This window comes from Streptomyces sp. NPDC017202, from assembly GCF_044331705.1.
Classification (GTDB): domain Bacteria; phylum Actinomycetota; class Actinomycetes; order Streptomycetales; family Streptomycetaceae; genus Streptomyces.
In genome coordinates this window covers 837,663-895,333 of record NZ_JBIRNP010000001.1, presented here as the reverse complement: position 1 = coordinate 895,333, position 57,671 = coordinate 837,663, and the positions used below count along the sequence as shown (strand labels likewise).

Genomic DNA, 57,671 nt, shown 5'->3' with positions numbered 1-57,671 from the left:
ATGGTGTACGCGCTCGGCGTGCTGGGGAAGGAGCCCTGCACCTTGAACAGCTTGGCCTGCTGCTCGGGCGCGGTCAGCCAGGCGACCAGCTTCTCGGCTTCCTTCACGTTCTTGCCGTTGGAGGGCACGGACAGGAAGGAGCCGCCCCAGTTGCCGGACTTCGGAGCGACCGCGACGGCCCACTTGCCGAGGGACTCCGGCTTCGACTTGCCCTTGAGGGTGCCGAGCATCCACGGCGGGCAGGCGATCGTCGCGAACTTGCTGTTCGAGATCGTGGTGTCCCACGCGGGCTGGAACTGCGTCTGCGCCTGCACCAGGCCCTGCTCGGCGGCCTTCGCGGTCAGGTTGAAGGCGTCCTTGACGGCCTTGTTCTTCTTGTAGATGACCTCGCCGGAGGAGTCGTAGAACTTCTCCTCCTGGCTGCTGAGGACGGCGTTGAGCAGGCCGCCGGGGGAGTCCATGAAGAAGGTGCCCGCCGGCGCCTTCTTCTTGTACTGCTCGCCGACGGAGACGAACTTGTTCCAGTCGCCCGCCCACAGCTTGCCGACCTCCGCCGGGTCGGTCGGCAGACCGGCCTGCTTGAAGAGGTCCGTGCGGTAGCAGAGGGCCATCGGGCCGACGTCCGTGCCGAGCGCGATGGTCTTGTCTTCCTTGGTCGTGGCCTGCGCCCACTTCCAGTCCAGCCACTTGCTCTTGTCCACGCCCGAGACCTTGGACATGTCCTGGAGCTTCGCGCTCTGGGTCGCGGTGACCTCGGCGATGTTGGCGACCTCGATCGCCTGGACGTCCTGGAGACCGCTGTTGGTGGTGAGGTGGTTGACGAGCGCGGGGTAGTAGTTCTCGTTGCGCTCGATCACGTTCTCGGCGATCTTGATGTTCGGGTTGAGCTTCTCGTACTCGGCGTAGAGACCGGCTTCCTTGAAGCCCATCGTGCCGAAGAGTCCCAGGGTGATCGTGGTCTTGCCCTTGCCACCGCCCGACGAGTCGTCGGAGGCCTTGTCGCCGCCGTCGTCGGCACAGCCGGCCAGCAGCCCGGCGCCCATGGTGGCGACGGTCGCCAGGACTACCACCCGACGGGAGCTTCGGGTACGTGCTCGCATTACGTCCTCCTGTTGCCCTGACGTGCCGACCCCCCGGCCAACTGCATTGTTGGGCCCGTTAGTTTCTCGCTGCGGCTCGGGCGGGGAACGTGCGGGTTGTGTATGTGTCAGGTACCGTGGGAGCGCTCCCACAGGTGATGTGTTGAAGAGTCGTCGGTCCGGGCGAGGGTGTCAAGGGCGGGAACGCGGAGAGACGTGTTCAGTTATCCGGCTGTTAGCTAACGCGCCGGGGCGATGCTTTTCGGCCGGGAGCCGCTGCCCCCGGGGGCGGTGGGCCGGACGGCCGGGACTGTTAGATTCCAGGCCGGTGGGATGATGACAGCGGGAAGGCGGAGCCCATGGCAAGCCACGGTACGCGGGGACGGAGCGGTGGCCGGCCGACCCTCGAAGAGGTGGCGGCGCGCGCCGGTGTGGGCCGCGGCACGGTCTCCCGCGTGATCAACGGCTCGCCCCGGGTCAGCGACGCCACCCGTGCCGCCGTCGAGGCCGCGGTCGCCGAGCTGGGCTACGTCCCCAACACCGCGGCCCGCGCCCTCGCCGCCAACCGCACGAACGCGATCGCCCTCGTGGTGCCCGAGCCGGAGACCCGCTTCTTCGCCGAACCGTACTTCTCCGACATCCTGCGCGGAGTGGGCGCGGAACTCGCCGACACGGAGATGCAGCTGCTGCTGATCTTCGCGGGCAGCGACCGGGAGCGGCAGCGCCTCGCCCAGTACCTGGCCGCCCACCGCGTGGACGGCGTCCTCCTCGTCTCCGTCCACGCCGACGACCCGCTGCCCGACCTCATCGCCCAGCTGGAGATCCCCGCCGTGATCAGCGGCCCGCGCTCCGCCGCCGAGACGCTGCCGTCCGTGGACTCCGACAACTACGGCGGCGCCCGTTCGGCCGTCGAGCACCTGCTGGCCCGCGGCTGCCGCCGCATCGGCCACATCACCGGCCGTCTCGACGTGTACGGCGCCCAGCGGCGCGTCGACGGCTACCGCGACGCGTTGCTCGACGCGGGGCACGGGGTGGACGAGCTCCTCGTCGTGCAGGGCGACTTCACCGAGGAGGGCGGCCAGCGGGCGATGCGTGAGCTGCTGGACCGCGACCCCGCCCTCGACGCGGTGTTCGCCGGCTCCGACGTGATGGCGGCCGGCGCCCGCCAGGCCCTGCGCGAGGCGGGCCGCCGCATCCCGGACGACGTGGCCCTGATCGGCTACGACGACTCGGCGATCGCCCGCCACATGGACCCGCCGCTGACCAGCGTGCGCCAGCCCATCGAGGAGATGGGGCGCCGCATGCTCGACCTGCTGCTCACGGAGATCGCGGACGACCGCCCGGCGGTGTCGCGGGGTCTGGAACGGCGCCAGGTGGTCCTGGCCACGGAACTGATGGTGCGCGCGTCGGCGTGAGGGGCACCGCCCCCCCGCACCTCGCCGCCGTCCCGGCTCCCGCCCCGGTCGGCGTCGGCGCGCGGCGGGAGGGTGCGGGTGGTGCGGGTGGACGTGCGCGACGACCGTCCGGACGTCCCCGTCACCGGGGCGGCTCCGCGCCGAGCCGCTCGTGGCGGGCGCGCGGGGCTCCGGGTGAACCCGGGTGGAACCCGGGTGGAATCCGGGGAGAGTCCGGGGAAAACGCATCAGCCGGTGACCTTCGGAGAAGGTCACCGGCTGATGGATCAGGGTGAGTGACGGGACTTGAACCCGCGGCCACCTGGACCACAACCAGGTGCTCTACCAACTGAGCTACACCCACCATGTCCGGCAGTCGACTTTGTGGTCTCCCTACCGGCCGAGAAAAAGTGTACAGGGTCCCAGGGGGTGCTCGCGCACGGCTTTCATCCGGCGGGCAGGACGTGCTTGGCGGCGATCGCCTTCGCGGTGTCGGAGTCCGGTCCGGGCTGCGGCACGAACACGGCCTCGCGGTAGTAGCGCAGCTCCGCGATGGACTCGCGGATGTCGGCGAGGGCGCGGTGGTTGCCGTTCTTCTCCGGGCTGTTGAAGTACGCCCGCGGGTACCAGCGCCGGGCCAGTTCCTTGACGGAGGACACGTCGACGATCCGGTAGTGGAGGTAGCTCTCCAGCGTCGGCATGTCCCGCACCAGGAAGCCGCGGTCGGTGCCGACGGAGTTCCCGCACAGCGGGGCCTTGCCGGGCTCCTTCACGTGCTCGCGGATGTAGGCGAGGACCCGCTCCTCGGCGTCGGCCAGGGTGGTGCCGCCCGCCAGCTCGTCGAGCAGCCCGGACGCGGTGTGCATCTGGCGCACCACCTCCGGCATCGTCTCCAGGGCCGCGTCCGGCGGCCGTACGACGATGTCCACACCGTCGCCGAGGATGTTCAGCTCGGAGTCGGTGACGAGGGCGGCAACCTCGATGAGCGCGTCGTTCGACAGCGAGAGGCCGGTCATCTCGCAGTCGATCCACACCATGCGATCGTTCATGCGTCCACCCTAAGGGTGACATCCCCCGATCCGGTGCCCCGCGTCATGGCGGACGTCCCGGGGGCGCGGCCCCCGGAGGCGGGAACGGGAAAGGGCGGCGGGGGCGAGGAGACCCGCCCACCACCGCCCGTTCCTCACATCCCGCTGCGCTGCCCCGGCAACCCGCCCCGGGACCCCGCGTACGCGTCCCGCGGGTGCTGCTCCGCCGCCAGGGTGCTCGCCGAGGCCGAGGCCGAGACCGAGGCCGCGCCCAGCGCCCCCGCTCCCGCGGTCCGCCGCACCTGCGGCGGCACCCCCGCGGTCTCGGGGTGCGGAGCGGTGGGCCCGCCCGCGCCGCCCGCCGCGACGGCGGACGCCGCCTCGCTCTCCGCCGCGGGCACCCGCTCGCTCTGCGGCCGCCGCGCCCGGTACGCCGCCCGGTAGGCCGCCGGCGAGGAGCCGAGCTGCCGCCGGAAGTGCCCGCGCAGGGCGACCGGCGAGCGGAAACCGCACCGTCCGGCGACCTCGTCGACGGAGTAGTCCGACGTCTCCAGCAGCCGCTGCGCCTGGAGCACCCGCTGGGTGATCAGCCATTGCAGCGGCGCGCTGCCGGTCAGCGACCGGAAGCGGCGGTCGAACGTCCGCCGGCTCATGTAGGCGCGCGCGGCGAGCGTCTCCACGTCGAACTGTTCGTGGAGGTGTTCCAGCGCCCAGGCGACGACCTCGGCGAGCGGGTCGGCGCCGATCTCCTCCGGTAAAGACCGGTCGAGGTAGCGCTCCTGACCGCCCGTCCGGCGCGGCGGGACCACGAGCCGGCGGGCCAGCGCGCCGGCCGCCTCGTTGCCGTGGTCCGTCCGCACGATGTGGAGACAGAGGTCGATTCCGGCCGCCGTCCCCGCCGACGTCAGCACGTCGCCGTCGTCGACGAACAGCTCACGCGGATCGACGTGCACCGACGGATAGCGCTTGGCCAGCGTCGGTGCGTACATCCAGTGGGTCGTGGCCGGCCGTCCGTCCAGCAGGCCTGCCGCCGCCAGCACGAACGCGCCGGTGCACAGGCCCACGATGCGGGCGCCCTCCTCGTGCGCCCGGCGCAGTGCGTCGAGCGCGTCGGCCGGTGGCGGCGAGGTGATCGAGCGCCAGGCCGGTACGACGACCGTGCCCGCCCTCGATATCGCCTCCAGGCCATGTGGCGCGGTGAGTTCCAGGCCCCCTGTGGTCCGCAGCGGGCCGTCCTCGCCCGCGCACACCAGGAGGCGGTAGCGAGGTACGCCGGCGTCCTGGCGGTCAATCCCGAACACCGACAGCGGAATGGAACTCTCGAAGATGGGGCCGCCGCTGAACAGCAGCACCGCGACGATCTCCTTGCGACGTCGCCCGGACAGTTTCCGGGCCGCGGCTTCCGGCGCGGCAGTGGAGTCGTGGCTCATCCCTGCTAAGCCCCCCTCGGTGGTCGCGGCTCCTCGGTTGTGTCGCTCCTGCACGTTTCCCCTCGGTCCTGCACGAGTCCCCCGCCGTAGACAATCAAGATCGAAATCTACTGTGTCGCGTGGTGCCGGAGTGGCCAGTTAGTCACCCGGCACATTGTCGACATGGCAACTTGGCGTGAAGCATTCGATCACGAAGCGTTGCACTCGTGGGCCGTGCAGGGAAGTGCGCCTCGTCGCAGTGGCCAATCCACGTAGGGTTCCAGGGCCCCCGGAACGCCCTTTCGCGCAGGTCGGACGGGGTGGAGAGGGTGGTCGCGGCACGGCATGCGCGGTATCCGGAAGTTGGCTGAAAAGATACGGCCGCGTGCGTGAAAACCGGTCAGCCGACCGGTGTGCTTCCGCCGCTGTGACGACCGCCACGGCGGGACCCGGTTCCGGTGTGCCGACGGCCTGCCCGGTGCGGCGCGCGCGGCGGGTGTTCCCCGTCGGGGGGCCGGGCCGCGCAGCGCTCGGAGCGGCGCAGCAGCAGCCGGCAGACGGCCGTGACGGCGGCCAGGCCGACGGCGGTGCCCGCGGTGCCGGCCAGGGAGGTGCCGTACCAGAGGAGGACCACCGGGACGAGGACGCAGCTGAAGGCCGCCCAGCGGATCAGCTCCGTCGTCCTGCCGTCGCCGTCGCGGGTCTCGGTGGTGGGGCGGGACGAGGGCATGGGGCGGACTCCTCCCTGGGGGCGGTTCAGGTGGTTCAACGCCTGTTCGACCGGTCGGTCACTCACCGGACGGCCGGCGGGCAGGTGAATCCCGTGCGAACCGCCTGTACGGGGCAGCAACCATTGCGTTACGGGCGGCCCCTCGTGCATGCTCCCTGGAACCCCCGCGGACCGTGGGCGGGACTGGGCCATGGAGGCGTGGCGCCGTACCCTTGGGGGTATGGGGTGGGGAAGATGATTCCCGGACACGCTCCGCCGCTCACGTTCGTCCCACCCGTCAAAGGATCGATACGCCGAGACAGCCATGGCCGGTCACGAATTCTTCGAACCAGCGGACCGCAAGCGGTCGGTCGCCGATCACACGGCATCCGAACCCCTGGCGGCGGAAGAGGCACGCCCCTCCTGTGATCCCGCTTTCCAGCACGGTGTCGTCGTCGGCTTCGACGGATCGACGTCCAGCGAGCGGGCCCTGGCGTACGCCGTCGGCATGGCTCATCGCTCCCGTGCGGGCCTGATCATCGTCCATGTGGCCAACAGGCTGCCCACCACGGTGTGGGCGGGCTGCGAGCCGCCGGTCTTCGTGGACGTGCCGGACCACCGCACCGAGGTGCTCGGCCTGGAACTGGCCTGCGCCGAGTACCTGTCCGAGGTGCCCTGGATCCTGGTCGAGCGCGGCGGCGACATCTGCCACGAACTCGAGGAGGTGGGGCGGGAGTACGCGGCGGACGCGATCGTCGTCGGCTCCACGCACGGCCTCGTCGGACGGATCTTCGGGTCGGTCGCGGGGCGGCTCGCCAAGCGGGCGAAGCGGCCCGTCGTCGTCATTCCCTGAGGTCCCCGAGGTCTCTGAGGTCCCCGAGGTCCCGGGTTTCCCCAACTCCCTTGACGTAAAAGGAAACCACTCGCGCGAGAGGTGGTTCGTGCCCCGGTGAAGGGCATGCGCCGGGCACCGCGCGACCGCGGACACGTGCCGGCCCGCGGCGGTCTCGCGACGGGCCGGCCGCCCCGGAGTGACGGCCACGGGCCGAACGGCAGCCGGTGCCGGGGGAGTTGATATCCCGGCGGACGGGTGGACCCCCCGTGCGCGGTGGCGGCACGGAGGGTCCGTTCTCACTGGTCCTCCTACTCGACCGTCACCGACTTCGCCAGGTTCCTCGGCTTGTCGATGTCACGGCCGAGGGCCTTGGCCGTGTAGTAGGCGAGGAGCTGGAGGGGGATGCCCATGAGGATGGGGTCGAGCTCGTCCTCGTTCTTGGGGACGATGATCGTCTGGTCGGCCTTCTCCTGCTCCTGGTGGGCCACCGCGAGGATCCGGCCGCTGCGGGCCTTGATCTCCTCCAGGGCGGCGCGGTTCTTCTCCAGCAGGTCGTCGTCGGGGACGATCGCCACCGTCGGCAGGGCGGGCTCGATCAGGGCGAGCGGGCCGTGCTTCAGCTCGGACGCCGGGTAGGCCTCGGCGTGGATGTAGGAGACCTCCTTGAGCTTCAGGGAGGCCTCACGGGCCACCGGGTAGCCCCGGACGCGGCCGATGAAGAGCATCGAGCGGGCCTCGGCGAACTCCTCCGCCAGCTTCTTGATCTCCTCCTCGCCCTCGAGGATCTCGGCGATCTGGGCGGGCAGCCGGCGCAGGCCCTCGATGATCCGCTTGCCGTCGCGCACCGACAGGTCGCGGGTGCGGCCGAGGTGCAGCGCGAGCAGCGCGAAGGCGACGGTGGTGTTGGTGAAGCACTTGGTGGAGACGACGCAGACCTCCGGGCCGGCGTGCACGTAGACGCCGCCGTCGGCCTCGCGGGCGATGGCGGAGCCGACCACGTTCACCACGCCGAGCACCCGCGCGCCCTTGCGCTTCAGCTCCTGGACGGCGGCCAGCACGTCGTAGGTCTCACCGGACTGGGAGACGGCGATGTACAGGGTGTCGGGGTCGACGACCGCGTTGCGGTAGCGGAACTCGGAGGCGGGCTCGGCGTCCGCGGGGATGCGGGCGAGCTCCTCGATCATCTGGGCGCCGATCATGCCCGCGTGGTACGAGGTGCCGCAGCCGAGGATCTTCACGCGGCGGATCTGGCGCGCCTCGCGGGCGTCCAGGTTGAGGCCGCCCAGGTGCACGGTGGAGAAGCGGTCGTCGATGCGGCCGCGCAGCACGCGGTCCACGGCGTCGGCCTGCTCGTGGATCTCCTTGTGCATGTAGGTGTCGTGGCCGCCCATGTCGTAGGAGGCGGCCTCCCACTCCACGGTGGTGGGCTCGGCCGTGGTGCGGGTGCCCTCCGTGGTGTAGGTGCGGAAGTCGTCGGCCTTGAGGGTGGCCATCTCGCCGTCGTCGAGGGTGACGATCTGACGGGTGTGGGCGACCAGGGCGGCGATGTCCGAGGCGACGAACATCTCCTTCTCGCCGATGCCGAGGACGACCGGGGAGCCGTTGCGGGCGACGACGATGCGGTCGTTGAAGTCGGCGTGCATGACGGCGATGCCGTAGGTGCCCTCGACCACGCGCAGCGCCTCGCGGACCTTGTCCTCGAGCTTCTCGGCCTGGGAACGGGCGATGAGGTGGACGAGGACCTCGGTGTCGGTCTCGGAGAGGAACTCGACGCCGTCCGCCTCCAGCTTGCGGCGCAGGTCGGAGGCGTTGTCGACGATGCCGTTGTGGACGACGGCGACCTTGAGGTCGGCCGACATGTGCGGGTGGGCGTTCACGTCGGAGGGGGCGCCGTGGGTGGCCCAGCGGGTGTGGGCGATGCCGGTGGTGCCCTTGAAGCGGGCCGGGACCTTGGCCTCCAGGTCGCGGACGCGCCCCTTGGCCTTGACCATCTTCAGGCCGGCCGTCTTCGGGGAGGTGACGACGATGCCCGCCGAGTCGTAGCCGCGGTACTCCAGGCGCTGCAGGCCCTCCAGGAGCAGGGGCGCGACGTCACGCTTCCCGATGTATCCGACGATTCCGCACATGTGTAGGCAATCCCTCTGTAGTTCTCGGCTGGTCCGGGGCCGGTCGTTCAGCCGTAGACCATGCGGCGCAGCTGCCGGAGAGTCGGCTCCGGCGGTGCCACCGCCCGGTATTTCAGGTCCGCCGCGATCCGTTCGAAGATCTCCGCGTTGACCAGGCCCTGGGCCTGGAGCTCGCGGTGGCGGCGACGGACGAATTCCTCGGTCGTCTCGTCGAAGTAGGCGAGAACGTCCTGGATCACCCGCAGGGCCTCACCCCGGTTCAGGGGGGTGGAGCGCGTCAGATGATCAACGAGTTCGTCGTGCACCCGGTAGATCCTGGGGTACCGACGAGAGTTTCGCAAGATTCCTGCCCGATTCCGGGCAGACCCCTGGCGGGGAGTCGTGGGTGACCTGTGCGTGTGCTAGGGGAAATTCGCCCGACGGGCGCCGCCCGCCCTCACATGCGCTGCAGGACCGCCTGTTTGGCCCGGGCGAACTCCTCGTCCGTCAGGACGCCGTCCCGGTGCAGTTCGCCCAGCTCGCGCAGGCGGCGCAGCAGCGTGTCGTGGTCGTCCCCCGCGGCCGGCCCCGGTCCCGGTCCCGGCCCCGGCAGCGGCAGCGGCACCGCCCCCGGCGCCGGGGGCACGGCGTGCCCGGGGCCCGCGGCCGGGTGCGGCAGCCTGGCCTGTACGGCGGCCGCGACCAGCGCCATCAGCGGGTCCTTCTTGAAGCCCCACAGCTCCACGGCGTTCGGGTCGTACTTCGCCGGGGTCCTCGCCGACGCGCCCCGGACGGTGAACCGCAGGTGGCCGTTGTCCAGTCCGGCCGCCGGCCGCCACTCCACGGCCGTGATCTCGCCGACGGGCAGGGTGCGGGGGCCGGCGGCGGCCTTGGCCTCCTCCGTCTTCCAGTTCCACTCCAGGTGCACCCGCTCGCCGTCGAAGCTCGCGGTGCCGTCCCCGGCGGACACCGACAGGGGCACGGACGGGCCCGGCAGCAGAGGGGCGTCGACCGGACCGGTGGGGACCTGGTCGAGCAGCAGCGCGTCGCGCACCTCGTCGACGAGGTACTCGGCGACGCCGTGGCGGTCGGGTTCCACCACCAGCCGGTAGGGGTCGTGGGGTTCGGCGAGCCGGCCGCCGGTCGCCCGCAGCAGCGGACAGGCGCCGTCGCGCAGCCGCAGCCCGAGCCGCCCCGACCTCTTGCCCTGCTCGAACGAGACGCCCGCCAACGCGCGCAGGGGCACGACGAGTTCACCCAGGGCGCTGCGGAGCGGACTGACGTTCCTGTCCCGGCCCGGCGTCAGCCGCAGGGCATCCCCGTCGAAGACCCAGGTGCCGTCCTTCTGGATGATTTCCGCCATGGGGCGATTGTTCCATCAGGTGTTCGCCCCGGACCGGGAAGAACCGGGGCGGGGTGAGCGGAGACAGGACGAGCCGGACCGGGACGAGCCGGGACGCGACGGCACCACGACGCACGCCCCCGAGGACCGTACTCGGAGGCGTGCGCCCGTCGGCGGGTCAGAGACCGGCGAGGGGGTTCTTCAGGGTGCCGATCAGCTGGAGGGCGCCCGACGGGTCCGCCAGGTCCACCATCTGCCGGTTGTTCCGCAGCTGGAGCCGGTTGAGGCAGGACAGCGCGAACTCGGGGGCGAACAGGTCGTACTGCCGGAACCGGTCGTCGAGTTCGGGGTGCGCCTCCTGGTACTCGCGGGAGACCTCGGCGACCGTGCGCCAGAAGCCGTCCTCCGCCAGGACCCCCTCGGCGGCCAGGCCGGCGGCGAGGAAGCGGAAGAAGCAGTCGAAGACGTCCGTGAAGATCGACAGGAGTTTCATGTCCTCGGGGACCTCGGCCCGGACGCGCCGCACCTCGGGCGGCAGCACCGCGTCCGGGTCCATGACGACGATCTCCTCGGCGATGTCCTTGTAGACCGCCCGCTGCACGACACCGTCCTTCAGGACCAGGATGGTGTTCTCGCCGTGTGGCATGAAGGCCAGGTCGTAGGCGTAGAAGGAGTGCAGGAGGGGCGTGTAGTACGCCCGCAGGTAGTGCCGCAGCCACTCGGCGGGGTCCAGGCCCGACCGCTCGACCAGCGCGCCGGCCACCGACCTGCCCTCGTGGTCCACGTGGACCAGGGCGGCCATCGTGGTGAGGGACTCGCCGTCGCGGAGGGAGGGGACGGGGCTCTCCCGCCACAGCGCGGCCAGCATCTTGCGGTACGGCGAGTAGCGGTCGGTGGCCGCCTCGTACTCCAGGTGCCGGTAGCCGACGGCCGCCCGCTCCCGGATGATCGACAGGCCCGTCGACTTCAGCACCGGGTCGCTGTCGATCAGCCGGTCCAGCCAGTCGTTGATCGCCGGGGTCGCCTCCATGTACGCCGCCGACAGGCCGCGCATGAAGCCCATGTTGAGGACGGACAGGGCCGTCTTCACGTAGTGCTTCTCGGGGTGGGTCGCGTTGAAGAACGTCCGGATGGACTGCTGGGCGAGGTACTCGTCGTCGCCCTCGCCGAGGCACACCAGGTTCTGGCGGGCGACCTCGGCGGCGAAGGTGACGCTGAGCTTGTTCCACCACTGCCAGGGGTGGACGGGGATGAGGAGGTAGTCGGCCGGGTCGAGGCCCCGTCCGCGCAGGACGCCGTCGAAGCGCTCGACGGTCTCCTCGCCCAGCTCCTGCCGGACGAACGACGCGTAGTCGATGCCGGCGCCCGCCGTGAACGCCGCCCGCGACCGGTGCGCCGCCAGCCACACCAGGCGGACCGGGCTCGCGGTCTCCGGTGCGTACGCCAGGTACTCGTGGACGCCGAAGCCGAGCCGCCCGTTGTTGGCGACGAAGCAGGGGTGGCCCTCGGTCATGCCGCTCTCGACGGCCTGGAAGCCGCCCTCCAGCAGCTCGGCGGCCGTGAGCTGCGGCTTGGTGAGTTTGTAGCAGGTGCCGGAGAGGGTGGAGGAGATCTCCTCCAGGTAGACCGGCAGGATCTCGTCGCTCAGTCCGAGCGTGCCCCGCAGCTCGATGAGGAAGTCCAGTGCGGCGAGGGGGAGTGCGGCGCCGTCCCGGGTGCGGGTGATCGAGCCGGCGTCGACCTGCCAGTGGTCCAGGGCGCGGCGCACGGCGGTGAAGCGGTAGGCCGTCAGGCCGTCGTCGCTGCGGACGACGTACTGCTCGTTCCGCCCGTCCTGCTCGCCCGTGGACCCGCTCACGGGCTCGGGGGTGATCAGGCGCTCGTGGGCGAACTCCGCGAGGGCCTTGCGGACCAGCAGGCGGTTGGCCTTCTCCCAGCGTTCGGGGGAGAGGTGGGCCACGGCGTCGGTGAGGCTCACGCGCCCACCCCCGTGGCGGCGGTGAACCGCTCCCGCGTGCAGAAGCTGAGCAGCGCCTTCTTCTCCGGCTTGTCGATCTCGCGCTCGGGGACGAAGCCGACGGCCTCGTTCAGCGCGTGCACGGCCTTGTTGGAGACGTCCGGCTCGACCACCACCCGTTCGACGGCCGGGTCCTGGAAGAGGCGGGCCACGACGGCGGTGATGACCGCGCGGGTGAAGCCGTGCACGGGCCGGTCGGTGGGGGCGACCAGGAAGTGCATGCCGATGTCGCCGGGCCGCGGCTCGTACAGGCCGACCAGCTCGCGGTGGCGGGGGTCGTAGTACTCCATCAGGAAGGCCGGTGTGCCGTCGTGCAGCCCGAGCAGGGCGTGGTGGTGCTCGTCGGCGGCGATCTCCAGGTAGGCGCGCTCGACGTCGGCCGGCGTGGCGTCCTGCATCATCCAGAAGGCCGCCTTGGGGTGCGTCACCCAGGAGTGCAGCAGCTCGGCGTCCTTCGGGGGGTCGAGGGGGCGGAAGGTGAGAGGGCCGACGGCCGCGGTCGTGTTCATGCTCCGAACTCCTGGAACGCGATGGTCTTCTCGACCGGGTAGTACTCGCTGCCGAGCAGCTCGCGGATGATGCAGCTGTTGCGGTACGGGCCCATGCCGAGGTCGGGGCTGGTGACGCTGTGCGTGTGGACGCCGGCGTTCTGCAGGAAGACGCCCCGGCCGGTGACGTCGATCGCGTAGTCGCGGGTCACGTCGAAACGGCCGTGCGTGTCGAAGCGGAGCCGGTCGCGGATCGGGTCGAGGAAGGCCGGCGGCTCGTAGTGGTAGCCGGTGGCCAGCACCAGGCCCTCGGTGCGGATCTCGAAGTCCTTGTCCTGCTCGTCCTGGTGGAAGCCGAGTGTGTAGCCGCCGTCCTCCTGCCGCGCGGAGGTGAGTGAGGAGTTGGTGAGCAGCCGGGTGGGGACGCCGCGGCCGCCGCTCTCGACGTTCTTCTGGTACAGCAGGTCGAAGATCGCGTCGATCAGCTCCGAGTTGATGCCCTTGAACAGGCCCTTCTGCTGCTTCTCCAGCCGGTAGCGGGTCTCCTCCGGCAGCGCGCGGAAGTAGTCGACGTAGTCCGGGGAGGTCATCTCCAGGGTCAGCTTGGTGTACTCCAGTGGGAAGAACCGCGGGGAGCGGGTGACCCAGTTGAGCCGGTAGCCGTGGGCGTCGATCCCGGAGAGCAGCTCGTGGTAGATCTCGGCGGCGCTCTGCCCGCTGCCGACCACGGTGATCGACTTCTTCTCCCGCAGCTCCGCCTTGCGGTGCATGTACTGCGAGGTGTGCAGGACGCCGTCCCCCAGGCCGCGGCACGCCTCGGGGACGAACGGCACGGTGCCGGTGCCCAGGACCAGGTGGGGGGCGCGGTACTCCTCACCGTCCGTGGTCCGCACGGCGTACAGCTCGGTGCCCTCGTCGTACGTCACCTCGGCGACCGTCGTCGAGAAGCGCACGCTGCTCAGCTTGCCGGCGGCCCAGCGGCAGTAGTCGTCGTACTCCACGCGCAGTGGGTAGAAGTTCTCGCGGATGTAGAACGGGTACAGCCGGCCCTTCTCCTTCAGGTAGTTGAGGAAGGAGTACGGCGAGGTCGGGTCGGCGAGGGTGACCAGGTCCGACATGAACGGCGTCTGCAGGTGAGCGCCGTCGAGGAACATGCCCGCGTGCCACTCGAAGTCGGGCTTGGACTCCAGGAAGACGCCGTTCAGCGCGTCGATGGGCTCGGTCAGGCAGGCGAGGCCGAGATTGAAGGGGCCGAGCCCGATCCCGACGAGGTCATGGGTGGCGGCGGGGTTTTCAGGACGCGCGGTCAAGGGACTCTCCCAGGTACTGCTCGGCGTGGCCGGCGATCAGTTCGAGGACGGCGGCCATGTCGTCGACCGTCGTCTCGGGATTCAGCAGGGTGAACTTCAGGTAGTGGCGGCCGCTCACCTTGGTGCCCGCCACCACCGCGTCGCCGGAGGCGAACAGGGCCTTGCGGGCGTGGAGGTTGGCGCGGTCGATCTCGGCCGGGTCGGTGACGGCCCGCGGGACGTAGCGGAAGACCAGGGTGGACAGCGACGGCTCGACGACGACGTCGAAGCGCGGGTCGGCGGCGAGCAGTTCCCAGCCCCGGGCCGCGAGGTCGCAGACCTCGTCGAACAGCTCGCCGATGCCGTCGGCGCCCATCGTGCGCAGCGTCATCCACAGTTTCAGCGCGTCGAAGCGGCGGGTGGTCTGGAGGGACTTGTCGACCTGGTTGGGGATGCGTTCCTGCACCATGCGGCGGGGGTTCAGGTACTCGGCGTGGTAGGTGGCGTGGCGCAGCGTGGCCGCGTCCCGGACCAGGACGGCCGAGGAACTCACCGGCTGGAAGAAGGACTTGTGGTAGTCCACGGTGACGGAGTCGGCGCGTTCGATGCCGTCGATGCGGCCGCGGTACTTCACCGAGGCGAGCAGCCCGCAGCCGTAGGCGGCGTCGACGTGCATCCAGGCGCCGTACCGCTCGCACAGTTCGGCGATCTCGGGCAGCGGGTCGATGGAGCCGAAGTCGGTGGTGCCGGCGGTGGCGACGACGGCCATGGGGACGAGGCCGGCCTCCTCGCAGCGCTCCAGTTCCCGGGCGAGGGCGACGGTCTGCATGCGCTTGTCGTGGTCGACGGGGACGGAGACCACCGCGTCCTGGCCCAGGCCCAGCAGTTTCGCCGACTTCTTCACGCTGAAGTGGCTGACGTCGGAGGCGAAGACGCGCAGTTTCTCCAGGGAGCCGGTCTTGGCCTCCTCGCGGGCGAGGAGCAGCGCCTGGAGGTTGGACTGGCTGCCGCCGGAGGTGAACACCCCGTCGGCGGCGGGGCCGAGGCCGATGCGGGCGGCCGTCCAGTCGACCAGTTTCCGCTCGATGAGGGTGCCGCCCGCCGACTGGTCCCAGGTGTCCAGGGAGGAGTTGACGGCGGACAGGACCGCCTCGCCGAGCACGGCCGGGATGACGACCGGGCAGTTGAGGTGGGCGAGGTAGCGGGGGTGGTGGAAGTAGACCGCGTCGCGGAGGTAGACCTCCTCCAGCTCGTCCAGCACCGCCGTGGTGTCGCCCAGCGGCCGGTCGAGGTCGATGCCCTCGATGCGGGGGGCGAGGGCGTCGACCGTGACGCCGGTGAACGGACGGTCGGTGGCGGCGAGTTTGGCGGCCACCCGCTCGACTCCTTCGGTCACGGAGCGGCGGTACCGCTCCGCGTTCGTGTCATTGAGCAGGTGCGAGCGCATCGTGGGGGTCCTCCGGGGATGGGGACGGGTCCGCCGCGGGGCGGACGCGGGAGCGGAGCCTCGATTTTTCCTTAGGTTAGCCTAACCTAAGTAACGCGAACGAAACGCCATCCCCCGGTGACGGTCGTCACGTTTGCTTTGCCGGTCAACTTCCTTGCCCTGAAGGGCGGTTGGTCAGCCGGCCGCGCGCAGCTGTTCCTCCGTCATGCCCTGACGCCAGTACCCGACGAAGGTGACCCGGCGCCTGTCGATGCCCCACTCCCGCACGAAGTGCCGGCGCAGCGCCTTCACCGAACCCGACTCCCCCGCGATCCAGGCGTACGGCCGCTCGGCGGGCGGGAGCGGCGCCGCGCGCAGGACGTCGAGACAGGTCCCGTCGGTCAGCCAGGAGATCTCGGCGTCCGCCGCGGTCGCCAGGTGCCGCGCGCTCCGGGCGTCGCGCACCTCCAGCCACGCCCGGACGCGCCGTCCGGCGGGCAGCGACGCGAGAATGGACGCGATCGCCGGCAGGGCCGTCTCGTCGCCCCGCAGCAGCACCAGGTCGGTGTCGTCCGGCGGCTGGAACCGGATCGCACGGTTGTCGGCGACGGCGGGGCCGAGCAGCAGCACCCGGTCCCCGGCGCGCGCCCGGCCGGCCCACGCGGAGGCGGGCCCGGCCGGGGTGTGCAGCACGAAGTCGACGTCGATCTCGTCGGGGTCCCGGCGCATCTCCCGCAGCGTGTACGAACGCATCACCGCCCTTACGTCGTCCGGCAGTTCACGCCACCCCTGCCACCACCCTCCCCCACTCTCGGCTGCGCTCGAGCGGGAGGACCCCCATCCGAGTTCGACGGGGACGACCGGCGCGTCCTGCCCCGGATGCGGCAGGAACAGCGACAGCGACTGGTCCCGGCCGTCGGAGAAGAAGTGCCGCAGGTCCTCCCCGGCGAAACTCACCCGGACCAGGGACGGACCGAGCCGCCTCGTCCGTACGACGTGCAGCGCGAAGAAACGGAACGGGGCGGCGACGGCCGTGGTCACGCGGGCTCCTGGAGCGGGAGAGGGGCGGCTGGCCTTCCTTCGGGGGCGGGCCCGTGCCCGAGCGGTTCGACCGCGTGGGCGCGGGCCGCGGGCCGCCTCGTCAGGCGACCTTCTTCGCCTTCTCGAGCGCCTCGGCGAGGGTCTCCAGCAGCGGCACGCACTTGTCGTACGACAGGATCGGCTCGGGTGAGCGGGCGATGACCTGCCCGGCCTTCACCGCGGGGAGCTGCTTCCACGTCGGCTTGGTGATGTCGGCCGGCTGGATCGTCGAGGAACGGTCGTCCATCATGATGATGTCGGCCTGGTACTTGTCGACGTTCTCCCAGCTCAGCGACTCGTACCAGCCGCCGCCCTCGGCCTTGGCGCTCTCCGGCGGCTCGACGAAGTTCACGCCGAGGGCCTTGAAGTACTCCAGGTCGATGGAGAGGTTCGTGCCGGAGACGTAGAACAGCTGGTCGCTCGCGGAACCGGCCATGACCTTGATCTCGGGCTTGGCCTTGGCGGCGGCGCGCAGCCGGGTCGCGGCGGTCTCGAAGCGCTTCTTGGCGTCGGTGACCCCGGCCGCGGTCATGTCCGCGCCGAGGGACTCGGCCAGTTCCCACATGCGCTCCAGGGGAGCGGTGAGCTGCCGGTCGTAGACGGAGACGGCGACGCTCGGGGCCAGCTTGGCGATCTTGTCCTTGGAGGCCTCGGGGACGTACCAGAGGGTGCCGGCGTCGTCGAACATCGTGGAGATGAGTACGTCGGGCGCGAGGGCCGCGTACTTCTCGACGTTGAACTCGTCCCAGACGTTGCCGAGGATCTCGACCTTGCTGACGTCCATGTCGCCGGCCTGGACGTCCGCCTTGCCGTCGGTGGTCCTCGTCGGGCCGAAGACGCCCTTGACCTGGATGCCGTAGTCGTGGAGGGCGGCCGCGACGCCGGTGAACGCGACGATGCTCGCCGGGATCGCGTCGAGCTTCACGGTGGTCCCGCGGTCGTCCTTGAACGTCCAGGGACCGGACTTGGCGGCGTTCTCCGTCGACTTCGCGTCACCGCTGCCCGAGTCGTCGTCCCCGCAGGCTGCGAGCACGGCACCGAGACCGAGGGCGCCACCGGCGGCGAGGATGCCGCGACGGGTGAGGTGAGTGGCTCTGGCGTTGGGCATGAGTGTGGCCGCTTTCGAACGGGGCGGATCACCGCCGGACAATTCGAAGGTAGGTTAGCCTAACCTCAGATCTTGTCCAGGGGGCGGGCCCGGCCGGAACCGTCCGACCCCGCCCCGGCGAAGGCATCCGTACCCGTCGGCCCGGACCGAAACGCCTACCGGGCAAGCGAGTTGCCAGGAGTCCGGGTGGGTCTCAGCCCACCAGACCCAGCTCCCGGGCGATCAGCATCCGCTGCACCTCGCTCGTGCCCTCGCCGATCTCCAGGATCTTGGAGTCGCGCCACATGCGGGCGACCGGGTACTCGTTCATGAAGCCGTAGCCGCCGTGGACCTGGGTGGCGTCGCGGGCGTTGTCGACGGCGATCGTCGAGGAGTACAGCTTCGCCAGGGCCGCCTCCTTCTTGAAGGGTTCGCCGGACACCAGGCGTGACGCCGCGTCACGCCAGGCGAGGCGGGCCGTGTGGGCCTTCATCTCCATGTCGGCGATCTTGAACTGGATCGCCTGGTTGGCGCCGATCGGGCGGCCGAAGGCGCGGCGCTCCCTGGCGTACTTCACCGACTCGTCGACACAGCCCTGGGCGAGGCCCGTCGCCAGGGCCGCGATGGCGATGCGGCCCTCGTCCAGGATCCGCAGGAACTGGGCGTAGCCGCGGCCCTCCTCGCCCAGCAGGTTGGCCGCCGGGACGCGGACGTCCGCGAAGGACAGCTCACGGGTGTCCGAGGCGTTCCAGCCGACCTTGGAGTAGGGCGCGGCGACCGTGAAACCGGGGGTGCCGGACGGGACGACGATCGCGGAGATCAGCGGTCTGCCGTCCGGCTTCCGGCCCGTCACCGCGGTGACCGTGACCAGGCCCGTGATGTCCGTGCCCGAGTTGGTGATGAAGCACTTCGTGCCGTTGATCACCCACTCGTCGGTGTCCGGGTCGAGCCGGGCCGTCGTGCGCGTCGCGCCCGCGTCGCTGCCGCCGTCCGGCTCGGTCAGGCCGAACGCGCCCAGGATCTCGCCGGAGCACAGCCGCGGCAGCCACTCCCGCTTCTGCGCGTCGGTGCCGAAGAGGTGGATCGGCATCGCGCCCAGCGACACGCCCGCCTCCAGGGTGATCGCCACCGACGAGTCGACGCGGGCCAGTTCCTCCAGCGCGATGCCCAGCGCCAGGTAGTCGCCGCCCATGCCGCCGTACTCCTCGGGGAAGGGCAGCCCGAACAGACCCATGCGGCCCATCTCGCGGACGATCTCGTACGGGAACTCGTGCCGCTCGTAGAAGTCGCCGATCTTCGGCGCGACGACGTCGTGCGCGAACTGCTCGACGGTGCGCCGCAGTTCTTCCAGCTCGGGGGAGAGTCGGTGGTCCATGGCGGTCACTGCTCCTTGTGGGCCTCGCGGCCCTCTTGGCCCTGCGCGTCCTCGTGGGACAGGGCGCGGACGGTGCGGGACGGGCTGGGCCGGCCCAGCCGGCCGGCCATCCAGACGCTGGTGGCGACGAGACGGCCGAGGTCGACCCCGGTGTCGATACCGAGGCCGGTCAGCATCCACACGAGGTCCTCGGTGGCGAGATTGCCGGTGGCGGACCTCGCGAACGGGCAGCCGCCCAGGCCGCCCGCCGAGGCGTCGACGGTGGTGACGTCGTGCCGGAGCGCGGCGAGGGTGTTGGCGAGGGCCTGGCCGTAGGTGTCGTGGAAGTGCACGCCCAGCGCGCCGACGGGGATGCCCTCCTCGTCGAGCGCGGTCAGCAGTTCCTCGACGTGACCGGGGGTGGCGACCCCGATGGTGTCGCCGAGGCTCAGCTCGTCGCATCCCATGTCGACCAGGGCCCGGCACACCCGGACGACCTGGGGGACCGGGACCGCGCCCTCCCAGGGGTCGCCGAAGCACATGGAGAGGTAGCCGCGCACGTGCACCCCGCCGGCCTTGGCCCGCTCCACCACCGGGTGGAACATGGCCAGCGCCTCGTCCACCGTGCGGTTGAGGTTGGCCTTGGCGAAGGCCTCGGTGGCGCTGGCGAACACCGCGACCCGCCGCGCCCCGAGCGCCAGCGCCCGGTCCAGCCCGCGTTCGTTCGGCACGAGCACCGGCAGCTCCACCGGCAGCCCGGCGAGCATCGGGAACAATTCCTCGGCGTCGGCGAGCTGGGGCACCCACTTCGGGTGGACGAAGCTGGTCGCCTCGATCGTGGTCAGCCCGGCCCCGGCGAGCCGGTGCACGAACTCGGCCTTCACGGCCGTCGGCACGGTCGCCCTCTCGTTCTGCAGGCCGTCGCGGGCGCCGACCTCGTGGATCCTGACCCGCGTGGGCAGGCCCGGCGCGGGAACGGTCATCGGAAGTCCTCGCACGCTCATCCCTCCTCCCCGTGCGGCGCGATCACGGCCAGCACCTGGTCCATGGCCACGGTGGTGCCCGCGGTGACGTCGAGTTCGGCGACCGTGCCGGCGTGCGGGGCGGAGATGACGTGCTCCATCTTCATCGCCTCCACCACCAGCAGGCTCTGCCCGGCCGTCACCTCGTCACCGACGGCGACCTTCACCACCGTCACCGTGCCCGGCATGGGCGCGGTCAGCGAGTCGGCGCCCGCGTGCCCGGCCCCGGTCAGGGACGCGGCCACCGGGTCGTGGTCGCGCACCTGCCAGGCGTCGCCGTCGCGGCCCAGCCAGTCACCGGCCCGGTGGAAGGTGTGCCGGACGCCGTCGAGGGTGACGCCGACCTCGTCGTCGGTGACCCAGTGGGTGCCGCGCGGGGTGTACTCCACGGGGTCGGTGACCCGCAGCGGGAACGCCGGCGGCCGGTGTGCCCCGCCCAGCCGCCACCCGCTCGGCACCGAGAAGGGGTCCGTCCACCCCGTCCCGGACGGTTCCAGCGCCTCCAGCCGTACGGCCGCGGCGGCCTCGTAGACCTCCTCCGGCACCTCGGTGGGGACCAGGTCGTCCATGACCCGTTCGACCAGGCCGGTGTCCAGCTCGCCCGCCACGACCGCCGGATGGGCGAGCAGCCGGCGCAGGAACCCGGCGTTCGTCGGCACGCCCAGCGTGACCGTGTCCGCGAGGGCGGCCCGGAGCCTGCGCAGCGCCGTGGCCCGGTCGGGGCCGTACGCGATCACCTTGGAGAGCATCGGGTCGTACAGGCTGCCGACCTCGGTGCCCTCGCTCAGGCCCGAGTCGGTGCGCACCCCCTCGCCCCGCGGCTCGCGCAGCCGCAGCACGGTGCCGCCGGACGGCAGGAAGCCGCGGGCGCCCTCGCGGACGGACACCGTCTCGGCGCACACGCGGGCCTCGACGGCGTGCCCCGTGAGACGGATGTCGTCCTGCGCGTACGGCAGCCGCTCCCCGGCCGCCACCCGCAGCTGCCACTCCACCAGGTCGAGCCCGGTGACCAGTTCGGTGACGGGGTGCTCCACCTGGAGACGGGTGTTCATCTCCATGAAGTAGTACGCCTTCGGGTCCCCGCCGGGGACGATGAACTCCACCGTGCCCGCGCCCCGGTAGCCGCAGGACAGGGCCGCCTGGACCGCCGCCTCGCCCATCCCCGCGCGGGTGGTCTCGTCGAGGAGCACGCTGGGCGCCTCCTCGATCAGCTTCTGGTGCCGGCGCTGGAGGGAGCACTCACGCTCGCCCAGGTGGATCACCCGGCCGTGGCCGTCCGCCAGGACCTGGATCTCGATGTGCCGGGGCCGGTCGATCCACCGCTCGACGAGCAGCGTGTCGTCCCCGAAGGAGGCGCGGGCCTCGCGGCGGGCGGCGGCGATCTCGTCCAGGAGACCGCCCTCCTCCCGCACCAGCCGCATGCCCTTGCCGCCGCCGCCGGCCGACGGCTTGAGCAGCACGGGCATGCCGATCTCCAGTGCGGCGGCGGCCAGTTCGGCGTCGCCGAGCCCGCTGCCGCTCGACCCGGGCACCACCGGGACGCCCGCCGCCTGCACGGTCTCCTTGGCGCGGATCTTGTCGCCCATGAGGGAGATCGCCTCGGCCGGCGGCCCGATGAACACGAGCCCGGCGTCGGCGCAGGCGCGCGCGAAGCCGGCGTTCTCCGCGAGGAAGCCGTATCCGGGGTGGACGGCCTGGGCGCCGGTGCGGGCGGCGGCCTCCAGCAGCCGCTCCACCGACAGGTAGCTCTCGGCGGCCGGCGCCGGACCGATCCGGACGGCCGTGTCGGCCTCCCGGACGTGCCGCGCGTCGGCGTCGGCGTCGGAGAAGACGGCCACCGAGCGCACGCCCAGGGAACGCAGGGTGCGGATCACCCGGACGGCGATCTCGCCCCGGTTGGCCACGAGGACTGTGTCGAACATCGTCTTGAAGCCCCTCACATCCGGAAGACGCCGAACTGGGGGTCGCCCAGCGGCGCGTTGGCACAGGCGGTCAGGGCCAGACCCAGCACCTGGCGGGTCTCCAGCGGGTCGATGACCCCGTCGTCCCAGAGCCGGGCGGTCGCGTAGTAGGCGTTGCCCTGACGCTCGTACTGCTCCCGGATCGGGTCCTTGAAGGCCTCTTCCTCCTGGGCGGGCCAGTCCTGGCCGCGCGCCTGAAGCTGGTCGCGCTTGACGGTGGCGAGGACGGAGGCGGCCTGTTCGCCGCCCATCACGGAGATCTTGGCGTTCGGCCACATCCACAGGAAGCGGGGGGAGTAGGCCCGGCCGCACATCGAGTAGTTCCCCGCGCCGTACGACCCGCCGACCACGACCGTCAGTTTGGGCACGCGCGTGCAGGCCACCGCGGTGACCATCTTGGCGCCGTGCTTGGCGATGCCGCCGGCCTCGTAGTCCTTGCCGACCATGAAGCCGGAGATGTTCTGGAGGAACAGCAGGGGGATGCCGCGCTGGTCGCACAGCTCGATGAAGTGGGCGCCCTTCTGGGCGGACTCGGAGAACAGGATGCCGTTGTTGGCGACGATGCCGACCGGGTGCCCGTGGACGCGGGCGAAGCCGGTGACCAGGGTCTGCCCGAACTCGGACTTGAACTCGGCGAAACGGGAGCCGTCCGTGATGCGGGCGATGATCTCCCGTACGTCGTAGGGGGTACGGGAGTCGACCGGCACCGCGCCGTACAGCCCGTGGGGGTCGACCTTGGGCTCGACCGCGGGCCGCACCTCCCAGGGGAGCGGGCGGCGGGCCGGGAGGGTGGAGACGACGGTCCGCACGATGCGCAGGGCGTGCGCGTCGTCCTCCGCGAGGTGGTCGGTGACGCCCGACACCCGCGCGTGGACCTCGCCGCCGCCCAGCTCCTCCGCGGTGACGACCTCGCCGGTGGCGGCCTTCACCAGGGGCGGACCGCCGAGGAAGATCGTGCCCTGGCCGCGCACGATGACGGCCTCGTCGCTCATCGCCGGGACGTACGCCCCGCCGGCCGTGCACGAGCCGAGCACGGCGGCGATCTGCGGGATGCCGGCCCCGGACATGCGGGCCTGGTTGTAGAAGATCCGCCCGAAGTGCTCGCGGTCGGGGAAGACCTCGTCCTGCATGGGCAGGAAGGCGCCGCCGGAGTCCACCAGGTACAGGCACGGCAGGCGGTTCTCGAGGGCGACCTCCTGGGCCCGCAGGTGCTTCTTCACCGTCATCGGGTAGTACGTCCCGCCCTTGACGGTGGCGTCGTTGGCGACGACCACGCACTCCCGGCCGCTGACCCGGCCGATCCCCGCGATCACGCCGGCCGCGGGGGCCTGCCCGTCGTACAGCCCGTCGGCGGCGAGGGGGGCCAGCTCCAGGAACGGGGAGCCGGGGTCGAGGAGGGTGTCCACCCGGTCCCTCGGCAGCAGCTTCCCGCGCGCGGTGTGCCGGGCCCGCGCCTTCTCCCCGCCGCCCAGCCGGGCCGCGGCGAGCTTGCCGCGCAGCTCCTCGACGAGCGCGAGGTGGGCCCTCTCATTGGTCCGCCAGGCCTCCGACGCGGGATCGGCCGCGCTGGTCAGCTCCGGTGCCTGCTCCATACCTTGCGGTCCCCTCACCCAGTGGTCGACTGGTTAATGAGCGTTAACCATTTCCGTCAGGTTAACGAGCGCTAACGTGGTTGTCTAGAATTGTTTTCATGGCCACCAGAACCGACGCCCCCACCCGCCGCGAGCAGATCCTCAAGGAGGCCGCGCGGCTGTTCGCCGAACGCGGGTTCCACGGTGTCGGTGTGGACGAGATAGGGGCCGCGGTCGGCATCAGCGGCCCCGGCCTCTATCGGCACTTCCCCGGCAAGGACGCGATGCTCGCCGAGCTGCTGGTCGGGATCAGCGGCCGGCTGCTGACCGGTGCGCGGCGCCGGGTGCAGGAGGCCGACGGGGCCGCGGCCGGGACGGTCCTCGACTCGCTCGTCGAGGGGCACATCGACTTCGCGCTCGACGACCGTCCCCTGATCACCCTGCACGACCGGGAGCTGGACCGCCTCCGCGACAGCGACCGCAAGCTGGTGCGGCAGTTGCAGCGGCAGTACGTCGAGCTGTGGGTGGAGGTCGTCCGGGAGGTCTATCCGGCGCTGACGGAGCCGGCGGCCCGGTCCGCGGTGCACTCGGTGTTCGGACTGCTCAACTCCACCCCGCACCTGGGGAGGGCGGGTGGCCTCCCCGGCCGGGAGGCCACGGCGGACCTGCTGCACCGGATGGCCCGGGGCGCCTTCGGCTCGGCGGCGGCGGAGGGGGAGTAGGGGAGTGGGGGCCGGTCGGCCGCTCGGGCCGTCCGGTGCGGCGGTGGAGGAGGAGTGGGGGAGTGGGCGGAGCGGCCGGGTGGGCGGTCAGTCGCCCAGGCTCTCCAGCTCGGCGGCGTAGAGCAGGGCGGGGTCGAAGCCCATTCCGGTGAAGTGGCCCGCCAGTTCCAGCGACAGCACGCCGTGCAGCCGGGTCCAGAAGGCCAGCGCCCGGCGCGGGGCCGGGGCGGGTGCGGGGTGGCCGTCCGCCCACTGCCGGTGCTCGTCCAGGTGGGTGTCCAGCGGCGTCCGCGTCCCGTCCGCGGGCAGCTCGGCGCAGGCGTCGAGCAGACGCGCCATGATCTCGGACGCGATGGCGGTGGTGTCGTCGGGCGCGTGATAGCCCGGCACGGGCGTGCCGTAGACGAGGAAGTACCGGTGCGGATCGGCCAGTGCCCACGCGCGCAGGGCGCCCGCCAGCGAGGCGAGGTCGCCGTCGGCGGCCCGGGTGGCGTCGGCGAGGCTGCGGTAGGCGTCCCTGATCAGTTCGGTGATCAACTCGTCCCGGCTGGCGAAGTAGCGGTACAGCGCGGGCCCGCTCATCCCCAGCTGCTTGGCGATGGCGTTGAGCGACAGCGCGGACGCCCCGGCGGAGGCGATCTGCTCCCGGGCCCGCTCCTTGATCTCGGCCCGCACCTGGGCGCGGTACCGCTCCCGGGGGGTCTCGGCGCCACCGGTCCCGGCCATGGAGTGCCCCTTCCGCAGGCGGACGGCTATAGCCGCAAGAGTTCGTTAGAGGCTATCACGCAAGCCCCGCGGACCGGGCGGGCCGGGCCGGGGGTGCCCCGGGGGGCGTGATGAGCATTACCCCGCACTCACCCTGGACGCACCTCGTACTCGCCGGTACGGTGATATGAGCAAGCGCTTAGACAGGCCGAGGTACGTGGAGGTGGCGGCGTGCGCCGTACGGTGTTCAACGAGGATCACGAGGCGTTCCGGGAGACCCTTCGCGCCTTCATCGAGGCCGAGGTCGTACCCGTCTACGACGAGTGGTTCGCCGCCGGCCAGGCCCCGCGGGAGTTCTACTACAAGCTCGGTGAGCTGGGCATCTTCGGGATCAACGTCCCCGAGGAGTTCGGCGGCGCCGGCCTGGACAGCCACAAGTTCGAGGCCGTCCTGTACGAGGAGACCGCTCGCGCCGGCGTCCAGTTCGGCGGTTCCGGCGTGCACGTGCTGCTTGCCCTGCCGTACATCAAGATGCTCGCCACCGACGAGCAGAAGAAGCGCTACCTGCCGAAGTTCGTCAGCGGCGAGGAGATGTGGGCCATCGCGATGACGGAGCCGGGCACCGGTTCCGACCTCGCGGGCATGAAGTCCACCGCCAAGCTGAGCGAGGACGGCACCCACTACGTCCTCAACGGCGCCAAGACCTTCATCACCGGCGGCGTCCACGCCGACAAGGTCATCGTCTGCGCCCGGACCGCCGCCCCGACCGCCGAGGACCGCCGCCACGGCATCTCCCTCTTCGCCGTCGACACCAAGTCCGAGGGCTACTCCATCGGCCGCAAGCTGGACAAGCTGGGCCTGCGCACCTCCGACACGGCCGAGCTGGCCTTCGTCGACGTCAAGGTGCCCGTCGAGGACCTGCTCGGCGAGGAGAACAAGGGCTTCTCCTACCTCGGCCACAACCTGGCCTCCGAGCGCTGGGGCATCGCCTTCGGCGCCTACGCCCAGGCCAAGGCCGCCGTCCGGTTCGCCAAGCAGTACGTGCAGGAGCGCACCGTCTTCGGCAAGCCGGTCGCCCACTTCCAGAACACCAAGTTCGAGCTGGCCGCCTGCCAGGCCGAGGTCGACGCGGCCGAGGCCGTCGCCGACCGCGCCACGGAGGCCCTGGACGCCGGCGAGCTGACCCCCGCCGAGGCCGCCAGCGCCAAGCTGTTCTGCACCGAGGTCGCGCACCGCGTCATCGACCGCTGCCTCCAGCTGCACGGCGGCTACGGCTACATGAACGAGTACCCGATCGCCCGCCTCTACGCGGACAACCGGGTCAACCGCATCTACGGCGGCACCAGCGAGATCATGAAGACGATCATCGCCAAGGACATGGGTCTGTAAGCCGGCCGCAATTACCGCCCGGTACAACGGTCCCCATGAGCCAGGCACTACAGGATCTCCTCGATCTGCTCGATCTCGAGCAGATCGAGGAGAACATCTTCCGCGGCCGGTCCCGCTCCGCCGTCGTCCCCCGCGTCTTCGGCGGGCAGGTCGCGGCCCAGGCGCTGGTCGCCGCCGGGCGCACGGTCCCCGCCGACCGGCACGCCCACTCCCTGCACGCGTACTTCCTGCGGATGGGCGACCCCGGCGCGCCCATCGTCTACAACGTCGAGCGCATCCGCGACGGCCGCTCCTTCACCACCCGCCGCGCGGTCGCCGTCCAGCACGGCCGGCCGATCTTCGCCCTGTCGGCGTCCTTCCAGACGTACGAGGAGGGGCTCGACCACCAGGCCCCGATGCCCGTCTCCCCGGACCCGGCGACCCTGCCGACCTCCGAGGAACGCCTGCGCGGCTACGACCACCTCCCGCCGGACGTCGTCGAGCGGTTCCTGGAGGCGCGCCGGGCCATCGACCTGCGGTACGTCGACGAGCCGCCGTACGGGAAGTTCGGCGAGCCGCGGGAACCGCACAGCCAGGTCTGGTTCCGCACCAACGGCAAGCTCGCCGACGACCCGCTGCTGCACGTCGTCCTCGCCACCTACGTCTCCGACATGACCCTCCTGGACTCGGTCCTCCTCGCGCACGGCCGCGGCGGCTGGGCCGTCGGGGACGTGGTCGGCGCCTCGCTGGACCACGCGATGTGGTTCCACCGCCCGTTCCGCGCCGACGAGTGGCTGCTCTACGACCAGGAGTCGCCGTCGGCGCACGGCGGCCGGGGCCTGGGTCAGGCCCGCATCTACACGCAGGACGGACGGCTCGCCGTCTCGGTGATCCAGGAAGGCGTGGTGCGCGTCCCCCGGGAGGACTGAGGGGCACGGCCGGCACGGAGCAACGGGGCGGCGGCGAGAACACCTTCACGGTGCTCGTCGCCGCCTTTCCGGAGCGACACGCCCTAGACCAGCCCCGCCTCCGCCAGCAGGTACGCCGTCATCGGGTCGTAGTGGCGGGGGCTGAGGACGTGGTCGTCGAGGGGGACCGTCACCTGGACGGTGCCCTCGGCCTCGGCGAGGAACAGCGCCGGGTCGTTGCAGTCGGCGTACCCGACGGAGTCCACGCCGTGCTGTCCGGCGTAACCCGCCCAGCCGTGGTCGGCGACGACCAGGTCCGGCAGCGGGCGGCCCTCGCGCTCCAGGGCGGTGAGGATCGCCTTCATCGGTTCGCCCGAGTGGGTGTGCCACAGGGTGGCGCCGTGCTCCAGCACCGCCACGTCGGCGAACTGCATGACGTACCCCTCGTCCGTCCGGAGCCCGTCGGGGATGACGACGATCTCGCAGCCGGCCCGGCGCAGCGCGTCCGCCGTGGCCCGGTGCACGTCCAGCAGCCCGCCGGGGTGACCGGTGGCGAACAGCACCCGCTGCCGGTCCTCGGCCGCCTTGCGCAGCCGCCCGGCGAGCCGCTCCAGGGCGTCGACGGTGAGCTGGGGGTCGATGGTGTCCTGGCCGTAGCGGTACTCGGGGTCGTCGTTGACGCCGGCCCGCTCCGCCATCACCGCGAGCACGTCCTGTTCGTCGGTCCAGCGGTCGCCGAGCTCCAGGCCGAGCCAGAAGTTGCGGACGCCGTTGGCCAACTGGCGGTAGTGGGAGAGGTTGTTCTCGCGCGGGGTGGCGACGTCACCCGCGATACGGGTCCTCACGAGGTGTTCGACGAGCTCGGCGCGGCTGGGTGTCCCGGGTATCGGCATGGTCTCCATTGTGGGGCAGCGGCCGGTGGGAGTCCGTGGTCTCCCGGACGCTGGGACGCGGGTCACTCGCCCCGGTCCGCCGCCGGTCCGCGCCGGCGGACTCACCGTTGCCGCAGGGCGAACCACAGTTCCATCCGTACGTCCGGGTCGTCCAGGTCCGTCCCCAGCAGGGTCGCGCAGCGCGCGATCCGCTGCCGCACGGTGTTGCGGTGCACGCCCAGCGCCACCGCCGTGCGGTCCCAGCCGCCGTGCAGCGACAGCCAGGTGCGCAGGGTGGCCGCGAGGGTCTCGTCGAGGGGGGCGAGCAGCGCGCGGGCGTGCGCCTCGGCCTCGTCGGGCGGCACCAGGTCGGCGAGCGCGGGGCGCGCGCCGTGCCGGACCAGGGGCGCGCGGGTGGCGCGGGCGCGGGCCAGGGCGCGGGCCGCCCGGACGTCGGCGGCCGGCCAGTCGGCGGGGGCCGCGGCGGCGCCGACCCCCAGCGTCCATCCCCGCTGCGCGAGCGGCTCCCGCTCGCCCGACACCAGTACCCGTACGACGTCCTCCCCGAGGTCGACCAGCGGCGACCCGAGCGCGGCGCCCAGCGCGGCGGCGGCCACCGCGTCCGGCGCCCGCCCCTCGGGCCGCCCGTGCACGACCTGCCACCGCTGGCCGCCGAGCAGCGGGGCCACGGACTCCGGCGCGGCGCCGAGCAGCAGCCGTACGAGGGCCGAGGAGCGGGCCGCTTCCGAGCCGCTCCGGTGTTCACCGGTGAGCAGCGAGAGCAGGACGGCGGCGACGGAGGCGATGGTGTGGTCACCGGCCTCCCGGCGCGGAGCGGCGATCCCGAGCACGAAGCCCCGGCCGGACCCGAGGGCGTAGGCGGCGAGACGGGTGCCGCCGGTGGTGTCGGTGGCGGAGGAGGGAGCGGGGGCCGCCGGAGCGGTGGCCGTACCCGCGGGCGGCGGTCCGGCCGGCCGGACGACCCGTGCCAGCCGGGCCAGCGCCGGGCCCGCCCCGCTCTCCGGCTCCCGTCCCGCCGCCGCGACCTCCGTGCCCTCCGGGCCGTACAGCACCGCCCGGCCGCCCACCCGCCGGGCCAGCTGCCGCAGCACCGACGGCACCGGGTCCGGCCGGGAGGCGGCGGCGGCGAGGCTCTGCTGGGCCTCGGTGACCCGGCGCAGCCCGTCGTGCCGGGCCTGTGCCATGAGCTGCCAGACCGCGCGGGCCACGCCGGAGAAGGTGGTCTGCGGCGGGACCTCCAGCAGGGGCAGTCCCCGGGCCTCGCAGGCGGCGGCCAGGGCGCGCGGCACGGTGTCGTGCACCGGCGCCAGGCCGAACCCGAGGGCCGCGCCACCGGCGGCCACGATCCGCGCGACGTAGTCGTCGCAGTGGGTGTCCAGGCCGGCCGCCGCCTCGGGAAGGTGTGCCCCGGCCGTCAGCAGCAGCTCGCCGCCCAGCAGGTACGGGTACGGGTCGGCCATCTCCGAGGCGTGCGCCCCGTGGACGACGGGATCCGGCTCGCGGGGTCCGGCGATCCGGCGCAGGGCGAGGTCCTCGCGGGCCAGCAGGGCGGCGAGGGGCACGGGTGGTGTCGGCGGCACGGGTACCGCCGCGGGCTCCGTCACAGTGTGCGTTTCCTCCGGCGGGGACGGCTGCGATGGAGGAAACGTACACTTCGCCGGCGCCTTCCGGCCGTCTAGGGTCGTCCCGACCGGCTCACCGGCCCGGCACCCTGGCCCGGCACCCGAACTCGTGCCCGAACGCGCGTCCGAACGCGTTCCGGCTCGCCGGTAGAGTCGTACGCGGCAGGACAGAGCGGTACATACGCGACGACGCGTAGGAAAGCGCGTAGGAAAGAAGGCAGCAGATGAGCAGCAGCGAGACGCCCCGCGGCCCGGTCGACTCCTCGCGGGTGCCGCGGTACGCGGGTCCCGCGACCTTCGCCCGGCTGCCCCGCCTCGACGAGGTCGGCCGCGCCGACGTCGCCGTGGTCGGCGTGCCGTTCGACTCCGGCGTCTCCTACCGGCCGGGCGCCCGCTTCGGCGGCAACGCGATCCGCGAGGCGTCCCGGCTGCTGCGTCCGTACAACCCGGCGCAGGACGCCTCCCCCTTCGCCCTCGCGCAGGTCGCCGACGGCGGCGACATCGCCGTGAACCCGTTCCACATCAACGAGGCCGTGGAGACGATCGAGGCGGCCGCCGACGACCTGCTGGGCACCGGCGCCCGCCTGATGACCCTCGGCGGCGACCACACCATCGCCCTGCCGCTGCTCCGCTCGGTCGCGAAGAAGCACGGCCCGGTCGCCCTGCTCCACTTCGACGCCCACCTCGACACCTGGGACACCTACTTCGGCGCCGAGTACACGCACGGCACCCCGTTCCGCCGCGCCGTCGAGGAGGGCATCCTCGACACCGAGGCGCTCTCCCACGTCGGCATCCGCGGCCCGCTCTACGGCAAGCAGGACCTCACCGACGACGAGAAGATGGGCTTCGGCATCGTCACCTCGGCGGACGTCTACCGGCGCGGCGCCGACGAGGTCGCCGACCAGCTCCGGCAGCGCATCGGCGACCGCCCCCTCTACATCTCCATCGACATCGACTGCCTCGACCCGGCGCACGCGCCCGGCACCGGAACCCCCGAGGCCGGCGGCATGACCTCCCGCGAACTCCTGGAGATCCTGCGCGGCCTGGCCTCCTGCAACCTGGTCTCGGCGGACGTCGTCGAGGTGGCGCCGGCGTACGATCACGCGGAGATCACGTCGGTGGCCGCGTCCCACACGGCGTACGAACTGACCACGATCATGTCCCGCCAGATCGCGGAGGCCCGCGCGCAGTGACCCACGACCACGACCTGGTGCTCCGCCCGACCGCCGCACAGACGGAGGCGGCCCTCGATCCGCCGCCCGGCCGCACCGGCGGAGACCTCGTCGTGGAGACCCTGGCCGGGCTCGGCGCGACCACCGTCTTCGGGCTGCCCGGCCAGCACGCGCTCGCCGTGTTCGACGCGCTGCGCCGCTCCGACCTGCGCTACGTCGGCCTGCGGATGGAGAACAACGCCGGCTTCGCGGCGGACGCGTACGGCCGCGTCACCGGCGAGGCGGCGCCCCTGCTGCTGTCCACGGGGCCGGGCGCGCTGACCTCCCTGGCCGCGCTCCAGGAGGCGGCGGCGGCCTCGGCGCCCGTGCTGGCGATCAGCAGCCAGATCCCCACCCGTGGGCTGGGCGGCGGCCGCCACGGCTATCTGCACGAACTCCCCGATCAGGCGGCCTCGTTCCGGGGGGTGGTGAAGTCGGTCCACACCGTCCGCGCCCAGTCCCAGATCCCCTCCGCGCTGCAGGAGGCCTGGAAGTCGGCGCTGACCGCCCCGCACGGACCGGTCTGGGTGGAGATCCCGCAGGACGTGCTGCTGGCGGAGACGGCCCTCCCCGTGGTCACGGCAGGCGACGCCTTCCCCGAGGAACTGCCGCCGCGCCCCGAACTGACCGCGGTCGCCGCCGACCTGCTGGCGAAGGCCGCCCGCCCGGTGATCGTCGCGGGCGGCGGGGTCGTCCGCGCGGACGCCTCGGGCAAGCTGCGCAAGCTCGCCGAGCGGCTCGACGCCCCCGTGGTCACCACCTTCGGCGGCAAGGGCGCCTTCCCCTGGACGCACCCCCTCTCCCTCCGGTCCTGGCTGGAGGACCGCCACACCACCGACTTCCTGGAGGACGCGGACGTCCTGCTGGTGATCGGCTCGGGCCTCGGCGAACTCTCCTCGAACTACCACACGTTCACCCCGCGCGGCCGCGTGATCCAGATCGAGGCCGACCTCGGCAAACTGGAGTCCAACCACCCGGCCCTCGGCATCCACGCGGACGCCCGCCTCGCGATCCAGGCCCTGCTGGAGACCGTCCCCGAACGCACCGACCCCACCGCGCCCGAGCGGGTCCGCGCGCTCCTCTCCCGCGTGGCGGAACGCCTCGCGTCCCAGGAACTGGCCCTGGAGCAGCAGGTGCTGGCCTCCGTCCGCACCGCGCTCCCCGCCGGCTCCCCGTCCTTCTGGGACATGACGATCCTGGCGTACTGGGCGTGGTCGGCCTTCGACCCCAAGGGCTCCAACCACATGCACTCCGCCCAGGGCGCGGGCGGTCTCGGCTACGCCTTCCCGGCGGCCCTCGGCGCGGCGGTGGCCGACCCCACCCGGCCGGTCCTCGCCGTGTCCGGCGACGGCGGCGCCCTCTACTCGATCGCGGAACTGGCCACGGCGAAGCAGTACGACCTGAACGTCACCTGGCTCGTCGTCGACGACGGCGGCTACGGCATCCTGCGCGAGTACATGACCGAGTCCTTCGGCGGGACCACGGCGACGAAGACGACGGAGCTGACCGGCCCGGACTTCGCGGCCCTCGCCGAGTCCTTCGGCGTCCCGGGCGTGCGGACGTCCCCGCAGGCCCTGGCGGCCGACCTGGCGCAGGCGCTGGCGTCCCCCGGCCCCTCGGTGGTGGTCCTGCCGGCCCGGCTGCGGATGTTCGCCCCGACCCACCTGGGCTGACGACAGCGGCCGGCCGGGACGGTGCCCCCGTCGCGGTGCGGGAGCCCCGACGCCGATCACCCATCCGGACACCGGTCCCGTGGGAACCTGTCAGAGCACGGTGAGCGGGCGGGGCGGGACGGGCGCGGGGTCGCCGCGAGCGCCTCGATCCGCGACGCCGTCGCTGTGACCGCTTCCGCCCACTGAGAGTCCCGCAGTGCCCGTGCCGCCGCGGAGTCCGGAGTCCTGGCAGTGATTTTCGACGTCACCCGCGGCGAACTCGTCGACGTCTTCGGCGAGGACCGGCTCGCGGCCGTCCCCGCCACCGCCTTTCCGCCCGCCGCCGCGGACACCGAGGGTGCCCGCCTCCTCCAGACCGTCGGCGTCCCCACCGGAACGCTCCTGCTGCGCCGGCCCGACGAGGACGACGGCCTGCTTCCCCTCGTCCGGGACGTCCTCCCCGTCGAGGACTTCGAGGACGCCGCGGAGGGCGCGGGTGACTGGCCCGTCATCGGCTGGCTGCTCAACGCGCACCTCGCCCTCGACCCCGTGTCCGGCAAGGTGCACGCCTTCGACCCCGACGAGGAGACCGTGCGGGAACTCCACACGGACGTCTCCTCCCTCGTCCAGGTCACCCTCCGGTTCCAGCGCCTGCTCGAAGAGTTCACCTTCGGCGGCGGCGACGCCGACGAGGAAGCCGACTTCGAGCGCCTGGACGGCGAGGTCGGCCGCATCCGTGAGGAGACGGGCGGCATCGACCCGCTCCCCTTCCGGGACGACGAGACCGTCTGGTCGGTGGTGGCCGACGAGATCGCCATGGGCCGACGCTTCACGGGCAACAGCCCGGGAGCCCGTTCGCTCCACGGGTGACCGCCCACCGACGCCGTCCACGCACCGCACGGTCCGCACCACACGGTCCGCGCCGTGCGGGACACCGCCCCGGGCCCGGCCACGGGAACGCCGTGACCGGGCCGGGCCCCTGCATCAGCTGCCGCGGAAGGCGCCGAACGCCGCTAGGGCGTGTCTGACAATTCCCGTCGGGCGCGCGACGCCTGGCACGGCACCTCGCCGCGTTGTCGGATCACCCGAGTACATCCAGTACACGGGCGATCCTCCGCCTTGCGATGCACCGCACCAGACGCCGCGCACTGATCCGACGCGAATTGTCAGACACGCCCTAGTTCCGGTACCGGAACACGATCCGGCCGCGCGTCAGGTCGTACGGCGGGAGTTCCACCAGGACCCGGTCCTCCAGCATGATCCTGATGTAGTTCTTGCGGATCTTCCCGCTGATGTGCGCGAGCACCTGGTGGCCGTTCTCGAGCTCCACGGTGAACATGGCGCTGCGCAGGCACTCGACGACCCTGCCCTCGACCTCGATGACGTTCCTGCTCCTGGTCATCGCACCAGCTCCAGGTTGCTGCTCGCCGGACGGGCGCCGGTGCCCTCGAACAGTGCCGAGGCCGCCCGGTTGGACTCGTCGACCTCGGCCCAGGCCGCGGGGGACCCGGAGCGGTGCAGCGTTTCCAGCGCGTGGGCCAGCAGCGCCCGCGCGATGCCGCGGCGCTGCTCGCCGGCCCGGACCGCGATCAGCCCGATGCGCGGCCGCTTCGCCCTCACCACCCGGATCAGACCCAGGTAGCGGTCCGGCGCCGCGGCCACCGCGTACTTCGACGGGTCGACGATGGTGTCGCCCCGGGGACGGGGAACCACTTCCGCGGGCATCGACTGCCACCCGACGGCCGCCTCGACCTCGTCACGGATCGCGCGGTCCACCGCCCGCAGCAGGGTCTCGTCCGCCTGACCGGCGGGCACGATCGTCACGCCCGGAGGCGGCAGGACTGCTCCGAGCCCTGTGACCCGCGGGTCGGTCGGCACGACGTACTCCCACTCGCGGCGCCGGATCGTGAAACCCGCCCGCCGCCAGCCGGCCGTCAGTTCGGCGTCGGCCTCGTCGACCACCGTGTACAGCGGTGCCGGCAGTTCCGCCCGCATCGCCTCGGCGAGCCGGTCGAAGGCGGCGTCGTGCCAGGCGTCGATGCTGACGAACAAGCGCCCGTCGGGCCGGTGTTCGGCATGCCCGCGGCCGACCACCAGGTCGTCGTCCAACGCATGCCATTGCCGGTCCGCGACGCGCGTGATCAGCACCGCGTTCTCGCTCGGGCCGGCGGGGAAAGATTTCGTGTCCATCGGAGTCTCCTTCCAGGAGTGCCTCGATCTCAGGCGCTCCTGGCGACACCGGACGTCAGCCGCCGGACCGTGACGGGTTGGGGGAGCACCCACGGGTAACTGTGTTCACGGGGGCTCACCTCCATACGACGACTTCACGGTCCGCCCCGAAAGTAGCAGCGGGGCGCCGCCTCGCTCAAACGCTTTTCCGCGCGCCCCCGTCGGGGAGGGGAACGGGGCGACGGCAGCGGCCGGCCGCGGGAACGGACCCCGCGGCCGGCCGTGACGAAGCGGAACCGACCACCTACCAGATCGCCTCGACCCACTCCGGGTGGTCGATGAACGGGTTGCGGTTGTGCTGGTAGGTGTCGTAGATGACCTGGTTGCGCTTCTCCTCGAAGGCGCTCGGCGGGTCCTGCTCGTTCCACTGCTTGAGGACCGAGAGCTTGCCCATGTAGGGGTTGCTGCCGTTGTTGACGCTCTCGTTCGGTTCGAGGTCGGCGAAGCCGTCGCCGCCGTCGTAGCGCACGGCCATGTAGAGGATCATGCGGGCCACGTCGCCCTTGTCCGCGTCACGCGGCTCGAAGGAGTCGGAGTCCGTGAGGCTGCCGCCTCCGCCGCTGACCGTGCTGCCGCCGTTGTCGAAGTCCTTGTTGCCGCGGATGCTGTTGACCTGGACGTCCGCCGGGCGCAGGTGGTGCAGGTCGGTGCCGGGACCGGTCACCTCGCCGAAGTCGCCGTGGGACTTGGCCCAGGTGTGCTCGCGGTTCCAGTCGCCAAGGTCGCCGCCGTTGAGGGACTTGCTGCGCGAGACACCGCTGTACAGCAGGATCACGTTGTTGCTGTTGTTCGGGTCCTGGTCGGTGACCTTCAGCGCGTTCCAGACCGCGGAGTACGAGATCTTCGTCTGGGGCGTGATGATCGTGTGCAGCGAGGACTTCAGGCTCGCACCCGTCTTGCCGACCGCGTTCTTGTAGTACGTCGAGTCGTACGCCGTCGTGGTCGCCGCGGCGGGGGTCGCGGTGAGCGCGGGCACGGTGAGGCCGACCAGGACGGCGGTGGTGGCGAGCGCCACCGGCTTCCAGCGGCGTATGCGTGTCGTCAGCATGTGGGGAGTCCGATCTACGCGTGTTGAGGGGAGGCGGCAATCGGGAGAGTGACATGCACATGCGGTCAAGGCAATGAATCTGACATGTCGATCAGATGACGGGAACCGGCAAATTACCCGTTGTCTACGCGAGTTGATGGCGCAAAACAGCCCCTGACGGGTGGTCAGGGGCTGTTTTGCGCCTGTGAGCGACCGATGTGCCGTCGACGTGCGGTCAGTTCACGTCCGACGGGTCCAGTCGGTAGACCGTCGACTGGCCGCTCTGCGACGAGGACGAGGACGAGGTGCCGGAGCCGGAGGTGTCAGAGGTGTCGGAGGTGCCGGAGCCGGAAGCGGCCGCCGAGCTGTAGTCGCTCTCCTCCACCGCCGTCCCGTTCTTCTGCACCCACTCCGTCACCTCGGAGCTGGCCGTGGAGCCGCCGCCCATACCGCCTCCCATGCCGCCGCCGAGCTGGATGTAGTGCAGCTCACCCTTCCTCACCAGCTCCTTCAGCCTCGCCAGCGTCATCGCGTTGTCGGAACCTGACCAGCCCCACATGGAGATCACCGGCTCACCGCTGCTGAGGACGAGCTGTGCGGCGGACTGCGAACTCGACACCGCCAGCAGCCACTTCGCGCCGTCCTGGTGCTCCTTCAGGTAGGAGAGCAGCTCCGTGCTCGCGCCGCCGCCCGCGCCGCCCATGCCGCCGCCCGCGCCGCCTCCCATGGCGCCGCCGCCGGGGCCGTCGCCCGTACCGGTGCCGCCTTCCGGGGTGGTGCCGCCCGGTGCCGTACCGCCGTCGGCCGCGGTGCCACCGGGCGGCGTACCGCCGGGCTGCCCGCCGCCCCCGGGGAAGCCGCCGGCCCCGCCGCCCGCCTGCCCGTCGGTCTGGCCGCCCGCCTGCTCGCCGCCGGCGCCCGGGAAGGCGCCCCGGCCGCCGCCGGGGCCTCCGCCGCCGAAGCCGCCGCTCCCGGTCGTGGGACCGGCCGTCGGGTTCGTACCGCCCATCCCGCCGCCCGAACCGGACGGCACCGACCAGGCGTACGCCGCCGGACCGGCCACCGACGCGACGACCGCCGCGGCCACCGAGGCCGCCAGCAGGCGGGCACGGTGGCCCGAGCGGAAGACGAACAGCCCCACGACCGCGAGCGCCATCACGACCCCGATGACGGGCCACAGCCACGTGTTCCAGCCGGAGGCCCGGCGCAGCAGCACGATCGCCCAGACGGCCGTGATCCCGAGCGCGAGCGGCAGCACCCACACCCACCGCTTCTCGGTGCGGAAGGCCCGCAGCAGCATCAGGCCGCCGCCCCCGCACAGTGCCGCGATGCCCGGGGCGAGGGCGGTCGTGTAGTAGGGGTGCATGGTGCCCTCGGCCAGGGCGAAGGTGAGGTAGTGCAGGGCGGTCCAGCCGCCCCACATCACCAGCGCGGCACGGGTGAGGTCGGTGCGCGGGGCGCGCCCGCACCGGACGATGCCGCCGACGGCGGCGATCGCCGCGAACGGGATCAGCCAGGAGATCTGGCCGCCGAGGACGTCGTTGAACATCCGGCCGATGCCGGCGGTCCCGGAGAAGCCGCCGCCCCCGCCTCCGCCGCCCCCGCCGTTGCCCTCGCCGCCGAAGACCCGGCCGAGGCCGTTGTAGCCCATGATCAGGTTCCAGGCGGTGCCGTCGGTCGAACCGCCGATGTAGGGCCGCTCGTCGGCCGGGACCAGGGAGACGGCCGCCGCCCACCAGAAGCTGGAGACGGCGAGGACCACGGCCGCGGCGGCCAGGTTGACGAGCCGCTTCACCAGCTTCGGCTTCGCCGCGTACAGGTAGACCGCGAAGACGGCGGGCAGGGCGATGTAGCCCTGGAGCATCTTGGTGTTGAAGGCGAGGCCGAAGCAGGCGGCCGAGCCGAGCAGCGGCAGCAGCCTGCCGTCGCGCACCGCCCGCAGGGCCAGCGCGGCGCCGCCCGCCATCAGGAACACCAGCAGGGTGTCGGGGTTGTTGTCCCGGTTGATGGCCACGGTGATCGGGGTCAGCGCGAGGACCAGCGCGGCGACCGCCGCCGCACCGTGCCCCCAGACCCGCTTCACGCTCGCGTGCAGGATCCAGATCGTGCCGAGGGCGGTCAGGATCATCGGCAGCATCATCTGCCAGGTCCCGAAGCCGAACACGCGGCAGGACAGGCCCATCACCATCAGGGCGAACGGCGGCTTGTCGACGGTGAGGAAGTTCCCCGCGTCCAACGAGCCGAAGAACCAGGCCTTCCAGCTCTGGGTGCCGCTCAACACGGCGGCGCTGTAGAAGCTGTTGAGCCCGGAGCCGGAGAGGTTCCAGGAGTACAGCACCGCCGCCAGCACCAGGATCGCGAGCAGCGCGGGGAGCGACCAGCGCGGTGCCTCGTCCGGCGGGGGAGCCGGGGTGGACGCCGGGTCCGCGGCGGGCGGCGGCCGGTCGGTGGACACGGTCGGGTGGGGGAGATCGGTGGCAGATGTCACCAGTCCACCGTGCAGAGCGCCGATGGGAGGGGGCTGTGCCCAGCCTGGTCGCAGCCTGTGAGCGGCCGGAGGAGCGGCCGGAGGAGCGGCCGGAGGAGCGGGCGGAGGAGCGGGCGGAGGAGCGGGCGGAGGAGCGGGCGGAGGAACGGCCGGAGGAGCGGGCGGAGGAACGGCCGGAGGAACGGGCGGAGGAACGGCCGGAGGAACGGGGGAGCGGGTCCGGCGGGCGGCACCCGGCCGGGATGCCGCCGGAAGGCGCCGGCCGCCCGGTCGCGTCACCCCAAGAGCGCCCCGAACTTCTTCTCGTACACGGCGATCTGCTTCTCACGTCCGGCGATGAAGGCGTTCTCCTCGCCCGGCTCCATCGTGTTGCCGGGCATGTTCGACGGAAGGAGGTCCGGCAGGTCGCGGAACACCTCGGCCGCCGCCGCCCACCGCTCTCCGCCGTGGCGCCTCGCGTACGAGAGGTTCTTCATCACGGCCCCCAGGTCTTCGGCCAGGAGGTGGGCGGGGACCTTCTTCCCGCGGAAAGCACTCTCCTCGGGAGCCTTGGTCCCGGGCACGGCGAGGCGGCGCAGCACCCACAGGGCGGCGCTCAACTGTCCTGCCCTGAAGTGCCTGTTCGGTGTCTCGGTCGGCATGCCTCATGCCTACCCACTGCTCCGGCGCGCGACGAATCCGGTTCTTGGAACGTACGTACAACTATCGTTCACGCGTGCGAGTCACCTTGTCATGACTCTCCGCAGACCCAGACGAGCCGGACCCGGACGAACCGGACGCACCAGAGGGCTGGTCGCCACCGCCCTCGGCGCCGGCATCCTCCTCACCGGCGTGGCGGCCGCCACCCCGGCCGCGGCCGCCACCCCGACCGTCGCCTGCACGTCGGCCAAGGCCGGCCTCGCCGCCAAGCTGAAGAAGGACATCACCGCGGCGCTCGCCACCCGCAAGGGCACGGTCGCCGTCGGCCTCTACGACCGCAGCACCAACACCACCTGCACCCTGCGCGCCTCCACCGCCTTCGACTCGGCCAGCGTCGTCAAGGTCACCGTCCTGTCCGCACTGCTGTGGGACGCGCAGAAGCACAACAGGGCGCTGACCTCCCGTGAGAAGACCCTCGCCACGGCGATGATCACCAAGTCGGACAACGCCTCCACCTCCACCCTGTGGAAGCAGCTCGGCCTGACGAAGATCAGGGCCTTCCTCACGGCCGCCAAGATGACGCAGACCAAGCCGGGCGCCAACAACTACTGGGGCCTGACCCAGATCACCGTCACCGACGAACAGAAGCTGCTCAAGCTCCTCACGGCCAGGAACACCGTCCTCACCGACACCTCGCGCGCCTACGTCAACCAGCTGATGGCCCAGGTCGTCTCGTCGCAGCGCTGGGGCACCCCCTACGGACGGCCCGCCGGGGTCAGCTGGCACGTCAAGAACGGCTGGCTGTCGCGCGCCACCAACGGCTGGCGGGTGCACAGCGTCGGCACCTTCAAGGGCGGCGGCCACGACTACACCATCACCGTCCTCACTCACGGCAACAGCACGATGAGCTACGGCATCACCACCATCCAGGGCGTCGCCAAGGTCATCCACCGGGACCTCGCCGCCTCCTGAAGCACGAGGTTCCGGCGGGGCGTTGACGGCGTGTTCCACCGGCCGTCACCCGCACGCCCTACGGTGACCGTCATGCGCCTGCGAACCGTACTCGCCACCTTCACCGCCGGCCTGGCGGCGGCCATCTGCCCGGTCGCCGCCGGACCGGCGAACGCCGGGCAGAGCCACGCCTGTTCGGCCTCGGTCTCCCTCGACCGCTTCTCCGACGCCCTCGACAAGACGACGTACGACGGCACCTTCGTCGGCAACCTCTCCGCGCTCGCCCGGTCCCGCTCCGACGGGGGAACCCCCGCCGGCGCCCTCACGGCCCTGTCCGACCGCTCCGCCCTGTTCCGCCTCGACGCGAGGACCCTGCGGCCGACCGCGGTCGTCCCCCTCGCCGACGAGAACGGCGCCGCCCTGGACGCCGAGGGCCTGGTCGCCGACCGGGACGGCACCTTCCTGGTCACCTCCGAGACGGAGCCCTCCGTACGCCGGTACAGCCCCTCCGGCGCGATCCTCGACCGCCTCCCCGTCCCGGACCCGCTGCGGGTCGCCCCGGCCGGCCGCGCCGCCCCCAACGGCACCTTCGAGGGCCTGGCCCTGCTGCCCGGCGGCCGTACCCTGCTCGCGTCGATGGAGTACGCCCTCTCCGGCGACGCGGCCGGCACGCTCCGCTTCCAGACCTGGACGCGGCGCGGCGGCCACTTCGTGCTCGGAGCCCAGTACGCCTACCGCGCCGACACCGGGCTCGGCGTCCCCGAGGTCCAGGCGACCCCCGACGGCCGCCTCCTCGTCCTGGAGCGCGGCTTCACCGCGGGCGTCGGCAACACGGTCCGCCTCTACCTCGCCGACCCCCGCCGCGCCACGGACACCAGCGGTGTCGAGCACCTGACCGGCCAGGACGGCGTGCGCCCGATCACCAAGACCCTCCTGGCCGACCTCGTGACCTGCCCGTCACGGGGAGCGACCGCGAAGCAGCCCCAGCCGAACCCGCTCCTCGACAACATCGAGGGCATGGTGATCACGGGGCGCAGCGCGGGCGCGCTGAAGGTCCTGCTGGTCAGCGACGACAACCAGAACGCCGTACAGACCACCCGCCTCTACTTCCTGCGCGTCCGCAGCTGAGATTCCTGTCGGTACCGGGGGCGTGGTCTTGACGGCCGGGATGAACGCGGCCCGGCTCTCCGAAGGAGGAGGGCCGGGCCGGAGCGGCTGCCGTGTGCGGGCATGCCGGCTGCGTGGCTGCCGACGCCGTCGGGCACCCTTGCGACCGGCTCACCTGCGCCAGAGGACCTTCGCTCGCCGCTCGCTGCCGAATCCCAGGCCGTGGCGGTAGATCTCCGCCACCCAGTAGCGGCCGTCGTTGCCTCGTGCGAAGACTCCCGACTCGACGAGGAAGTCGGCGTCGGCCACGTCCAGCCCTACTTCTGCCAGTGAGAAAGGCACGGTCACGGGTTCGCGCACCTGCTGAAGCCGACTCAGCAGGTCGCCGATCTCCTGGCTTTCGTCCTGAATGGCACTGATCTTGATCGTGCTGCATTCGAGCAGGGCCTTGCGCATGGCACTCGGCACCAGCACACGGTCTTCCCAGGTGGTCTGGGGAATCGACTGACGTGCTGATTCGGCCAGGAACACCACGACATCCCTCGCCTGCACCTGGTCCTTGAAGTCTCCGAGCGCCGCGGGCACCCACAGGTGGGAGCGCGCCTCTTTGGACCTCTCCGTTCCCATCTTCCACCCCCATACCGGAATGAGGGCGTTCACCAGCGCATCGTAGGAGAGCTCCGCGATGTCGGACTCGGCCATCGCCGTGGGCAACGCGTCCGCATGCGCGGTGACCCAGAGCGCCAACCGCAGCGCCTCCTCCTTGTTCCAGCGCAGCGCATAGGGCTCGTAGCGTGCGAGCAGTTGCTCGCTGTTCTGGCGGACCGCTCGTTTCACGAGATCTCGGCGTACGAAGACGACAAGCCCGAGCGGGCGTCCGCGCAAGGAACGCAGCCAGGCAAGGACGTCGATCAGGAGTACACGCAGCGCAGTGCGCTTGACCTCCGTGTCCAGCGACTGCAGCAGGTCTTCGAGCCCGTCCATGACGAACACGGCTCGTGACCGCTTGCTGAGTTCCGTAAGCACGGATTCGGCGTCCAGCTCCCCCGTCAGCGGCGCTCCCGCAGCGATGGCCAGGCACTCCAGCCACAACTGTCGCCATCCGATGTCGTCTCCCGCATCGAGGGTGGAAAGACCCTTCCTCAACCGGTCCTTGATCTGCTGGGAAGTCCCTGCTGCTTCTGACGGCGCACTGTGCGTGGCGGCGAACGCGTCCCTGAGGTCCTGGGTCGTCAGATCGTCGTTCTCGAGGTTGTCCGACTCCAGTACCGGGACTACGGGCAGTACCAGTCGGACGTCCTTGACGCCGGACTGTTCAGCGAACGCGTTCCACGTCCTTGCCGCACATGCCTTCGCATACATGAACGTCTTGCCCGCACCCTTGGCGCCGACGACGAGGGCCAAGGGAGGTTCCGTGCGGTGGTCCCCGAGCAGTCTGCGCAAGGGGTCGGTTGCGAGGAAGCCGCTGGCTGATGACATGCCTTTTCGCTCGGCGTAGATGAGCGGTTGCGCGGTCTCCGCGAGCCGCTTGCGGAGCGTTGAATAGTCGACATGTTCCCGGTCGCCGTCCGCGTCCGCCAATGGGGAGGAGACGGGGGCAGGCACGATTGATTCCAGGACTTCGGACACTTTGCAGCTTTCCAGCACTCGCAACACCGCGTCCCAGGAGGAGGGAAGCGCCAGCAGCTCCTCTCGGAAGGGGCTGAGCAAGGGCTGGGACAAGACGTCGGCGTCCACTTCGCCCGTGTCGTCCGGGTCGGTTTCTGTGCTGCCGTCCGGCGGCCTCAGTGACGAGAGCAGCGCACTGCTCAGCTCGGCTCGTGCCTGTTCGGCCTGTGCTTCATGGACGTCCTGCCGGTATTGCGTGACGATCACGGAACTGGCCGGGTCCGTGCCCCGCAGAGCCGGCGCACGGCGCCCCAATTGCTTCAGCAGGGTCTTCGTGCCCTCGAGGGACTGGTGGCTGAGCGTGGTGACAAAGACGCGTTGCACTCGCGGGTCGAGGAGAACGGGAGCGGACAGCTCGGAGGCTCCGGCTCGCAGATCCACGACAACGGTGTCTGCACCAGTGCGTGCGGCGAGTGCGGCGAGGGCCTCGGTCAGAAAGTACGGAGAGCGCCCAGGCGTCAAAAGGTCCGCAGGCTCGATGCGCGGCGGGCCCAGGTGGTCCCTCCTGCTCGTAGGGACCACGGTCACCCGGCCCCCACTCGCGAACCGTCCGACCTGCTGATTCGGCAGGTAGGCGGCCGCGATTTCCACGGCCGCGGACCAGCCGCCGTCCTCGGACCCCTGCAACAGGGCGAGCAGGTCTTCGTAGGAGAAGTCGAGCTGTCCGCCCTGGGCCTTGTGCATCCAGGTGATTCCGGGCGCCTCGAGGTCGGAGTCGACCAGCAGGACGCTGCCGCCCCTACGCGCGATCGTGTCGGCCATGGCGACCGCGTGCACGGTGCGTCCCACTCCGCCTTTGAAGGAGTGGAAGGCCAGGATCTGCACGTCACCGGGGAATCGCTCGGTCGAAGGGCGTTCCAGCGCGTGCGCCAACTGCGGGGTGATGTGCTTCTCGCGCAGCAGCGGCAGGCGGCGCGGCTGATCCGAGCTCTCCGGCTCGGGGCTGAGGATGACGGGGATGCCGGTGAAGTCCGGCGTCCGCGGGTCGTCGAGCCGGAGCATGAGGGTGCTGTCATGCCACTCCGTCGATCCTGTGCCGAAGGCCTCGTCCAGCCAGTGCTTCGCCGTCTCGGCTTCCGTACCGTCGGAGACGACGAGTTCCAGGCCGTCCCACCAGCCGTCCGCCGCACGGAGCCACTCGGGCCAGCGGCCGGCAGCGGCAAGAGCCGTCAGGTGATCGTCCACGTCCACCCAGGTGAACAGATGCTCCGGGGGCGTCAGCCCTTCCAGGTCGGTCAATCCGGCCACGGCCTCGTACTCTCCTAGCCTCAGTCCCGCTCGCACCACTTGATCAGCGCCCGGAGGGCTTCCTTCGCTTCTTTCTCGTCCGTCCCGTCAAGCTTTGCACCATAGCGCCACGCCTGGTGCAGGTCCGCCAGGGCGACGGACGCGCCCGCGGGAGTGTGCAGGCGACAGCTTCGAAGCCGGCTGAGCAAGTCGTCCAGGGTGCGGGGAAGTCTTAGATCCTTGGCCAGCTTGCGAAGGTCGTGCGTGGGTTCCAGTGCCGCTGTGTCGCGAAGCCCTCTGCGGAAGAGGAGCCTTTCCTTCAGGCCGCATTCGGCGGCGTAGAACAACAGGAGACCCACGGTGGCCGCGTCCTCCCCCTTCCCGTGCACCTCCACCGACTCCGCCGAGACCGTCAGCTCATCTCGTCTCTTCTTGAGCGCCTTGGCCCCCACCTGAAGCACCATGTGCGCATCCTTGCAGAGTTCACCGAAGGCCATGAGCCGTCGAGTTCTCACCGGTCGCCTTTTCGCCACACCGACTCGGCGACGCCGCAAGCACGGCCCGGTCCGCAGACGAGAGCGGGGCGAGGGCAACCAGAACGCGGTGCCGATGTGAGGCTCCGCGGCGCGGCCCCGACGGCGCCGAACCCGAAAACGCCCGGAACCCGCGGAGCGGATTGTTGCGGAGGGATGAAATCCGCTTCCTGTCACGTTGGTGCCTTCTGGAAGATCAGGTCTGACGGAAGGCACCGGTGTGGCTGCGCAACGGGGATGGGCACGGCGACTGGCGAGCTATGCGTGGCGCCATCCGGCGGACGTGGTCCTCGCCCTCGGCTCCTCCCTCGGCGGCATGGCCGTCATGGCGCTGGTCCCGCTCGTCACCAAGGTGATCATCGACGACGTGATCGGCGACCACAGCCGTGACATGGCGCCCTGGGCGGGTGCCCTGATCGGCGCGGCCGTGATCGTCTACGTCCTCACCTACGTCCGCCGCTACTACGGCGGCCGGCTCGCCCTCGACGTCCAGCACGACCTGCGGACCGAGATGTACGCGACGATCACCCGGCTCGACGGCCGCCGCCAGGACGAGCTGTCCACCGGACAGGTCGTCGGCCGGGCGACCAGCGACCTCCAGCTCATCCAGGGCCTGCTCTTCATGCTCCCGATGACCATCGGGAACATCCTGCTGTTCCTGATCTCCCTGGGGATCATGGCCTGGCTGTCGCCGCCGCTCACCCTGGTCGCGCTGGCCGTGGCCCCCGCCCTGTGGGTGATCGCCAGACGCAGCCGCACCCGGCTGCACCCGGCCACCTGGTACGCGCAGGCGCAGGCCGCCGCCGTCGCGGGCGTGGTCGACGGCGCCGTCACCGGCGTCCGGGTGGTGAAGGGCTTCGGGCAGGAGGAGCAGGAGACCGGCAAGCTGCGCGAGGTCGGCCGACGGCTCTACGCCGGCCGGCTGCGCACGATCCGCTTCAACGCGCGGTACACCCCGGCCCTGCAGTCCGTCCCCGCGCTCGGGCAGGTCGCGATGCTCGCGGTGGGCGGCTGGCTGGCCGTGCACGGGCACATCACCCTCGGCACCTTCGTCGCCTTCTCCACCTACCTGGCGCAGCTCGTCGGCCCGGTCCGCATGCTCGCCGTGGTCCTCACCGTCGCCCAGCAGGCCCGCGCGGGCACCGAACGCGTCCTGGAGCTGATCGACACCGAGCCGTCGATGAAGGACGGCACCAAGGTGCTGCCCGCCGACGCGCCCGCGACCGTCGAGTTCGACGACGTGTCCTTCGGATACGGCGACCGCCCGGTGCTGGACGGGCTCAGCTTCGAGATCCGCGCCGGCGAGACCCTCGCCGTCGTCGGCTCCTCCGGCTCCGGCAAGTCCACGGTCTCCCTGCTGCTGCCCCGCTTCTACGACGTCACCCGCGGCGCCGTCCTCGTCGGCGGCCACGACGTGCGCGAGCTGACCCAGGACTCGCTGCGGGCCGCGATCGGCCTGGTGCCGGAGGACTCCTTCCTGTTCTCCGACACGGTCCGCGCCAACATCGCCTACGGCCGTCCCGACGCCACCGACGAGGAGATCGAGGCCGCCGCCCGCGCCGCCCAGGCCGACCGGTTCATCGCCGAGCTGCCCGAGGGCTACGCCACCAAGGTCGGCGAGCACGGCCTCACCCTCTCCGGCGGCCAGCGCCAGCGCGTCGCGCTCGCCCGCGCGATCCTCACCGACCCGCGGCTGCTCGTCCTCGACGACGCCACCTCGGCGGTGGACGCGCGCGTGGAGCACGAGATCCACGAGGCTCTGAAGCACGTCATGGAGGGCCGCACCACCCTCCTCATCGCGCACCGACGCTCCACCCTCAACCTCGCCGACCGCATCGCCGTCCTCGACGGCGGCCGGCTCGCCGACCTCGGCACCCACGAGGAGCTCCAGGAGCGCTCGGCCCTCTACCGCCGCCTGCTCACCGACCCGGACGAGCTGGGCGGGGTCTCGCCCGGCCACGCCCGCCCCGCCGAGCCCGGCGAGGACACGTCGGTGCGGGACGAGCTGGACGCCGAGTTCGACGCCGAGCGCGGGGTCACCCCCCGGCTGTGGACGGGCGACCGCGAGCGCAAGGACACCGCGCTCGCCGGTACGCCCGCCACGCCCGAGCTGCTCGCACAGGTGGAGGCGCTGCCCCCGGCGACCGACGTCCCGGACGTCGACGAGGCCCGCGCGGTGGCCGCCGAGGACTCCTACGGTCTGCGCCGGCTGCTGCGGGGCTTCGGGCTGCCGCTGCTGATCAGCCTCGGCCTGGTCGCCGTGGACGCCGGCACGGGCCTGCTGCTGCCGGTGATGATCCGGCACGGCATCGACGACGGCGTCACCCGGATGGCCGTGGGCGCCGTCTGGGCCGCCTCCCTGCTCGCGCTGCTCGCCGTGCTCGCCCAGTGGGCCGCGCAGACCGCCGAGATCCGGATGACCGGCCGCACCGGCGAACGCGTCCTGTACGCCCTGCGCCTGAAGATCTTCGCCCAGCTCCAGCGGCTCGGCCTCGACTACTACGAGCGCGAGCTGACCGGCCGGATCATGACGAGGATGACGACGGACGTCGACGCGCTGTCGACGTTCCTGCAGACCGGCCTGGTCACCGCGTTCGTCTCGGTCGTCACCTTCTTCGGCATCATGGCGGCCCTGCTGGTGCTCGACGTGCAGCTGGCCCTGGTCGTCTTCACCACCCTGCCGCCGCTGGTCGTCGCCACCTTCTTCTTCCGCCGGGCCAGCGTGAAGGCGTACGAACTCGCCCGCGAGCGGGTGTCGGCGGTCAACGCCGACCTCCAGGAGTCGGTCGCCGGACTGCGGATCGTGCAGGCCTTCCGGCGCGAGCACGACGGCGGGGCGCGGTTCGCGGAGCGCAGCGACGGCTACCGCCGGGCCCGCATCCGCGGCCAGTGGCTGATCTCGGTCTACTTCCCCTTCGTCCAGCTGCTGTCCTCGGCCGCCGCCGCGGCCGTCCTGATCGTGGGCGCGCACCGGGTGGACGCGGCGACGCTGACGACCGGCGCGCTGGTGGCGTACCTGCTCTACATCGACCTGTTCTTCGCCCCCGTCCAGCAGCTCTCCCAGGTCTTCGACGGCTACCAGCAGGCCACGGTCTCGCTGGGCCGCATCCAGGAACTCCTGCGGGAGCCCACCTCCACGCAGGCCGCCGAGGAACCCCTCGGCGTCGACGCGCTGCGCGGCGAGATCACCTTCGAGGACGTCCACTTCACCTACGGCGACAACGAGGAGGCCCTGACCGGCATCGCGTTGCACGTCCCCGCCGGCCAGACCGTCGCGTTCGTCGGCGAGACCGGCGCCGGCAAGTCGACCCTGGTGAAGCTGGTCGCCCGGTTCTACGACCCGACGAGCGGCCGGGTGCTGGTCGACGGCACGGACCTGCGCACCCTCGACCTCACCGCGTACCGCCACCGGCTGGGCGTCGTCCCGCAGGAGGCGTACCTCTTCCCCGGCACCGTCCGCGACGCCATCGCCTACGGCCGCCCCGACGCCACCGACGCCGAGGTGGAGGCGGCGGCGCGGGCGGTCGGCGCGCACGAGATGATCGCCACCCTGGACGGCGGCTACCTCCACGAGGTCGCCGAGCGCGGCCGCAACCTCTCCGCCGGGCAGCGGCAGCTGATCGCGCTGGCCCGCGCCGAGCTGGTCGACCCGGACGTCCTGCTCCTCGACGAGGCGACGGCCGCCCTGGACCTGGCCACGGAGGCCCAGGTCAACCAGGCCACCGACCGCGTCGCGGGCCGCCGTACGACCCTGGTGGTGGCCCACCGCCTGACCACGGCGGCCCGCGCGGACCGGGTCGTCGTCATGGACCACGGACGGGTCGCCGAGGACGGCACGCACGAGGAACTGCTCGCGCGGGGCGGGCGGTACGCCGAGCTGTGGCGGGCGTTCGTCGGCGAGGCGGAACCGGAGGAGCCGGTCGGCGCGTCCCGCTGACGGTCGCGCAACCATCCACCCCGCGCCCTGCGTCCGTACACCTGTACGGCCGTGGGTGCGGCGGACGGGGGAGGGGTCGACGACCGTGGACAGTGGTGCGATACGCCGACGGCTGGGGGCGGGGCTGGCCGTGCTGACCGCGTCCCTGCTGTTCGCGGTGGCGGCGCCGGGCAGCGCCCAGGCCGCGCCCTCCGCCTGCGCGGGCCGCCAGGTGCGGATGCTGCCCTTCTCCACCGGCTCCGTCTTCGTCTACAAGAACGGCGGCCGGGTCTGCGCCGTGACCGTGCAGAAGCACCCCGGCACGAAGCGGACGGTGTCGGTCGGCGTGCAGGCGCGCGGCCACGTCGCCGTGCGCAAGTCGCGCAAGCATGCCCGCAGTTCGCCGCCCGTGGAGGTCTACGCCGGACACCGCTGCGTGCGGGTGTCGGGCTCGGTGGGCAGCGGGACGTACACCTCCGGCTGGATCCTGTGCTGACCGGCACCGGCACCGGCACCGGCCGACCGGCGCCTTCCTGCCGTCACATCCCGGCAGATATGCGCACCACTTGCCAATCCCCTCTGGTGTGACGGGTGTTGCTCCGATAGCTTCCGGCGCACATCTGTCTCACAGGGAGGGTGCACGCGCATGCGCAAGGCGCTCAGATGGCTGCTGGCGTTCACCGTGCTCATCGGCACGCTGACCACGGCCGGGGCAGCTACCGCTGCCGAGCCGGAAGCGGACATCAAAGACCGGCTCCTCTCCGTACCCGGCATGAGCCTGGTCCAGGAGAAGCCGTACCCCGGCTACCGCTACTTCGTCCTGAACTACACCCAGCCGGTGGACCACCGGCACCCCTCCAAGGGCACGTTCCAGCAGCGGATCACCGTGCTGCACAAGGACGTCAGCCGACCGACGGTCTTCTACACCGGCGGCTACAGCGTCTCCACCACCCCCAGCCGCCGCGAGCCCACCCAGATCGTGGACGGCAACCAGGTCTCCATGGAGTACCGCTTCTTCACACCCTCCCGCCCCGACCCCGCCGACTGGTCCAAGCTGGACATCTGGCAGGCCGCGAGCGACCAGCACCGCATCTTCCGGGCGCTGAAGGCGATCTACCCGCAGAACTGGATCTCCACGGGCGGCTCCAAGGGCGGCATGACGGCCACCTACTACGAGCGCTTCTACCCGCGTGACATGGACGGCGTCGTCGCGTACGTCGCCCCCAACGACGTGGTGAACGACGAGGACTCGGCCTACGACCGCTTCTTCGCGACCGTCGGCACCAAGGAGTGCCGCGACCGCCTGAACGCCGTGCAGCGCGAGGCCCTGGTGCGCCGCGAGGCACTGGAGAAGACGTACGAGGCCTACGCCGCCGAGAACGGCTACACCTTCACCACCATCGGCAGCCTGGACCGCGCCTACGAGGCCGTCGTCCTCGACTACGTCTGGGGCTTCTGGCAGTACAGCCTGCTGTCCGACTGCGACACGATCCCCGCCGACGCGAAGAACGCGACCGACGACGAGATCTGGACCTCGATCGACACGATCTCCGGGTTCTCCTTCTACACCGACCAGGGCCTGTCGCCGTACACCCCGTACTACTACCAGGCGGGCACCCAGCTCGGCGCGCCCACCATCCACTTCCCGCACATCGAGAAGAAGTACGTCCGCTACGGCTACCAGCCCCCGCGCAACTTCGTCCCCCGGGACATCTCCATGAAGTTCCAGCCGTCGGCGATGCGCGACGTCGACACGTGGGTGAAGCACAACGCCCGCCACATGCTGTTCGTCTACGGCCAGAACGACCCGTGGGGCGCCGAGCGGTTCCGCCTCGGCAAGGGCGCGAAGGACTCCTACGTCCTCACCGCGCCCGGCCTGAACCACGGCGCGAACGTGGCCGGCCTCGTCGCCGACGAGAAGGCCCTCGCCACGGCCCGCATCCTGGACTGGGCGGGCGTCGCCCCGGCCGCCGTCCAGGAGAACGCCGCCGCGGCCAGGCCGCTGGCGAGGTTCGACGCGAAGCTGGACGTGCGGCACGTGGAGCGCGAGCCGGCGCTGCGCCCGTAGTCCCCGCTCGGCCCGCCACGACGGCCGGCCGGCTTCCCCGCCGGCCGGCCGTCGTGCCGTTTCATCCCTTTTCGTCCCGCGGACCGTGTCAGTAGGCGAGGCCGTGTCCGATCGGGTACAGCACCCGCGTCGGGTCGTCCGCGCGCTGCACCGGTACCGGCAGCCGGCCCCGCGGCTCCAGGGCTCCCGCGATCACCCGTGCGGCGGCCCGCAGTTCGACGTCGGTCCACGAGTAGGACGCCAGGTACGCCTTCACGGACGGCAGCTGGGCCACGTCGTACGGATTGCGGACCGCCACCGCGACCACCGGGCGTCCGGTGGCCAGGAGTTGCTCGACGAGCGTCTTCTGCGGGCTCGTCGCGGTGACGTTGTACGTCGCCACCACCACCGCGTCCGTGTCGCCCGCCGCCGTCACCGCACGCGCGATCACCGCCGCGGACGGGGCCGTGCCCGTGGACAGCGCCGTCGCCGTGAACCCCCGTTCGGAGAGGGCGGCGGCGAGGACCCCGGTGGGCGGGCCCGTGGTGCCCGAGGGGGACGCCGGGTCCGCGCCCACGACCAGCAGCCGCCGGTGCGCGCGCGGCGACAGCGGCAGCACCGGACCCTCGTTGACCAGCAGGGTCGTCGTCCGCCCCGCGATCCGGTCGGCCGTCGCGAGGTGCGCCCTCGTGCCCACCGTCCGCCCCACCCGGTCCCGGTCGACGTACGGGTCGGCGAGCAGGCCGAGGCGGTCCTTCAGCCGCAGGATCCGCAGGACCGACTCCTCCAGCCGCGCCTCCGTCAGCTCCCCGTCCCGCACGGCCCGCAGCACGGCGTTCCAGGCGACGTCCAGCTTCGGCGGGTTGAGGAGCTGGTCGACGCCCGCCTTCAGCGCCAGCACCGGCACCCGGTCGTCCCCGTACTTCGTCCGTACGCCCGCCATGTCGAGCGCGTCGGTGACCACGACCCCGTCGTAGCCGAGGTGTTCGCGCAGCAGGCCGGTCACGATCGGACGGGAGAGGGTCGCCGGGTCGCCCGAGTCGTCCAGGGCCGGGACCAGGATGTGCGCGGTCATGATCGAGTCGACGCCGGCCGCGATCGCCGCCCGGAACGGCACCGCGTCCAGCGCCTCCCACACCTCGCGCGTGTGCGTGATGACGGGGAAGCCGTAGTGGCTGTCGACGGCGGTGTCGCCGTGCCCGGGGAAGTGCTTGGCGGTCGCCGCCACCCCGGCCGCGCGGTAGCCGCGGATCTCCGCCGCGGCCAGTTCCGCCACCGCCTGCGGGTCCGCGCCGAACGAGCGGACGCCGATGACCGGGTTGGCCGGGTTCACGTTCACGTCGGCGACGGGGGAGTAGTCCTGCCGGACGCCCATCGCCCGCAGTTCGGCGCCCGCGACACGGCCGAGGGTGCGGGCGTCGGACCGCGACCCCCCGGCGCCGATCGCCATCGCGCCCGGGAACAGGGTGGCCGGCCGGCCCACGCGCGCGACGGCGCCGTGCTCCTGATCCGTGGAGATCAGCACCGGCAGCCCGCGCGGCAGGCCGAGGGACGCCCGCTGGACGCCGTTGGACAGGTCCGCGATCCGGAGCGGGTCGCGGGTGTTGTGCGCCCACGTGAAGTAGATGATCCCGCCCACGCGGTAACGGGCGATCAGCTCGGCGGCGGTGCGCACGCCGAGTTCGGCGAGGTTGGCGTCGGCGTCGGCCGGGTCGGGGTCGGTCGCCGAGTGGCCGTACACCCGGGTGACGAAGACCTGGCCGACCTTCTCCTCCAGCGACATGCGGGAGATCAGCGCGCGCAGGCGCCGGTCGGTGCCGGCGTGCGCGGTGCCGCCGAGGGGGAGGGCGGTGGCCAGGGCGGTGGTGAGGCCGGCACCGGCGGCCAGGACGGTACGTCTGGAGGGCACGTGCGCTCCTTCCGGAGGCGATCCGGGGATGATCCAGCGGTCCAGCGGTCCAGCGGTCCAGCGGTCCAGCGGTCCTGTGGTCCAGCGGTCCAGCGGCCCTGTGGTCCAGCGGCCCTGTGGCCCTGTGGTCCAGCGGCCCTGTGGTCCGGTGGTCGATGGTCCGGTGGTCGGTGGTCCGGTGGTCGGTGGTCGGTGGTCCGCTGAAGGAAACTTCCGTCGCGCCAGCAGTAACCGGGAAGTTTCCGCCAGTCAAGGGAACGCGCGCGGTGCCGGCGGAGGGGCCGCCATCGGCGCAACGGAGGGGGCGCGCCGATGACGGCGGCTGCCGGCCCCGGTGCGGCGGAGAGGGTGGGCCGGCCGCGGTGGACACCTCGTCCACCCCTTGGACACCCCCACCCCCGACAGACCCCCGGCGGGATCATGCGGGGCATGGCCCTTGTCGACATTCCCGGTTCCAAGTCCATCACCGCCCGCGCCCTGTTCCTCGCCGCGGCCGCCGACGGGGTCACCACCCTCCGGCGGCCCCTGCGGTCGGACGACACCGAGGGATTCGCCGAGGGCCTCGTACGGCTCGGCTACCGCGTCGGCCGCACCCCGGACGCCTGGCAGGTCGACGGCCGCCCGCAGGGCCCCGCTGTCCGCGAAGCCGACGTGTACTGCCGGGACGGCGCCACCACCGCCCGCTTCCTGCCCACCCTGGCCGCCGCCGGCCACGGCACCTACCGCTTCGACGCCTCCCCCCAGATGCGCCGCAGGCCCCTGCTGCCGCTGACCCGCGCCCTGCGCGACCTGGGCGTGGACCTGCGGCACGAGGAGGCGGAGGGCCACCACCCGCTGACCGTCGCCGCGGCGGGGGTGGAGGGCGGGGACGTCGTCCTGGACGCCGGCCAGTCCTCCCAGTACCTGACCGCCCTGCTGCTGCTCGGCCCGCTCACCCGCACCGGCCTGCGCGTCACGGTCACCGACCTGGTCTCGGCGCCGTACGTGGAGATCACGCTCGCGATGATGCGGGCGTTCGGCGTGGAGGTGGTCCGCGAGGGCGACACGTACGTCGTCCCGCCGGGCGGCTACCGGGCGACGACGTACGCGATCGAGCCGGACGCGTCGACGGCGAGCTACTTCTTCGCGGCGGCCGCGGTGACCCCGGGCGCCGAGGTGACCGTGCCGGGTCTCGGCGCGGGCGCGCTCCAGGGCGACCTGGGCTTCGTGGAGGTCCTGCGCGCGATGGGCGCGCGGGTCACGGTCGGGGCGGACCGCACGACCGTGCGCGGCACCGGCGAACTCCGCGGCCTCACCGTGAACATGCGGGACGTCTCCGACACCATGCCGACCCTCGCCGCGATCGCCCCCTACGCCTCCGGCCCGGTCCGCATCGAGGACGTGGCCAACACGCGCGTGAAGGAGTGCGACCGCCTGGAGGCGTGCGCGCAGAACCTCCGCCGGCTGGGCGTGGAGGTGGCGACGGGCCCCGACTGGATCGAGATCCGCCCGGGTGCCGCGCCCGGCGGTGCCGAGATCACCTCCCACGGCGACCACCGCATCGTCATGTCCTTCGCGGTGACCGGCCTGCGCACGCCCGGAATATCGTTCGACGACCCGGAGTGCGTCCGCAAGACTTTCCCCGGTTTCCACGAGGCGTTCGCGCGGTTGAGGAAGGACATCGTCGGGTGACGTTCACCATGGAGGGGCCGGTCCTCGAGGGCGCGCTGGTACGCCTGGAGCCGCTGGAGCACCGGCACGCCGCCGGTCTGGCGGAGGCGGCGGAGGAGAACCGGGGGACGTACGCGTACACGTGGGTGCCGCGGGCCGGCGAGGTCGGCGACTACGTCGACGCCCAGCTCGCCCGCAAGGCCGAGGGCCTGCTCGCCCCCTACGCGCAGGTGTCCCCGGCCACCGGCCGGGTGATGGGCGCCACCGCCTACTGGGAGCCGCGTTCCTGGCGGTCCGACGACCGGCTCGACGCCGTCGAGGTCGGCTTCACCTGGCTGGCCCGTTCGGCGCAGGGCACGGGCGTCAACGCCGAGTCCAAGCTGCTCCTCTTCCGGCACGCCTTCGAGGTGTGGGGCGTGGCCCGCGTGGACCTGAGGACCGACGCCCGCAACAGCCGCTCCCGCGCGGCCGTCGAGAGCGTCGGAGGCCGCCTGGAGGGCGTCCTGCGCAACTGGTCCCGCTCCTGGGCCCCCGGCGAGGAGGACCGCCTCCGGGACACCGCGGTCTTCTCGATCACGGCCGACGAATGGCCCGAACGGCGGGCACGGCTGGAGGAGAGGGTCGCGGAGTTCCGCTCCCGCACGGCCTGATCCACCGCGGCCCGCTCCCGCGCGTGGCCTGACCTCGCGCCACTCGGCCGCGCGTGACCCGCCCCCGCCGGCCGCCGGGCGGCGCCCGGCTGTCCCGCCGGCCGAGACGGGCTGGACCCGCCGCCCCGCGCCCGGAAAAGATCGGGAACATGACCACGACGACCGGGCTCCGCCGCTCCTTCCTCGTCCTGCACGGCTGGCAGAACCACCGGCCCGCCGACCACTGGCAGCACTGGCTGGCCGACCGCCTGACCGAGCGCGGCCACGCCGTCGCCTACCCGCAGCTGCCCGATCCCGACGACCCCGCCCTGGAGGTCTGGCTCGGGGAGCTGGCCCGCCTGCTCGACGGCCTGGACGCCGGGCGCGAGCGGGTCGTCGTCGCGCACAGCCTGTCCGTCGTGCTGTGGCTGCAGGCCGTGGCCCGCGGCCTGCCCGGCCTCGACGCCGTCGACCGGGTCCTGCTGGTCGCGCCCCCGTCCGCCCCGGTCCTCGCCGGCCACCCCGAGGTCGCGGAGTTCGCCCTCCCCTCCCTCGACGGCCTGACCCTGCCCTGCCCGACCCGCCTGGTCGCCGGCGACGACGACCCGTACTGCCCGGAGGGTGTCCAGTCCGCGTACGGCACCCCGCTCGGCCTGACCGCCGAAGTCCTGCCCGGCGCCGCCCACCTGGACCTGGACGCGGGCTACGGCTCCTGGCCCTCGGTGCTGGAATGGTGCGAGAACGGCGACGCGCGGTTCACGGTCCGGCCGGGGCGGCCGTCGTAGAGCCGGGGGAGCCGGGGGAGCCGTCGGCGTCCGCCGCCCCGGCCACCGGCGAGGCCCCTGACCCGGGACGCTCCGCCCCCGTGTCCTGAGCCCCCGTGTCCTGCGGGTCCCCCACTTCCGCCCCGCCCCGCAGTTCCGGCGTCGTGGCGGCCACCGTCGTCACCGCCAGGAGACACATCAGGCCACCCGTGACCAGGGCGGTGGCGCCCGAGGACCAGCCGGCGGCGAGGCCACCGCGCAGGTTGCCCAGGTGCGGGCCCGCCTGCCCGACGATCGCCTCGGCCGCCGTCACCCGGCCCAGGAGCGCGTCGGGCGTACGGGTCTGGACGATGGTCGTACGGGACAGGACGGCCACGGCGTCCGCGGCGCCGGCCACCACCAGCACCCCGAGTCCCGCCCAGGCGCTGGTCGTCAGGCCGAACAGGGCGAGGGACACGCCCCACAGGGCGGAGGAGCACAGCATCACCGGCCCCGGCCGCGCCAGCCGGGTCACCGGCCCCGAGAAGGCGGTGGCGGTGACACCGCCGACGGCGAGCGCGGACAGGAACAGGCCCAGCGTGCGCGGGTCGCCGCCGAAGCGTTCCGCGTTGACCAGCGGGAAGAGACTGACCGGCATCGCCAGCACGGTCGCGGCCAGGTCCGTCAGCAGGGCGCCGCGCACCACCCGGTTGCCGGTCAGGAACCGCAGCCCGTCCAGCACGCCGTGCAGTCCGGGCCGGGACTTCCCGCCCTCGGGCGGCAGCGCGGGCAGGCCGAACGCGCCGTAGAAGGCCAGCCCGAAACTGAGGGCGTCCAGCAGGTAGCAGACGCCGATGCCCCACCAGCCGAGCACCACACCGGCGACGGCCGGGCCGAGCAGCATCATCGACTGCCCGGTCGCCTGGTTCAGCGCGAGCCCAGCGGCCACCTGGTCCCTGGGCAGCAGCCGCGGCACGAACACGCCGGCCGCGGGGCCCCCGACCGCTCCGAACGAGGCCTGCGCCGCGACCAGCGCCAGGACGAGCGGCACGGGCACGTGCCCGGTGAAGCCCTGCACGGCGAGCAGCAGCGAGCAGAGGGCCTGGCCGACGGTGGCGATCAGGTAGACGCGGCGCCGGTCGGCGCGGTCGACCCAGGCGCCGGCGAACAGCCCCACGCCGACCATCGGCAGTGCCTGCGCCAGCCCGACCGCACCGCTCCACACCGAACTGTGGGTCATGTCCCACACCTGGTACATGACGGTGACCATGGTCATGAAGCCGCCGAGCGTGGAGACGGTGCGCCCGATCAGCAGCCGACGGAAGACGGGGGAGGTGCGCAGGGGGCGGACGTCGAGGAAGGTCCGGCCGAGACTCATGACGCCGGGGGTGCGGCGGGCCGCACCACGGGCTGCGCTAGGGGTCGATACACGGCGCGGAGGCTAACCCGCGCCCGTGCCGGCCCGCCAGTCGTTTACCGGCCCGCCGACCGGGCGGCGGTCCCTTTCCGGTACCGGCCCGTCAACCGGGCGGCGGTCCCCTTCCGGTACCGGCCCGCCGACCGGGCGGCGGTCCCCTTCCGGTACCGGCCCGTCAACCGGGCGGCGGTCCCCTTCCGGTACCGGCCCGCCGACCGGGCGGCGCCCCTCCGGCCGTCTGCCCGCGCCCCTCACGCCGACTCGTTGAGCAGCCTCGCCAGGTGCTCCCGTCCGGCGTCCAGCAGCCCGGCCAGCGGCTCGGCGGCGTCGTACCACCGCTTCTCGTACTCCCAGCACAGCCAGCCGTCCCACCCGTGCCGGGACAGGACCTCCACGCACTCGGCGAGGGGCAGCACGCCGGCGCCCAGCGCCATCGGGGTGGTGTCCTCGACGGAGGCGATGTCCTTGACCTGCACGTATCCGAGATACGGCGCGAGCGCGGCGTAGGTGTCCTGCGGCTGCTCGCCGCCCAGCCAGGTGTGCATCACGTCCCACAGCGCACCCACCTGCCGGTGTCCGACCAGGCCGAGGACACGCATCGCGGCGGCGCCGGTGCGGTGCGAGTCGTGCGTCTCCAGCAGGATGCGCACGCCCAGGTCGGCGGCGTACTCGGCGGCGGTGCCCAGCCGCCCGGCGGCGACGGCGTCCGCCTCGGCGGGGTCCTGCCCGTCGGCGCCGCCGGGGAACACCCGGACGTGGGGGGCGCCGAGGTCGCGGGCGAGGGCGACGAGTGCGCGGATCTCGTCGAGCACCGGTTCGTCGTCCCCCGGAGCGGCCACGCGCGCGTAGCCCGCGATCCCGAGCACCTCGACCCCGGCCGCCCTGAACCCGTCGGCCACCTCGGCCCGTTCGGCCGGGCCGAGGCCCGGATGCACGGGCTCCTCGGGATGGGCGCGCAGCTCGACACCGTGGTACCCGTGCGCGGTCGCGAGCCGCAGCACGTCGGGGATCGGAAGACCGGGCACTCCGAGGGTGGAGAAGGCGAGCTTCATACCCTCGGACCCTACTCGCGGACGGCCCCGGCTACGACCGCTGCGCCCCGGACCTCCGTGGCCTCGCGCCCCGGACCTCCGTGGCCTCGCGCCCCGGACCTCCGTGGCCTCGCGCCCCGGACCTCCGTGGCCTCGCGCCCCGGACCTCCGTGGCCTCGCGAC

At 72.2% G+C, this 57,671-nt stretch carries 46 protein-coding genes and 1 tRNA gene (1 of these 47 only partly in view); 16 read left to right on the top strand and 31 right to left on the bottom strand.

All coding sequences use genetic code 11. The annotated features are described in order from the left end of the window. Nucleotides 1-1,100: the 5' portion of an ABC transporter substrate-binding protein gene (locus ACH4N1_RS03755; protein ID WP_398094263.1), read on the bottom strand. It extends 226 nt beyond the left edge of the window; only the first 1,100 of its 1,326 coding nucleotides appear in the window; the start codon lies at nt 1,098-1,100; the stop codon falls past the left edge of the window. Between the two features lie 338 nt (nt 1,101-1,438). Here ACH4N1_RS03755 and ACH4N1_RS03750 point away from each other — a divergent pair, with 338 nt between their 5' ends. Continuing rightward, complete coding sequence (locus ACH4N1_RS03750; RefSeq protein WP_398094261.1) at nt 1,439-2,494, top strand: LacI family DNA-binding transcriptional regulator; 1,056 nt, start codon at nt 1,439-1,441, stop codon at nt 2,492-2,494. Between the two features lie 270 nt (nt 2,495-2,764). Here the strand turns inward: ACH4N1_RS03750 and ACH4N1_RS03745 are convergent. The 4 genes from ACH4N1_RS03745 to ACH4N1_RS03730 all read right to left on the bottom strand — a co-directional run bounded on the left by ACH4N1_RS03745 (nt 2,765) and on the right by ACH4N1_RS03730 (nt 5,640). Beyond that, nucleotides 2,765-2,837, bottom strand: a tRNA-His gene (locus ACH4N1_RS03745). 82 nt (nt 2,838-2,919) lie between these two features. Further along, nucleotides 2,920-3,522: an oligoribonuclease gene (gene orn, locus ACH4N1_RS03740; RefSeq protein WP_398094260.1), complete on the bottom strand. Its 603-nt coding sequence runs from the start codon at nt 3,520-3,522 to the stop codon at nt 2,920-2,922. A 134-nt stretch (nt 3,523-3,656) separates the two neighbouring features. Then, complete coding sequence (locus tag ACH4N1_RS03735) at nt 3,657-4,931, bottom strand: helix-turn-helix domain-containing protein (protein ID WP_398094259.1); 1,275 nt, start codon at nt 4,929-4,931, stop codon at nt 3,657-3,659. Between the two features lie 379 nt (nt 4,932-5,310). After that, the gene (locus tag ACH4N1_RS03730) at nt 5,311-5,640 is read right to left on the bottom strand and encodes a hypothetical protein (RefSeq protein WP_398094257.1); all 330 of its coding nucleotides are present in this window, start codon (nt 5,638-5,640) and stop codon (nt 5,311-5,313) included. Nucleotides 5,641-5,944: 304 nt separating this feature from the next. On the opposite strand from ACH4N1_RS03730, the gene ACH4N1_RS03725 reads away from it, so the two are divergent. After that, the gene (locus tag ACH4N1_RS03725) at nt 5,945-6,472 is read left to right on the top strand and encodes a universal stress protein (protein WP_382791818.1); all 528 of its coding nucleotides are present in this window, start codon (nt 5,945-5,947) and stop codon (nt 6,470-6,472) included. A 290-nt stretch (nt 6,473-6,762) separates the two neighbouring features. Here the strand turns inward: ACH4N1_RS03725 and glmS are convergent, their stop codons facing one another. The 13 genes from glmS to ACH4N1_RS03660 form a co-directional block, all read right to left on the bottom strand. Continuing rightward, nucleotides 6,763-8,580 (bottom strand): glutamine--fructose-6-phosphate transaminase (isomerizing), encoded by a 1,818-nt coding sequence (glmS, locus tag ACH4N1_RS03720; protein ID WP_398094255.1) that lies wholly within the window; start codon nt 8,578-8,580, stop codon nt 6,763-6,765. A gap of 47 nt (nt 8,581-8,627) precedes the next feature. Beyond that, nucleotides 8,628-8,885 carry a hypothetical protein gene (locus ACH4N1_RS03715; protein WP_363088612.1) on the bottom strand — a complete coding sequence of 86 codons (258 nt, stop codon included), beginning with the start codon at nt 8,883-8,885 and terminating at the stop codon, nt 8,628-8,630. A gap of 131 nt (nt 8,886-9,016) precedes the next feature. Further along, nucleotides 9,017-9,922, bottom strand: coding sequence for a DUF4429 domain-containing protein (locus ACH4N1_RS03710; protein ID WP_398094253.1), 906 nt, complete (start codon nt 9,920-9,922; stop codon nt 9,017-9,019). Between the two features lie 157 nt (nt 9,923-10,079). Further along, complete coding sequence (locus tag ACH4N1_RS03705; RefSeq protein ID WP_398094252.1) at nt 10,080-11,879, bottom strand: IucA/IucC family protein; 1,800 nt, start codon at nt 11,877-11,879, stop codon at nt 10,080-10,082. Next, the gene (locus tag ACH4N1_RS03700) at nt 11,876-12,427 is read right to left on the bottom strand and encodes a GNAT family N-acetyltransferase (protein WP_398094251.1); all 552 of its coding nucleotides are present in this window, start codon (nt 12,425-12,427) and stop codon (nt 11,876-11,878) included. Before ACH4N1_RS03700 ends, ACH4N1_RS03705 begins: the two co-directional genes overlap by 4 nt. Then, nucleotides 12,424-13,716 (bottom strand): lysine N(6)-hydroxylase/L-ornithine N(5)-oxygenase family protein, encoded by a 1,293-nt coding sequence (locus tag ACH4N1_RS03695; RefSeq protein WP_398094250.1) that lies wholly within the window; start codon nt 13,714-13,716, stop codon nt 12,424-12,426. Before ACH4N1_RS03695 ends, ACH4N1_RS03700 begins: the two co-directional genes overlap by 4 nt. Next, nucleotides 13,700-15,142: a lysine decarboxylase DesA gene (desA, locus tag ACH4N1_RS03690; protein WP_398094249.1), complete on the bottom strand. Its 1,443-nt coding sequence runs from the start codon at nt 15,140-15,142 to the stop codon at nt 13,700-13,702. Before desA ends, ACH4N1_RS03695 begins: the two co-directional genes overlap by 17 nt. Before the next feature lie 174 nt (nt 15,143-15,316). Further along, entirely contained in the window at nt 15,317-16,162 is an 846-nt protein-coding gene (locus ACH4N1_RS03685) for a siderophore-interacting protein (protein ID WP_398094248.1), read from the bottom strand. Nucleotides 16,163-16,262: 100 nt separating this feature from the next. Continuing rightward, nucleotides 16,263-17,309: an ABC transporter substrate-binding protein gene (locus ACH4N1_RS03680; RefSeq protein WP_398094246.1), complete on the bottom strand. Its 1,047-nt coding sequence runs from the start codon at nt 17,307-17,309 to the stop codon at nt 16,263-16,265. A 193-nt stretch (nt 17,310-17,502) separates the two neighbouring features. After that, the gene (locus ACH4N1_RS03675) at nt 17,503-18,663 is read right to left on the bottom strand and encodes an acyl-CoA dehydrogenase family protein (protein WP_398094244.1); all 1,161 of its coding nucleotides are present in this window, start codon (nt 18,661-18,663) and stop codon (nt 17,503-17,505) included. 5 nt (nt 18,664-18,668) lie between these two features. Next, nucleotides 18,669-19,646, bottom strand: a complete 978-nt coding sequence (locus ACH4N1_RS03670) for a hydroxymethylglutaryl-CoA lyase (RefSeq protein WP_398094243.1) — start codon at nt 19,644-19,646, stop codon at nt 18,669-18,671. Next, the gene (locus tag ACH4N1_RS03665) at nt 19,643-21,586 is read right to left on the bottom strand and encodes an acetyl/propionyl/methylcrotonyl-CoA carboxylase subunit alpha (RefSeq protein ID WP_398094242.1); all 1,944 of its coding nucleotides are present in this window, start codon (nt 21,584-21,586) and stop codon (nt 19,643-19,645) included. The genes ACH4N1_RS03670 and ACH4N1_RS03665 overlap by 4 nt, the downstream gene beginning before the upstream one ends. Nucleotides 21,587-21,600: 14 nt before the next feature. Next, complete coding sequence (locus ACH4N1_RS03660; protein ID WP_398094240.1) at nt 21,601-23,217, bottom strand: carboxyl transferase domain-containing protein; 1,617 nt, start codon at nt 23,215-23,217, stop codon at nt 21,601-21,603. Nucleotides 23,218-23,315: 98 nt separating this feature from the next. Here ACH4N1_RS03660 and ACH4N1_RS03655 point away from each other — a divergent pair, with 98 nt between their 5' ends. Next, on the top strand, nt 23,316-23,918 hold the full coding sequence (locus ACH4N1_RS03655) for a TetR/AcrR family transcriptional regulator (protein ID WP_398094238.1): 603 nt from the start codon (nt 23,316-23,318) through the stop codon (nt 23,916-23,918). Nucleotides 23,919-24,005: 87 nt separating this feature from the next. Here ACH4N1_RS03655 and ACH4N1_RS03650 read toward each other — a convergent pair whose 3' ends face one another. Then, on the bottom strand, nt 24,006-24,644 hold the full coding sequence (locus ACH4N1_RS03650; protein WP_398094237.1) for a TetR/AcrR family transcriptional regulator: 639 nt from the start codon (nt 24,642-24,644) through the stop codon (nt 24,006-24,008). A 210-nt stretch (nt 24,645-24,854) separates the two neighbouring features. Here ACH4N1_RS03650 and ACH4N1_RS03645 point away from each other — a divergent pair, with 210 nt between their 5' ends. Together ACH4N1_RS03645 and ACH4N1_RS03640 are read left to right on the top strand one after the other, a co-directional pair. Continuing rightward, nucleotides 24,855-26,012 (top strand): acyl-CoA dehydrogenase family protein, encoded by a 1,158-nt coding sequence (locus ACH4N1_RS03645; protein ID WP_398094236.1) that lies wholly within the window; start codon nt 24,855-24,857, stop codon nt 26,010-26,012. A gap of 35 nt (nt 26,013-26,047) precedes the next feature. Further along, nucleotides 26,048-26,920, top strand: a complete 873-nt coding sequence (locus ACH4N1_RS03640; protein WP_398094234.1) for an acyl-CoA thioesterase — start codon at nt 26,048-26,050, stop codon at nt 26,918-26,920. Between the two features lie 83 nt (nt 26,921-27,003). On the opposite strand, the gene ACH4N1_RS03635 is transcribed toward ACH4N1_RS03640, so the two are convergent. Both ACH4N1_RS03635 and ACH4N1_RS03630 read right to left on the bottom strand, forming a co-directional pair. Then, nucleotides 27,004-27,792: a phosphatase gene (locus tag ACH4N1_RS03635; protein ID WP_398094232.1), complete on the bottom strand. Its 789-nt coding sequence runs from the start codon at nt 27,790-27,792 to the stop codon at nt 27,004-27,006. Nucleotides 27,793-27,893: 101 nt separating this feature from the next. After that, nucleotides 27,894-29,396 carry a helix-turn-helix domain-containing protein gene (locus ACH4N1_RS03630; RefSeq protein WP_398094231.1) on the bottom strand — a complete coding sequence of 501 codons (1,503 nt, stop codon included), beginning with the start codon at nt 29,394-29,396 and terminating at the stop codon, nt 27,894-27,896. Between the two features lie 242 nt (nt 29,397-29,638). Between ACH4N1_RS03630 and speB the strand changes: the two genes are divergently transcribed. The 3 genes from speB to ACH4N1_RS03615 all read left to right on the top strand — a co-directional run bounded on the left by speB (nt 29,639) and on the right by ACH4N1_RS03615 (nt 33,147). Continuing rightward, entirely contained in the window at nt 29,639-30,607 is a 969-nt protein-coding gene (gene speB / locus ACH4N1_RS03625) for an agmatinase (RefSeq protein ID WP_398094230.1), read from the top strand. Then, nucleotides 30,604-32,298: a thiamine pyrophosphate-binding protein gene (locus ACH4N1_RS03620; RefSeq protein ID WP_398094229.1), complete on the top strand. Its 1,695-nt coding sequence runs from the start codon at nt 30,604-30,606 to the stop codon at nt 32,296-32,298. The genes speB and ACH4N1_RS03620 overlap by 4 nt, the downstream gene beginning before the upstream one ends. Nucleotides 32,299-32,529: 231 nt before the next feature. Next, the gene (locus tag ACH4N1_RS03615; RefSeq protein WP_398094227.1) at nt 32,530-33,147 is read left to right on the top strand and encodes an SUKH-4 family immunity protein; all 618 of its coding nucleotides are present in this window, start codon (nt 32,530-32,532) and stop codon (nt 33,145-33,147) included. A gap of 307 nt (nt 33,148-33,454) precedes the next feature. Here ACH4N1_RS03615 and infA read toward each other — a convergent pair whose 3' ends face one another. The 5 genes from infA to ACH4N1_RS03590 form a co-directional block, all read right to left on the bottom strand. Then, nucleotides 33,455-33,679, bottom strand: a complete 225-nt coding sequence (gene infA, locus ACH4N1_RS03610) for a translation initiation factor IF-1 (RefSeq protein WP_398094225.1) — start codon at nt 33,677-33,679, stop codon at nt 33,455-33,457. Then, nucleotides 33,676-34,467, bottom strand: coding sequence for a GNAT family N-acetyltransferase (locus ACH4N1_RS03605; RefSeq protein WP_398094223.1), 792 nt, complete (start codon nt 34,465-34,467; stop codon nt 33,676-33,678). The genes infA and ACH4N1_RS03605 overlap by 4 nt, the downstream gene beginning before the upstream one ends. A 283-nt stretch (nt 34,468-34,750) precedes the next feature. Beyond that, nucleotides 34,751-35,554 (bottom strand): endonuclease I family protein, encoded by an 804-nt coding sequence (locus ACH4N1_RS03600; protein WP_398094221.1) that lies wholly within the window; start codon nt 35,552-35,554, stop codon nt 34,751-34,753. A gap of 214 nt (nt 35,555-35,768) precedes the next feature. Further along, the gene (locus tag ACH4N1_RS03595) at nt 35,769-38,021 is read right to left on the bottom strand and encodes a glycosyltransferase family 39 protein (protein ID WP_398094219.1); all 2,253 of its coding nucleotides are present in this window, start codon (nt 38,019-38,021) and stop codon (nt 35,769-35,771) included. A gap of 275 nt (nt 38,022-38,296) precedes the next feature. Further along, nucleotides 38,297-38,662, bottom strand: coding sequence for a hypothetical protein (locus ACH4N1_RS03590; RefSeq protein WP_398094218.1), 366 nt, complete (start codon nt 38,660-38,662; stop codon nt 38,297-38,299). 91 nt (nt 38,663-38,753) lie between these two features. Here ACH4N1_RS03590 and ACH4N1_RS03585 point away from each other — a divergent pair, with 91 nt between their 5' ends. Together ACH4N1_RS03585 and ACH4N1_RS03580 are read left to right on the top strand one after the other, a co-directional pair. Then, nucleotides 38,754-39,632: a serine hydrolase gene (locus ACH4N1_RS03585; RefSeq protein WP_398094217.1), complete on the top strand. Its 879-nt coding sequence runs from the start codon at nt 38,754-38,756 to the stop codon at nt 39,630-39,632. Nucleotides 39,633-39,704: 72 nt separating this feature from the next. Beyond that, nucleotides 39,705-40,739 carry an esterase-like activity of phytase family protein gene (locus ACH4N1_RS03580; RefSeq protein ID WP_398094215.1) on the top strand — a complete coding sequence of 345 codons (1,035 nt, stop codon included), beginning with the start codon at nt 39,705-39,707 and terminating at the stop codon, nt 40,737-40,739. A gap of 150 nt (nt 40,740-40,889) precedes the next feature. Here the strand turns inward: ACH4N1_RS03580 and ACH4N1_RS03575 are convergent, their stop codons facing one another. After that, a complete protein-coding gene (locus tag ACH4N1_RS03575; protein ID WP_398094214.1) occupies nt 40,890-43,634 on the bottom strand; it encodes a KGGVGR-motif variant AAA ATPase in 2,745 nt (914 codons plus the stop codon). A 20-nt stretch (nt 43,635-43,654) separates the two neighbouring features. Then, nucleotides 43,655-44,077: a hypothetical protein gene (locus ACH4N1_RS03570; protein WP_398094213.1), complete on the bottom strand. Its 423-nt coding sequence runs from the start codon at nt 44,075-44,077 to the stop codon at nt 43,655-43,657. Between the two features lie 289 nt (nt 44,078-44,366). Between ACH4N1_RS03570 and ACH4N1_RS03565 the strand changes: the two genes are divergently transcribed. From ACH4N1_RS03565 to ACH4N1_RS03555, 3 genes are all read left to right on the top strand, one after another. Then, nucleotides 44,367-48,083 (top strand): ABC transporter ATP-binding protein, encoded by a 3,717-nt coding sequence (locus tag ACH4N1_RS03565; protein ID WP_398094212.1) that lies wholly within the window; start codon nt 44,367-44,369, stop codon nt 48,081-48,083. Nucleotides 48,084-48,168: 85 nt separating this feature from the next. Then, nucleotides 48,169-48,558 carry a hypothetical protein gene (locus ACH4N1_RS03560; protein ID WP_398094210.1) on the top strand — a complete coding sequence of 130 codons (390 nt, stop codon included), beginning with the start codon at nt 48,169-48,171 and terminating at the stop codon, nt 48,556-48,558. 150 nt (nt 48,559-48,708) lie between these two features. Beyond that, on the top strand, nt 48,709-50,130 hold the full coding sequence (locus ACH4N1_RS03555; protein WP_398094208.1) for a S28 family serine protease: 1,422 nt from the start codon (nt 48,709-48,711) through the stop codon (nt 50,128-50,130). 88 nt (nt 50,131-50,218) lie between these two features. On the opposite strand, the gene ACH4N1_RS03550 is transcribed toward ACH4N1_RS03555, so the two are convergent. Next, nucleotides 50,219-52,018, bottom strand: coding sequence for a glycoside hydrolase family 3 protein (locus ACH4N1_RS03550; protein WP_398094206.1), 1,800 nt, complete (start codon nt 52,016-52,018; stop codon nt 50,219-50,221). Between the two features lie 429 nt (nt 52,019-52,447). On the opposite strand from ACH4N1_RS03550, the gene aroA reads away from it, so the two are divergent. The 3 genes from aroA to ACH4N1_RS03535 all read left to right on the top strand — a co-directional run bounded on the left by aroA (nt 52,448) and on the right by ACH4N1_RS03535 (nt 55,082). Further along, nucleotides 52,448-53,689, top strand: a complete 1,242-nt coding sequence (gene aroA / locus ACH4N1_RS03545; RefSeq protein ID WP_398094204.1) for a 3-phosphoshikimate 1-carboxyvinyltransferase — start codon at nt 52,448-52,450, stop codon at nt 53,687-53,689. After that, a complete protein-coding gene (locus ACH4N1_RS03540; RefSeq protein WP_398094203.1) occupies nt 53,686-54,318 on the top strand; it encodes a GNAT family N-acetyltransferase in 633 nt (210 codons plus the stop codon). The genes aroA and ACH4N1_RS03540 overlap by 4 nt, the downstream gene beginning before the upstream one ends. Nucleotides 54,319-54,467: 149 nt before the next feature. Continuing rightward, nucleotides 54,468-55,082, top strand: coding sequence for an RBBP9/YdeN family alpha/beta hydrolase (locus ACH4N1_RS03535; protein ID WP_398094201.1), 615 nt, complete (start codon nt 54,468-54,470; stop codon nt 55,080-55,082). Here the strand turns inward: ACH4N1_RS03535 and ACH4N1_RS03530 are convergent. Next, a complete protein-coding gene (locus ACH4N1_RS03530) occupies nt 55,054-56,418 on the bottom strand; it encodes an MFS transporter (RefSeq protein WP_398094199.1) in 1,365 nt (454 codons plus the stop codon). The genes ACH4N1_RS03535 and ACH4N1_RS03530 overlap by 29 nt on opposite strands. A 290-nt stretch (nt 56,419-56,708) precedes the next feature. Then, a complete protein-coding gene (locus tag ACH4N1_RS03525; protein WP_398094198.1) occupies nt 56,709-57,509 on the bottom strand; it encodes a sugar phosphate isomerase/epimerase family protein in 801 nt (266 codons plus the stop codon). Nucleotides 57,510-57,671: the final 162 nt, after the last annotated feature.

Coding starts and splice junctions, on each gene's coding strand:
- ACH4N1_RS03655 (WP_398094238.1), top strand. CDS start 23,316: ATGGCCACCAGAACCGACGCCCCCACCCGCCGCGAGCAGATCCTCAAG.
- ACH4N1_RS03730 (WP_398094257.1), bottom strand. CDS start 5,640: ATGCCCTCGTCCCGCCCCACCACCGAGACCCGCGACGGCGACGGCAGG.
- ACH4N1_RS03680 (WP_398094246.1), bottom strand. CDS start 17,309: ATGCCCAACGCCAGAGCCACTCACCTCACCCGTCGCGGCATCCTCGCC.
- ACH4N1_RS03660 (WP_398094240.1), bottom strand. CDS start 23,217: ATGGAGCAGGCACCGGAGCTGACCAGCGCGGCCGATCCCGCGTCGGAG.
- aroA (WP_398094204.1), top strand. CDS start 52,448: ATGGCCCTTGTCGACATTCCCGGTTCCAAGTCCATCACCGCCCGCGCC.
- ACH4N1_RS03650 (WP_398094237.1), bottom strand. CDS start 24,644: ATGGCCGGGACCGGTGGCGCCGAGACCCCCCGGGAGCGGTACCGCGCC.
- ACH4N1_RS03605 (WP_398094223.1), bottom strand. CDS start 34,467: ATGGACACGAAATCTTTCCCCGCCGGCCCGAGCGAGAACGCGGTGCTG.
- ACH4N1_RS03535 (WP_398094201.1), top strand. CDS start 54,468: ATGACCACGACGACCGGGCTCCGCCGCTCCTTCCTCGTCCTGCACGGC.
- ACH4N1_RS03750 (WP_398094261.1), top strand. CDS start 1,439: ATGGCAAGCCACGGTACGCGGGGACGGAGCGGTGGCCGGCCGACCCTC.
- ACH4N1_RS03670 (WP_398094243.1), bottom strand. CDS start 19,646: ATGAGCGTGCGAGGACTTCCGATGACCGTTCCCGCGCCGGGCCTGCCC.
- ACH4N1_RS03635 (WP_398094232.1), bottom strand. CDS start 27,792: ATGCCGATACCCGGGACACCCAGCCGCGCCGAGCTCGTCGAACACCTC.
- ACH4N1_RS03570 (WP_398094213.1), bottom strand. CDS start 44,077: ATGGTGCTTCAGGTGGGGGCCAAGGCGCTCAAGAAGAGACGAGATGAG.
- orn (WP_398094260.1), bottom strand. CDS start 3,522: ATGAACGATCGCATGGTGTGGATCGACTGCGAGATGACCGGCCTCTCG.
- speB (WP_398094230.1), top strand. CDS start 29,639: ATGAGCAGCAGCGAGACGCCCCGCGGCCCGGTCGACTCCTCGCGGGTG.
- ACH4N1_RS03675 (WP_398094244.1), bottom strand. CDS start 18,663: ATGGACCACCGACTCTCCCCCGAGCTGGAAGAACTGCGGCGCACCGTC.
- ACH4N1_RS03555 (WP_398094208.1), top strand. CDS start 48,709: ATGCGCAAGGCGCTCAGATGGCTGCTGGCGTTCACCGTGCTCATCGGC.
- ACH4N1_RS03640 (WP_398094234.1), top strand. CDS start 26,048: ATGAGCCAGGCACTACAGGATCTCCTCGATCTGCTCGATCTCGAGCAG.
- ACH4N1_RS03590 (WP_398094218.1), bottom strand. CDS start 38,662: ATGCCGACCGAGACACCGAACAGGCACTTCAGGGCAGGACAGTTGAGC.
- infA (WP_398094225.1), bottom strand. CDS start 33,679: ATGACCAGGAGCAGGAACGTCATCGAGGTCGAGGGCAGGGTCGTCGAG.
- ACH4N1_RS03700 (WP_398094251.1), bottom strand. CDS start 12,427: ATGAACACGACCGCGGCCGTCGGCCCTCTCACCTTCCGCCCCCTCGAC.
- ACH4N1_RS03725 (WP_382791818.1), top strand. CDS start 5,945: ATGGCCGGTCACGAATTCTTCGAACCAGCGGACCGCAAGCGGTCGGTC.
- ACH4N1_RS03665 (WP_398094242.1), bottom strand. CDS start 21,586: ATGTTCGACACAGTCCTCGTGGCCAACCGGGGCGAGATCGCCGTCCGG.
- ACH4N1_RS03580 (WP_398094215.1), top strand. CDS start 39,705: ATGCGCCTGCGAACCGTACTCGCCACCTTCACCGCCGGCCTGGCGGCG.
- ACH4N1_RS03525 (WP_398094198.1), bottom strand. CDS start 57,509: ATGAAGCTCGCCTTCTCCACCCTCGGAGTGCCCGGTCTTCCGATCCCC.
- ACH4N1_RS03530 (WP_398094199.1), bottom strand. CDS start 56,418: ATGAGTCTCGGCCGGACCTTCCTCGACGTCCGCCCCCTGCGCACCTCC.
- ACH4N1_RS03710 (WP_398094253.1), bottom strand. CDS start 9,922: ATGGCGGAAATCATCCAGAAGGACGGCACCTGGGTCTTCGACGGGGAT.
- desA (WP_398094249.1), bottom strand. CDS start 15,142: ATGCGCTCGCACCTGCTCAATGACACGAACGCGGAGCGGTACCGCCGC.
- glmS (WP_398094255.1), bottom strand. CDS start 8,580: ATGTGCGGAATCGTCGGATACATCGGGAAGCGTGACGTCGCGCCCCTG.
- ACH4N1_RS03735 (WP_398094259.1), bottom strand. CDS start 4,931: ATGAGCCACGACTCCACTGCCGCGCCGGAAGCCGCGGCCCGGAAACTG.
- ACH4N1_RS03585 (WP_398094217.1), top strand. CDS start 38,754: ATGACTCTCCGCAGACCCAGACGAGCCGGACCCGGACGAACCGGACGC.
- ACH4N1_RS03600 (WP_398094221.1), bottom strand. CDS start 35,554: ATGCTGACGACACGCATACGCCGCTGGAAGCCGGTGGCGCTCGCCACC.